The following is a 56,592-nucleotide window of genomic DNA, read 5'->3' as shown; positions in this document are numbered from 1 at the left end:
CTGTCCATGATTTCACGACGTGCCCCAGGTCTAGAACCGGAGATCGCATCGGACGCCTGCACAATCGGGGAGATCATGGAGGTCATTTCGATTTCGTCATGGTGAGCACCGATCGCGTTACAGATTTCAGGATGCTCTTTGTATCGCTTGGCGAGTTCCATACCGAGAATTGCGTGAGGCAATTCCTGCTCTTCAGGCCACACCTTTCCGATATCGTGAAGGAGACCTGCTCGCTTAGCTAGCTTGGCATTGAGGCCCATTTCAGAAGCCATGGTAGCAGCTAGTTTGGCCACTTCTCTGGAGTGCTGAAGAAGATTTTGTCCATAAGAAGAACGGAATCTCATCCTTCCTACCATCTTGATCAATTCGGGATGAAGCCCATGGATACCCAAATCAATACAGGTTCTTTCACCGATCTCGACGATTTCTTCTTCGATGTTTTTCTCGGTTTTGGCCACCACTTCCTCAATACGGGCAGGGTGGATACGACCATCCTGAACCAGACGATGAAGAGACAATCTGGCAATCTCCCTTCTTACAGGATCAAAACCGGAGATGATGATTGCTTCAGGAGTATCATCCACGACGATTTCTACACCAGTAGCTGCTTCGAGCGCCCGGATATTTCGCCCTTCGCGACCGATGATTTTACCTTTGATGTCGTCGCTTTCGATATTGAATACAGACACGCAGTTTTCTACCGCATGCTCGGTAGCTGTACGCTGAATGGTATCTAGAACAATCTTTTTGGCCTGTTTGGTAGCAGTTAATTTCGCCTCGTCCAGGATGTCTTTAATTTGAGAAGAAGCTTTGGTTTGCGCCTCCTCAGTCAGCATCGTAATGAGTTGCTGTTTGGCTTCTTCACGTGTCAGTCCGGCGATTTTCTCCAAGTCTGCAATCCGCTGATTGGTTACCCGATCCAGCTCTTCTTTTTTCATCTGGACAGCATGAAGTTGGGCATTGAGGTTTTCCTTCTTACTGTCTAGTTCAGCCTCTTTGCGCTTGACTTGCTCCTGTTCTTTGGCTACTTGTTGCTGAAGTTGCTTGACTTTGTTTTCGTTGGTGATGATGATGTTTTTCTTATTGTTCATCTCCTCATCAAACTCAGCCTTCAACTTGAGATACTTTTCTTTCGCTTCAAGGATTCGGTCTTTTTTGATGGTTTCAGCTGTGATTTCAGCCTCCCTCAGCATGGATTTGATCCTTTCTTTGGTCTCTTCCTCCTGCTGTGCATGTTTATTTTTGATGAAAAAGCCAGCTAAAGCGGCTCCACCGCCAAGCCCCGCCAGGGCTGCGAGGATAATAAATAGTACGTCTGCCATAGGTATGTATATAGAATTTACCTACCGGCTTCGAAAATCTGCAAAATGAGTGGAAATCAAGCTCAGACTGCCTTGCTTAGCAGTGCCGAAATATGGGAAAGACTGCGATGAATGTGCTCGCTGTCCTCGGCATTGACCTCATTGGTCTCCAGTGATTCTACCATGCAATCGAAGGCAACCATTGCCAACAGGTCGGTAGTATCATCTAGCCCAAACTCGGCCTTATACTTTCTCAACTTTTCATTTATCAATTTCCCTGCATGTCGGATTTTGCCTTCATCTTCAGGCTTCACGCGCATGGGGTACTCCCTATCTCCGATTTTCACTCTAATGGCAAGCGTCTCCATATCATTCGGAAAGGTAGGTGATCAAATGATCGATTTCTTGTATATAATTATTGATTAAGTCACTCATTTCGGCGGCATCCTCAGAATTCACCGGTCGGTTGTCCACAATGTTACTAATTTTAATCTTATTTTTAAAATGATGGATTTCCTGCTCTTTTTCCTGAATTTCCTGCTCAAGAGCCGACAACCTAGCCCTTAAATGCTCATTTTCAGCGGTCAACGCCTCTACTTTTTTACTCACCTGCACGGCAAGCTTTTCCAGTTTTTGCAGTTCCTCGTGAATCATTTTTTAACTTCTGATGACAGCCCCCACTTGCTGCTGAAAGGCTTCGATCAATTTACTCATTGTTTTTTCAATTACCTTATCCGTCAGGGTATTTTCCTGATCTTGTAGGATAAAGCTCAAGGCGTAGGCCTTTTTGCCAGAATCGATCTTGTCTCCTTGATATACATCAAATACACCAATTCTTCTTAACAATTTCCCTCCTGCCTTTTCTGCCACTGATTTTACCTGGTCATAGGTCACTGATTTGTCAATTACCAAAGAGAGGTCGCGGCGAACTTCAGGAAACTTGGAGATTTCCTGATACTTTTTCAATCCCGAGGCTTTCTTGGTCAGCAAATCCCAATCCAATTCAGCATACCATACATCCTGACGTACTTCGGCGAGTTTCAGCAATTTCTCATCCACCAGTCCCAGTCGGCCGATTTCTTTTTCGCCCAGTTTCAATACCAACCCATACGCAAAAGGAGCAGATTCAACTACCTCCATGGAACCCACCTCTACGTTGAGTCTTTCGAGAATTCTCTCCACCGTTGAGAATAAGTCTGCAAAGGAAAACGGCTTGGCAGATTCTATCCAGCTCTCAGCGCTTCTGTTTCCAGAATGGAAAATAGCCAAACGTTTTCCTTCCTTGTAGCCAGATTCAGATTTATGATACACCGTGCCAAATTCGAATGCACGCAAATCTGATTGCTTTCGGTTGATATTGTGAGACATCACCTCCAAGCCTGAGAAAAGCAAAGTCTGACGCATCACTCCCAAATCTTCACTCAGCTTGTTGTATATCTCGACGTTTTGGGAAGGATCCAAAAACCCTGATTTCTCAGCATATTGAGGCTTGGTTAAGCTGTTTGTGATGAGTTCAAAATACCCCAAACCAGCCAACATCTCAGTCAATCGATACTGAAGCTTGTTCAGGTCCTTCATCGGATGATCGGCGAGGAAATCTGTGCTGAGCTTCTCGGAAAGTTCCACCTGATGAAATCCGTGGATTCTCAGGATTTCTTCGATGATATCTGCTTCACGGGTAACGTCCACTCGATAAGGCTTGACGATAGCCGTGAAACCCTTGTCAGTTTCATTTGTAACACGGATATCAAGGCTTTCCAAAATGGAGGTAACTTCCTTTGGCTCGATTTTCTTTCCGATCAGTCGGTTGACATGAGCGTATTCCACTTCCACCACAAAATCCTGAACAGGATTTGGATACACATCAATGAGCTCTGACGCCACCTTTCCTCCTGCAATTTCCTGAAGCAAAGCGACAGCCCTCTTCAGGGCATAAACGGGCATATTGGGATCCGTGCCCCGCTCAAAACGGAAGGAAGCATCTGTTTTCAGCCCATGAAATTGCGATCCTTTTCGGATCACATCAGGAGAGAAATAAGCGGATTCAAGGAAAATGGAGGTCGTCTGATCACTAACTCCTGATCCTTTTCCCCCGAAAATACCGGCAATGCACATCCCGCCATCGGAATCGCAAATCATCAATTCTTCACCGGAAAGCTTACGCTCCTTTTCGTCTAAAGTCACAAAAGAAGATCCTTTAGGCAGCTTACCTACGATGATTTTACCATTTGTAATTTTATCCGCATCAAAAGCATGCAGAGGCTGACCGAGATCGTGAAGGATAAAATTGGTGATATCGACCACATTGTTTATTGGCTCAAGTCCAAGTGATCTCAGGAAATTTTGAAGCCATTGTGGAGAAGGACCTACTTTCAAATCGGTCACCACTACTCCTGCATAGCGTGGACAATCTTTAGCATCTTGAACTTCCACTGAAATCGAAGGTCCAGTAACTTCTTTGGTCAAGTCTTTTTCGGAAGGAAGGCAAATAGGACGCTGGAGAAGAGCTTTCAGATCGCGAGCTACTCCCAAATGAGAAGCGGCATCAGCTCTGTTTGGAGTCAAGCCAATCTCCAACACATAGTCTTGACTTACTTCAAAGTACTCTTTGGCGGGTGTGCCATTCGGCAAATTGGTATCTAAAACCATAATACCCGCATGAGAGGTCCCAATACCGATTTCATCCTCTGCGCAGATCATTCCTTCAGAGGCCTGGCCACGGATTTTGGCTTTTTTGATTTCAAAGGGCTCTCCATTAGTCGGATAAAGCTTAGCCCCTACAGTGGCTACAACCACTTTTTGACCAGCTGCTACATTGGAAGCACCACAGACAATTTGGGAAGGAGTTTCCAATCCTATATCCACCGTGGTGATGCTCAATTTATCCGCATCAGGATGCTTTTCACAAGTCAACACTTCCCCAATTACAATACCTTCCAGTCCACCAGGAACAGAAATAAACTCCTCCACCGCTTCCACTTCCAAGCCGGATCGGGTAAGGAGTGCGGCGATTTCTTCAGGGGTTTCAGTGAGAGAAATGTATTGCTTGAGTCGATTGATCGAGATTTTCATAAGAATTCTGTTTCGGAATTGATCCGATGATTAAGAAAAAAGGTGCAAAGGCACCTTTTAGAAGTAATTGGCAAATTTAATTAAAAGAATTGCGGGAGGGCGGGATTATTTGTCATAATTTTTCTCCCCTGCCTCTATGGCTATGGTCATGAGGTTTTCCTTGGGTGGAAGAGGACAGGCATAGTCCGGATTGTAGGCACAATAGGGATTGTACGCCAAATTGAAATCGATCGTGATACTGTTTTTCCCGTCTTGACGCACATTTAGGAAACGACCTCCACCGTAGGTTTCTTTTCCGCTAGTCTCATCGGCAAAAGCCAAAAAGAAATTGCGCATATCCGTTTCTTTGACGGATTGAAGCAAAAGCAGCTTGTTTGTCCTTCCATTAAGCTCAAATTCCGCATAAGAGTGCTCGATGTATTTTTCTTTGGACCCGTCAGTCAAGGGTACCTCGCGCACTTTTTTGTTTTCAATCGGGACCAATCGGGCTTTGACTCGATAGGCGGGATTGATTTCATAGAAGGTCAGTGTTTTAAACTCCCTTTTTTGCTCTTCTGTCAAAGGAGATTCTACATTGAATCGAATAAATTTAAACTGACGCTCGCGTTCTTTTTCGATCTTTTCGATGTAGGCTTCTGGGCTTTCGGCAGCCGTAAACATGTAACCCACTGCAGCCAAAACCACAACGGAAACGATAACAATAAGGATATTACTTGTTTTCACAGGTGATCGGTTTTCCTTCCCAAAACTCCGTCAAAAGCTCGGAGGTTTTACAAAGTATTTAGCTTTTGAATGTACGGATTATAGTATTCCCTCATCCGCGAAGCTAAAATAGCCACGATCGGTGAATATCAGGTGATCCAAGATGCTCAAATCCATATCACGCCCGATTCTGACGAGTCTTTGGGTCAGTTTTTTGTCCTGCTCTGATGGGCTAGGAGATCCGCTTGGATGGTTATGTACCAAAATGATGGAATGTGCCATATGTTCTAGCGCAGTTTTAAACACCAATTTGGGATCTACCACTGTACCTGCGGTACCGCCTTGACTAATTAGTTGTTTTTTGATCACGTAATTAGATCTACTTAGTAAAATGAGGTAAAAATGCTCGATGACCTCATCATAAAGCTCAGGACGCATCAGCTCGAAGGCGTCTCGGGAAGAAGTGATCTTTTGCCTGACAGGCACATCCTGTTCTTTCCTACGCCGACCAAGCTCCAAGGCACTGACGATAGATATGGCTTTAGCTTCACCTATCCCCTTGAATTTCACCAAGTCTTTTACCGATAGCTTTGCCAAGGCAGAAAGGTCATGGTTGACATGTCTGAGGATCATTCTCGAAAGGTCAACTGCACTCATGGAAGGCGTTCCTGAACCTATCAAAATGGCAATTAGCTCCGCATCAGTAAGTGCAGACTTTCCCCTGAGAAGAAGCTTTTCCCTTGGCCGATCCTCCTCAGCCAATTCGGAAATTTTGGTAGAAAAAGTAGAATCCATACAGGTCTTAAAAGTATGACTAACAAAAACTTGACTAAAAAGTAATAAAAAAAACCCTGCTTTTGACAGGGTTTGGAGTAAGAAAGTATCACTTAATCAACCAAGCGCGTTAACGAACTTAGCCAATTTGGATTTCTTATTGTTAGCGTTGTTTTTGTGAATCACATTTTTCTTCGCCAGTTTGTCCAACATGGAAGAAACCTTCTGGAAAAGCTCAGTAGCCTCGATCTTATCGGTAGCAGCCTTCAGCCTTTTGATGAAAGTCCTAGTGGTCTTGGCCTGATATCTGTTTCTCAAACGCTTCGCTTCGTTGGCACGAATTCTTTTCAGAGCTGATTTGTGATTTGCCATATTGTTTTTTAATAAATGCTGTACGTTCCCCTATTCTGAATCGGAGTGCAAAGTTATTGTAAATAATTAATTCTGCCAAAGGATTTTGTAACATTCCTTTCTGCATGCACTTTCACCAAATCTATCAAAGAGGAAAAAAGTCCAAAACAGGGTACAAATATAGGTTTTTTCACTTTCCGAAAATGAAAGCTTTGATTATTTTCAAGCATGAAGATTTTTTTGGTTTGGGTGATTCTTTTTCTTTTCCTCCCGGAAAAGCCTCCGTTTTGGGGATTTTATGCTCATTCCCTGATCAATCGTCAGGCTGTCTTTTCGCTTCCTCCCGAGATGATGTCACTGTATAAATCTGAAATCGAGTTCATTACCGAAAAGGCAGTCAATCCCGATCGAAGACGCTATGCGGTAGTTGGGGAAGCAGAGAAACATTACATCGACCTGGATCATTATGGAGACAGCGCAATTCATATTCTTCCAAAATATTGGCCTGAGGCGATCAAAAAATTCCCAGAAGATACTTTGAGGGCATACGGAATCGGACCTTGGTCCGCTTATCAAACTTTTTTGGGCCTTACCAGAGCCTTTGAGCAAAAGAACAAAGCGGCCATTCTACGACTTTCGGCGGATTTGGGGCATTACTTGGGAGATTTGAATGTGCCGCTGCATACCACCAAAAACTACAACGGTCAACTTACCGGTCAGGAAGGTATCCATGGATTTTGGGAAAGCAGAGTCCCAGAGCTTTTGGCCAAAGATTATTCCTTTTGGGTAGGAAAAGCTGAATTTATCGAAAAGCCACAGTTGGCAATTTGGGATGCAGTAGCCAGGGCTCACGCCATGGTGGATAGCGTACTGAGAGTCGAGCGCGAACTCACAGCTCAATTCCCGGATGATCAGAAGTACAGTTATGAAGAGCGAAATGGTTTGACAGTCCGAGTCTATTCAAGGGATTTCACCACAGCATATGCCATAGCTCTCGACAATCAGGTGGAACGACAGATGCGAAAATCCATCAAAATGATCGCGGATTTTTGGTACACGGCATGGATTAACGCCGGTCAACCGGATCTTCGGGAATTTTCATCATCGGAAAAAGCAGAGGACGAAAAAATAACTCCCGACCCAAAAATCAAAGTCAGAGATCATTAGAAATTATGAAGGATGAAGGATAAAGTATGAAAGCTGAAACGAGTAGCCACCAGATTAAAACTTAAAGTTGAATAATAAGGAATAGGATTAAACACTATGAATATGGACAGAGATTTAAAAGCTAGAACAAAGAGGTTCGCGTTGGAAATCATACAACTTGTATCAGAACTTCCGAAAAACACAGCAGGCTTTGAACTTGGTAAGCAATTAATTAGGTCAGGCACTTCAGTGGGGGCGAATTATAGATCATCACAGCGTGGTCGCTCTCGAGCAGAGTTTATTTCAAAATTATCAATAGTCCAAGAGGAAGCTGATGAGTCTGGATTTTGGTTGGAATTGATCTCAGAGTCTCATCTTTTGCCTAACGAAAGAGTGAAACCTGCTCTTAAAGAAGCCAATGAACTCACGGCAATTTTTACTAAAATGGTAATAAATGCTAAAAGCAATTCTTAAAAGCACTTTCGTTCTTTACAACTTATTTTCAAAGACTTAAGAAATCAACCTTTGATTAACCTTTTCAGCTTTCTGATTTCAGACTTCTGATTTCAAATACTGCCTAATCGCTCTCCCCAACCTCTCGAAAGTATTTTTGAAAACGGCCTCATTTTCCTCCAGTAATGTCACTCTAAAACCCCTAAGATCAGAGCAAAAGGAAGAAATAGGCACCACACATATTCGCTCGGAAGCAAGTAAATAATATACAAAGCGCTTGTCCAACGGCATTTCAGGGTCGCTTAGCCATGAATCCAGCAACTGTTGCAGTCGCTCATCCTCAATCGGAAGCGTTTGATTAGGCGTTAGCAACTTCTCATCAAATACAATCGTGTTGTAAAACGCCCCCTGGGTAGGGTTAAACTTAATCCCCTCGATTTCTCCCAAAATCTCCCGCATCCAATCGCTTCGCTTACCGATTTGAGCATTGGCTTGTTCTCGATAGGCATGGTATTCGGGATGACTCATGATTCTCGGGATCGCCAACTGTGGCAAAATCGTCGAACAAACCTCGATCATTTTGGCGTTTTCGAGGGTTTGGCAAAGTTTGGCAAACTCCTTTGAAGACTCCCGATTGTAAAATTCCATCCATCCGCAGCGTGCTCCCGGCCAAGGGAATTCTTTGGAAATCCCCTTCAACGAAATCGCCGGCCGGCTTCCGATCACTTCTGCCAAAGCCACTGCTTTGATCCCATTGTAGGTGATATTTTGGTAGATCTCATCTGCGATCAAGAGCAAACTGAATTCATCCGCGATTTTCACAAATCCTTCCAAAACTTCTTTGGGATACACCATTCCGGTGGGATTATCCGGATTGATAATCAGGATACCGACAATAGAAGGATTGTATTTGACCTTCATGTAAAGGTCCTCCATATCAGGCAACCACTGATTGTCCGGATCAAGCTTATACGTGATCGGAGCGGTATTGGCATGAGCCGCCTCTGCCGAACTGTGAGTCGAATAGGCAGGCGAAGGGCCGATAATCCGTGCCGTAGGGATCAAAAATTGATACAACTTGGCGATCGCATCTCCCAAGCCATTGAAGAATAAAATGTCCTCTGCGGTGATTTGGGATCCACCTTTTTCATTGTTGAGATTGGCCAAAAACTTACGGGTTTCCAACACGCCCTTGGAGTCAGCATAGCCGTAGGTTTTATCCTCCTTGAGCAGGTCTGCGATGATGACTTTCATCCAATCGGGCACGTGATTATGCTTTTGGATGGGGTCACCGATGTTCTCCCAGGTCATAGGATAACCCAAAGCTTCAATTTGCCGGGCTTTTTTTACAATGCCCCGGATCTCGTAATTCAATTCTTCTGCTCCGGGTCTGAGGAGTAGCTGTCTCATAGGTCAATAGGCTGGTTTGGAAAAAATTCCGCCACAAAGTAAGAGAAAAGCAAGTTGAAATTTCAGGAATAGACTAAAAACCAAAACATATCCTGATCCTAAAATGGGATCACTCTTAAACTTTTGCTAGCTCTTATCGTTTTTGGTAAGCTTATTACCCAATTAGATTATCAACAAAAGCTCCATAAACTACCATTTCAAAAAGCTCTTCAAGTGATTCTTCTTCGAATTTTACTCTTCCTCATCTTTCTTTTTTTCATTGATTGGTATACTTACCAAGCGTTTAAGACATCTTTCCCGAATCAGACATGGGTAAAGATTGGCTACTGGCTTTTTTCAATTTTGGTGTATGCATACATCGTCTATGGTTTTCTAACCTTCAGTAGGGAAACCATGAATCCGAATTTTGGAACGATGGTTTCACTGATGATTTTGTCACTGGTTCCAAAACTGATTATCCTGACTTTCTTGTTTGGAGAGGATGTTTTACGGTTTTTTACCGGAAGCTTTCAATCTATTTCAAGTAGCCGACAAGGAGACTTTTTACCCGATCGGAGAAAATTCATCAGCCAAACCGCGCTTGTCCTTTCTGCCATACCATTTGTAGGAATACTTCATGGTGTCTTGATCGGAAAATACCGCTATCGGGTGATGAAGCACACACTGGAATTTGACGACTTGCCGGAAGAGTTTGACGGTTTTAGAATCACCCAGATATCGGATATCCATTCAGGAAGTTTTGATGACAAAAAGAAGCTAGAATACGGCATTGACTTAATCAATCAGCAAAAATCAGATGTCATATTATTCACCGGAGATTTGGTAAACAATCATGCCGGAGAAATGGAACCCTGGGTGGAGACGTTTAAAAAACTTCACGCTCCTTTGGGTAAATATTCGATTTTGGGTAATCACGACTACGGAGACTACATGTACTGGCCAAGCCAAGAGGCTAAGACTGAAAATCTAAAGCGTCTGTTTGAAGTTCAGGAAGAGCTTGGATTTAAGCTTTTACGAAATGAAAACATCAAAATCAGAAAAGATGGGGCAAGCATCGATCTGATAGGTGTAGAAAACTGGGGAAAAGGTTTCGCTCAATACGGGGACTTGGCCAAAGCAGCGAGCAACCTTTCGGCAGAAAGTTTTAAAATCCTGATGAGTCACGACCCTTCCCACTTTGACGAGGAGGTCAAAAAATTTGCGCAACATATCCACCTTACTCTAAGCGGACATACCCATGGGATGCAGTTTGGCATCGAGATTCCCGGCTGGATCAAATGGAGTCCTTCTTCACTGCGGTATCCCAAATGGGCCGGACTCTACGAGGAAATGGGCCGGTATCTGCATGTAAATAGAGGCTTCGGGTTTTTGGCCTTTCCGGGAAGAGTTGGGATTTGGCCGGAGATTACTGTGCTGGAGTTGAGAAGAAAAAGTTCCTAATCATTAGTTTTCACGATTGCATTTAAAGCTTGTATTGATAATACACGATATCTTGTATTGTCAATACAAGCTTTTAAAACTAATTGAAAATCAATAGACTAGCTAGCCACTTTTCTTTCTATTGCGCATCCCATCCACCACAAATGCTATCGCTCCCCAAACAATAGCTACTCCCGAAAGCCATTTGGGCAATGGAAACAAGTCCAAATACTTGACCATTAGCAATAGTCCAAGTAAGAGAAAAGTGAATGCATGCAGGTATTTGTATGTTTTGTATGTTATTCGACTCATTTTCTCCTTAGTAAATATCTTAAGTGACCATTGGAATAACCGAAAATAAGGGTGTCACCCGAGAAGCCATATCGATTTTGGCTGGATCCTTCGCTGGTTGTGATTTCAATTGTTTCAGAATTAAAGGTTTTCCAAGAAAAAGAAGGAATCAGGGAATAATCCAAGGGTTCAGTAATCCCATTGCGCTTCAAATCATCCCGTAAATACTGAGGGTCTAAAATAAGCTTCCCTTCCTTTGTGTAAGTTTCGACGTAGCTTTTCGCATAAAACTCATCCTGGATGATTTCCCCATTTGCATCCTTAGAAAAAAGCATCGTCCATTTCCCGACCAGTCGCGGGTCTCGTTCGGCTTTTTGAATAATGAATAGGAAGAAGAGTAAACTAAATGGCACAAATTTCATATTCGGTTCAATTATTTTTTTCTAAGCTTTCTATTTTGCTGGACTATGCCTACGCCAAACCAAATGCAATACAAAAACATGGAGACAACAATGGGATTGGGGTAGTTCTTCCCCTCAGAAATAAGGCCTGAATTCCACCAAGAAAACACGCCAATCAAAAGAGAGGAAACAAAAAGCAAACTGTAAGCGACATAAAGACTTCTATCCATTTCACTAAAAAACCTATCTATAATTCATTTTACTTTTTTGAGCCCAGTCCTTAAAGCAATTACCTGCGCAACCACCATCAAAACCATCGAAATCGCTGTAAAATTGGGCACCTTATTTCTCCCTTCCATCCACCATCCGCTGTGCCACAAAGACACACCACCAACAAAAAGCGCGGAAATCAGCAATACCACATGAAAATAAAATCTTCTCTTGCTCATGATTTAAAAACTAATTCTGAAGTAATAAATCGAAATAAATACTAAAAAAAAAGCCCCCCGAAGATTTCTCCTCGAGGGGTTTAGTTTGAGCTTTCTGATTTTAACTTATTTGATTTAAGCCTTCGACTCATGTTCCACTGAGAGAAGTCGAAGTAAAAGGTTGACAATCTGAATACTGCAAACTGAGACTGCTTACTACTTAAGGTTCTTATACCGAATCCTTTTCGGCGTCACATCACCCAATCGCTTCTTCTTATTCTCCTCATAGTCGGAGAAGTTACCTTCAAACCAATAGACCTGAGAGTCGCCCTCGAAAGCCAAAATGTGGGTACAGATACGATCCAGGAACCAACGGTCGTGAGAGATAATCACCGCACAACCACCGAAGTTTTCCAAGGCTTCTTCTAAAGCCCTAAGGGTGTTGACATCGAGATCGTTGGTAGGTTCGTCAAGAAGGAGCAAGTTTCCGCCTTCTTTTAGCGTGATAGCCAAATGAACTCGGTTTCGCTCACCACCGGAAAGTACGCCTACCTTTTTCTCCTGATCTGATCCGGCAAAGTTGAACTTGGATACATAAGCCCGTGAATTGACTTCCTTGTTTCCCAGCTTCATCAATTCATTTCCTCCTGAGATCAATTGATAAACAGTCTTGTTAGGGTCAAGCTGATCATGCTCTTGATCGACATAAGCTAGTTTTACAGTCTCACCTACTTCAAAATTTCCAGAATCCGGCTTTTCCTGTCCCGTGATCAACTTGAAGAGAGTTGTTTTACCTGCACCATTTGGACCAATGATACCCACGATTCCACCTTGAGGCAAAGAGAAGCTGAGGTTTTCAAAAAGCAGCTTGTCTCCATAGGCTTTAGAAACATTATGAGCTTCGATGACTTTGGCACCCAAACGCGGTCCGGGAGGAATGAAAAGTTCAAGCTTCGCTTCTTTCTCTTTTGCTTCCTCTCCTACCAACTTGTCATAAGCATTCAAACGAGCCTTCCCTTTGGACTGACGCGCCTTGGGAGACATGCGAATCCATTCCAATTCCCGCTCAAGGGTTTTCTGACGCTTGGATTCGGTTTTTTCTTCCTGCTTCAGTCGCTGCTGCTTTTGATCCAGCCAAGAGGAATAATTTCCTTTCCACGGAATACCTTCTCCACGGTCAAGTTCGAGTATCCAACCTGCCACGTTGTCCAAGAAGTAACGGTCGTGGGTCACGGCAATGACAGTTCCTTTGTATTGTTGAAGATGCTGCTCCAGCCAAAGTACTGACTCTGCATCCAGGTGGTTGGTAGGTTCATCCAGCAAAAGGACATCCGGCTCCTGCAGAAGCAATCGACAAAGTGCTACGCGGCGCTTTTCCCCACCGGAAAGATTACCTACCACTGCATCCGAAGGCGGGAGACGAAGCGCGTCCATTGCCTTATCCAGCATGACGTCCAATTCCCAGGCATTGGCCGCATCGAGTTTTTCCTGCACTTCTCCTTGACGGGTAATGAGCTTGTCCATCGCATCCGGGTCTTCCATTAGTGCCGGATCCATGAATTTTTCATTGATTTCCTCAAATTCTTTGAGCAAGGCTACCGTGTCCGCTACTGCTTCCTCCACGATTTCCTTGACCGTTTTGGTCGGATCAAGCTTCGGCTCCTGCTCCAGCATGCCCACTGTGTAGCCTGGCGACCATACTACTTCGCCTTGGAATTCCTTGTCCACTCCGGCGATAATCCGAAGCAAAGAAGACTTACCGGATCCGTTGAGACCGAGAACCCCGATCTTGGCTCCATAGAAAAATGAGAGGTAGATATCCTTTAGTACCTTTTTCTGTGGGGGGTAAATCTTGGAGACCCCGGCCATGGAAAAGATGATTTTTTCTGCGCTCATGCTATGATTTTAGGCTTGTTTTGACTGAATCGGCAAAGATGGCAAAAATATCCCTTTCTTAGGATAAGTGCGCTGTAATTGATTATTTTGCGCAAAATTGAAAACAACCACCTATAACCTAATTGTAGTGAGATGGAGCATCCCTATGGATATATCAAAGACGGCAAAGTCTTTTTGAAAGGATTTCTGGGCAAACCCGACCGGGAGATCGGTGAAGTAAAAGAGGATGAAGCCTCCACTATCCACTATTTTGAAGCCCGTTTTGAGCAGATCAAGGAAAAAGTAGAAAAGCTCAAAAACGACATAGAGGAAAACCAAAACAAAGGTTCATTCCTGATGAAGCTGATTCATCTCCGAGACTCCCTTTTTGAAAGTGATGCGTTGGGAGATTTTATTCCTCTGATAGAAGAACTTAATCAGCAGGAAGGTTTCCTGAATGAAATCATCCAAGCCAATCGTGCCAAAAATCTGGAAGTCAAAAAAGGCTTAATTCTGGAAGCAGAAGCTTTGAAAAATGACACAGACTGGAAAGAGACTGCTGAAAAATTCAAAGAACTGAAGCTTCGCTGGATCAAAACCGGTCCGGTGGAAAAAGAAGTCAACGAAGAAATCGAAAGGCAATTCAACGAGGCAATACAGACCTTTTTTGAAAATAGAAGGCACTTCTACGAAGGGCTCGCTCTTCAGGCAGAGGAAAATATCAAAGTCTATGAAGCTCTGGTGGTCCAAGCCAGAGAAGCTCATGATCTTCCCGATGCCAAAATGGCCTTTGAAATCAGCAAGCGAATCCAAAAAGAATGGAAGGAAGCAGGAAAAGTCCCTGCTGAGAAACGCCAACCACTTTGGGATGAATTTTCCAAACTCAACAACCGCATTTTCTCCAGATACAAACGTGGCCTCAATCCTGGACCGCAAATGCATCCGAGAGAAGTCTTGAGAAAAATCGAAGGGATGGTGGAAGAGTTGAAAAAAATGGCTCACCAGCCTACCAGCTATGCCATCACTACCCGGGCCAAGGCCATTCAGGAAGATTGGAAAAAACTACCTGTGAGAAAACCCAAAGAGGCAAATCTTCCGGCTCGGTCTTATCAATTTTTCATGGATATCATTTTCGAAAAAGCTTTCCTCGAAAAATTGGCTCACAACAAATATTCAGACTTTGACAGTAAGAGTACTCAGGAACAGAATCAGATTAAATCTGCCATTCTCAAGGACTTACTGCACAGAGACCAGAGTGAATTGGAAACCATGCAAAACAATTCGGCCAATTTCAGAGTAGAGACACCGGACTTTGAGATGATGATGAAAAAAAAGTTATCAGGCCTAAAGCGCAAAGTGGACGTAAAAAACTATATTTTGAAGCAACTTTCTCCTCGATATTGAGTAGAAACTACATATTGAAAAAATCACTATTCTTGCAAACTTTAAAAAATCCGGAACACCTTTTAAAATAAACACTATGTACTGGACACTTGAACTAGCTTCCTACTTAGAGGACGCTCCCTGGCCAGCGACCAAGGATGAGCTCATCGACTACGCCATCCGCTCCGGCGCACCACTAGAAGTAGTGGAAAACCTCCAAGAACTCGAAGACGACGGAGAGCCTTACGAAACCATCGAAGAAATCTGGCCGGACTATCCGACTAAAGACGATTTCTTCTTCAATGAAGACGAATACTAAAAACCAAAAGCCCCGAATCGGGGCTTTTGTCTTTTTCAAAGGCTTGCAGATCTCTCTTATTTTTCCTGATCAACTCATAATCCCAATACCTGTCTCAGCCTAGCATAGCCGGTTTTGCTCACAGGCAGTTTCTCCCCCATTCTCAATTTCACCAAATAAGAATCTCGCTCGTAGGGCTCAATACCTGAAATTTCGTTCAGATTGATCATAAATGAGCGATGCACGCGGGCAAACTTACCGGGGTCCAAGCTTTCCTCCAGATGCTTCATGGTCATCTTCTTCAAAAACTTACCCTCTCTGGTGTGAATCGAGATGTAATCATCCTCCGCTTCAAAGTAGCTTACCTCATGAACCGGGATGATTTTGATGTCATTTTTTACACGGACTACCAGACGGTTACTTTTCTCAGCTAACAATTGGATTTCTTTTTCCTCGTCTGATTCCTTCGGACTCCCCTGGGTGAATTGGACCAAAAACCGGTCTATGGCCTGCTGAAATCTACTCTGGGAAAACGGCTTCAGTAAATAATCCAAGGCTTTGGCGTCAAACGCTTTCAGCGCATACTGATCAAAAGCGGTCGTGAATATCACCGCCGGAGGCTCGTCCAACAGCTCCAACAGCTCAAACCCTGTGATCTTGGGCATCTGTACATCCAAAAAAATCAAATCAGGCTGATGCTGCTGAATAGCCTTCAATCCTTGGAATCCATCGTGACATATTTCCAATACCTGGAATTGGGGAAAAGAACCAAGGTATTCCTGGACAATTCCGGCAGCAAGAGGCTCATCGTCGATGATGATAGTTTTGATCATAAATACTGGGGGATTTTTAGCCTTACTTCGAAGATTCCATTTTGATTGCTAGTTTGCAAAAGATCCTTTCGGCCAAAAAGGAGATAAAGTCTTCGCTCGACCGAACTGAGTCCAAAGCCCGTTCCCTCTGCGCAAACATACGATGGGTCAAAGGGATTTCTCACCACAATCAGAAGGTAATTGCCCTCCTTTTGGCATTCCACCTCGATCTTCACCTCGCCTGTTACTCCATAGAGTCCATGCTTGATGGCATTTTCCACCAAAGGTTGGATAAGCAAAGGAGGAATTTTTGCCGTCTCTGCTTCCTTTTCGACTAAAAAATCAATGGAAAGACGATGCCCAAAACGTACCCGCTCAATATCAAGGTACATTTTCAGATAGTTCAATTCTTGCTCGAGGATTTCCCATTTCTGGACATCTTTTCGAATAGTTCCCCTGAGAAAATCTGAAAGCAATAAAACCATTTCTCTGGCTTTTTGGGGCTGAGCGATGACCAGCGCGTTGATGGAATTCAGACTGTTAAACAAAAAATGAGGTTGAAGCTGCTGGCGCAATTGAGCCAATTCGGCTTCTTTGGAAAGTTCAAGCATCTGGGCTTCTCTTCGACTCAACTCCTCCTGCCGCTCGAGTTTGGAAACAACCAAGGCCAATAAAGCCACAAACTGCTCAGCCAAGCCTAAAACCGCCAAGCGTAAAAAGAAGGTGCCATTCAACAATTCCAGATATAGATCCTCTTCCGAAAACCACCAATTCAACAGGTATCGATGAGCAAGAACCAGCATCCCACTCAGCAATACCGGCAAAAGAAAAATAAGCCAAAGGTTTCGCCCTTTGGGAGAATACAGGCTAAATACCCGATCCAAAATCCCTACGCCACCCAAGAACCCTAAAGCAAAAAAGAAAGCATCAGTAAACGCAATTTCAAACTCCAAATCCTCATTTCTCAATAAAAAGAAACATCCCAGAAGCCAGATGATTCCGGCTCCAGGGACGATCCATTTTCCCAATCGGGGATTTGAAAAAGCGTTTAAAAACAAGGTATTGGTGGTATAATAGTTGGTTTAATGTCGTCAAAAGGATTTGATTTCCAAACCTCCAAACAAGATGGTTCCTTTCAGGACGACCACTTTACTGGGGTCTACTCCGCCTTCTCTGAAGAATCGCTTATCTTCCAATCCTGCAGCAATGTTGGTTACTTCGGTGCGTATATCCCAATGCGGAGGAACGATCATTTTTACTCCACCGAAGATGATGTCCACCTGAATCGTCACCACACCGTTGAAATCGACCTGAGTCAGATCCAAATCTGCCCCACCAAATGCCGCGGTGATTTTTCCGCCTTGAAAATTCTTGGACATTACTCGACGGTTAACTCCGCTGAAAATCGCATCTATATTTAATCGGTCAGCAAAAGAAGTACCTGTGGTCCGGGTAAAGCCTGAATCAGTCGTGGATTGAAAATTACCGGTGGCACCGCTTTCATCTACTACTTTAGCGTCCTCTACCTTAGAGGATGTTGTAAAGGATGTTTTTGTCTTGCGCTCGGATTCCCAGTTTCTTCGGATATCCTCCAATACTTTATTTTCTCTGTTTCGCTGGGTAATCAGGTAAATCCCAAGAATGATCAATCCGATCGGCCAGATATACTGACCAATTCCAAAATCGAGATCAAACTCCCTTTTTAAAAGGAAATAGGAACCGATAAACAGCATGATAAATCCAAAGAAGCTCTTGAACTCATGCTTGATGATGGAAAAGGTACCTATGGCGATCAAAATCATGGGCCAGGAAAGCACCCAATCTGGGATGAATAAACCCATTTTTCTTAAAAGGAGAATCACTCCGATGCCTAGAATAATAAATCCAAAGGCAATGTTTCCGTCGTTCCGTGGTTTAGTGTAGTTGCTCATAGCAGTAAAATTTAAATGTTGATCAAAACTACATTTCCCACAAAAATCGAGGAATCGACATTAGGCTAGGATGCTTAAAAAGTCGGCGAACCCATCCAAACGGTCGGTGAAAATGCAGACAGAATTTTTACCGATTACTTCCGCCTAGACAGTAGATACTCTGCGTAGTTCAAATCCTCGGGAGTAGTAAGCTTGATATTTTCCGGATTCCCATCAATCAGCGTCACTTGCCAGCCCTGAAATTCATACACGGTTGCATCATCGGTAAACTCTGTCCTCTCCGGAGTCTGAAATGCTTTCTTGATTTTTTCCAGCTGAAAAGTCTGTGGAGTCTGAACCAGTCGATAACGATGCCTTTCCCTGAAAAAACTCAACCCCTCCTCAGTTACTTCCCGAAGGGAATCTTTCAGGGTGACCACTGCGATGGCACTTCCTGTACGCTCTGCCTGTGCAAAACTCTCACGGATTACTTCTTGATTGACAAAAGGTCGAACGCCATCATGGATTGCTACCAATCCTTTATCGAAAGTAATGGCTTGAAGCCCGTTTCGGACGGATTGAAAGCGGGATTCTCCACCTGCTACGACTTGGTGTTTCAAATCGAATCGGTATTCCTCACAAAGGTTCCTCCAGAATCCAAAATCATCTTTAGGCAAGACCAAGACAAGCTGAATATTAGGATCAGCCTGAAAGAAAGCCTCTAGCGTATGCATCAAAACAGGCCTTCCTCCAATCGGGAGGTATTGCTTGGAAATTTGAGCCCCCATTCGGGTTCCCCTGCCACCTGCGACCAAAATTGCTGCTTTCTCCATTCGGTTTGATTTGATACAAAAGTAATTCTGGACAATGAAAGACCAATTAATTCCAATTCTGAAAAATGGTCATAAAAAAAGCCCCGTTTTCCGGGGCCTTAGGTCTTAGAGAATCAGCATGGCATCTCCGTAGGAGAAGAATCGGTATTTTTCTTTCACTGCTTCTTTATAGGCCTTCATGATCAAGTCATAGCCTCCGAAAGCCGCGGCTGTCATCAGCAAGGTAGATTCCGGCAAATGGAAGTTGGTGATGAGGGCATTGGCGATTTTGAAATCATAAGGAGGAATGATGAATTTGTCAGTCCAGCCACTGCTTGCCTTGAGTCTTCCTCCCGCAGTGACAGATGATTCAACGGTCTTCAGAGAGGTAGTACCTACCGCCACTACCCGCTTCTTGTTATCCAAAGCCTCGTTGACCAGCTCGACAGTTTTTTCAGGAATAAAGTAATTCTCAGAATCCATCTTATGCTTGGTAAGATCTTCCACGTCGACTTGACGGAAAGTTCCTAAGCCCACATGAAGAGTGATCGGAGTGACTTCCACACCTTTGAGCTCAAGTCTCTTGAGCAACTGGGGGGTAAAATGAAGCCCTGCAGTCGGAGCCGCCACGGCGCCTACATTTTTTGCAAATACAGTTTGATATCTTTCTCGGTCCTCAGGCTCGATTTTCCGCTCGATATATTCTTTCAACAACGGAGTCTCTCCCAATGAATCGATCGTCTTTTGGAATTCTTCCTCATTTCCGTCAAACAAAAACCGGATGGTCCTTCCTCTAGACGTCGTATTGTCAATTACCTCGGCTACCAGATCACTGTCACCAAAATAAAGCTTATTCCCTACTCTGATTTTTCTTGCAGGGTCAACCAAAACATCCCAAAGTCTCAATTCAGAATTCAATTCCCTTAAAAGAAAGACCTCGATTTTTGCTCCGGTCTTTTCTTTGTTTCCATAAAGTCGGGCTGGGAACACTTTAGTATCGTTGGTAACAAACACATCCCCTTCTCCAAAATATTCAAGGATATCTTTGAAAGTGCGGTGTTCGATTTCCCCTGTTTTCTTATGAACCACCATCAATCGGGACTCATCACGATTTTCAGTGGGGTAGAGGGCGATAAGTTTTTTGGGAACGTCAAATTTGAAATCTGATAATTTCATAGATAAGCTTTAGGAGTCTGACTCAATATTCTAACTCGGTGATTTGTTTTGCTTTAAAAAATGCAAAGTTAATAACAATAATGCCCAATTTCAGCTAACTTGACAAATTGTTTTAACCAACTATTGATCGTATGCTGTTTTTCCAACTCACTTGGGAAAGTTTCAGGTTTGCCATCACCGCCCTCAAATCCAATCTTACCCGTACTGTTTTGTCCCTTTTGGGGGTAACAGTGGGGATTTTCGCCATTATCGCTGTATTTACACTGGTAGATTCACTGGAAGGAAAAATTAAATCTTCCTTTGCCTTTCTCGGTACCAATGTGATGCGGGTAGATCGTTTTCCATTTGCTTCAGGCCCTCAGGATTATCCTTGGTGGAAATATTTCCAAAGACCCCCCGGGACATTTGCCGAGTATAAATTCCTCGAACAAAGACTTCAAAACGCTGAAGGAGTAACTATTTCGGCCTCTGCCACAGCTACAGTTCAGGCAGGAAGCAACTCCTACCAAGGGACTTCACTCTCCGGTGTAGCCTACACCTATCAGGATGTTTATGAAGTAGCTTTAGAAGAAGGCCGATACTTCTCCGAATCAGAAATCAATGCCTCCCGTAACCTAATCATCATTGGTAAAAAGATTGCCACGACCCTTTTTCCAAACCAGCCTGCTTTGGGAAAAGAGGTAAAAATCAAAGGCATGAAATTTACCGTCATTGGGATTTTTGAGGAGGAAGGAGAAGGATTCTTGGAATTGCCCTCCAAGGATGAGGCCTGTCTGATCCCCTTTGGAGCATTTAATAAAATGTATTACACCGGAAGGAATGGTCTTGAGCCAACCATTGCTGCAAAAGGCAAGGATACGGATGTGGGATTGGTTGCTTTGGAAAATGAAATGACCGGCCTGCTTCGAGCAAAACGGGGACTAAAACCTACTCAAGAAGACAATTTCGCGCTCAATAAGACGGAGTTTATCCAAAATGCCATCGGATCAATTTTTGACGTGATTTCCGTGGCCGGTTGGGTGATAGGTGGATTTTCAATCCTCGTAGGAGGTTTTGGAATTGCCAATATCATGTTTGTGTCAGTAAGAGAACGGACCAATATCATCGGAATCCAAAAGTCCTTGGGAGCAAAGAATTATTTTATTCTTTTCCAATTCCTTTTCGAAGCTGTTTGCTTAAGTCTCATCGGGGGAGGAACAGGGATTCTGCTCGTTTACTTCCTAAGTTTTGTTCAACTCGGGAGTTTAGAATTGATTTTGTCCTTCAAAAATATCATCCTAGGCTTAGGAGTTTCGTCTGCTATTGGTGTAGTAGCGGGAATTGTACCTGCAACACTGGCAGCAAGAATGGATCCTGTAGAGGCGATCCGGACAGCTTAATCGGAGAATTAAAAAAGGAGGCGCTTGCCTCCTTTTTTGCGTTCATTTAGACTGAAAATCAATCTTCCAAATCTACTGTTGGCTCTGTAGGAAGGAGACCTGAAGCAGCTTTGATTTTTCCTTCCAGCTCTTCCATGAGTTCGGGATTGTCTAATAGTAAGTTTTTAACAGCATCTCTTCCCTGACCCAATTTTTCGCCATTGTAAGAGAACCAGGATCCTGCCTTCTTAATGATATCCAATTCTACCCCGAGATCAATGACTTCTCCTACTTTTGAGATTCCCTGACCATACATGATATCAAATTCAACCACTTTGAAAGGCGGGGCTACCTTGTTTTTCACCACTTTTACTCGCGTTCTGTTGCCGAGCACATTGTCTGCACCTTCTTTGATTTGCCCCACTCTTCGGATATCCAATCTTACAGATGCGTAAAACTTGAGTGCATTACCACCAGTTGTTGTTTCGGGGTTGCCAAACATGACGCCGATTTTGTCACGAAGCTGGTTGATAAAAATACATGCACAGCCGGTCTTGTTGATTGCACCGGTAAGTTTTCTCAATGCCTGGGACATCAATCGAGCCTGAAGCCCCATTTTACTTTCTCCCATTTCACCTTCCAGTTCGCCCTTAGGAACCAAAGCGGCCACGGAGTCAATGACAATGATATCAATCGCTCCAGAACGGATGAGATGCTCGGCGATTTCCAAAGCTTGCTCGCCATTATCAGGCTGAGAGATCAGGAGGTTCTCGGTATCTATTCCGAGTTTTTCAGCATAGTTTTTATCAAAGGCGTGTTCTGCATCAATAAATGCAGCCAATCCACCGGCCTTTTGGGCTTCGGCAATGCAGTGCATAGTCAGCGTAGTCTTACCTGAGGATTCCGGACCGTAGATTTCGATCACTCTGCCTCTGGGTATTCCCCCTACGCCCAATGCCATGTCCAATCCCAAAGAACCTGTGGAGATCGCCGGCACATCTTGCACTTTATTGTCACTAAGCTTCATTACGGTGCCTTTACCGTAAGTTTTTTCCAGCTTGTCGATTGTCAGCTGTAAAGCTTTGAGTTTTTCTGCGTTATTACTCATGAGAAGTTGATAAAATGGAAATTAAATTGTTCAATTTAGTCAAAGACAAAGGCATAACCAAAGGACAGGCTGCTATTGTTTTCGAAAGCCAAATTCGTACTTTTAATCGTCCAAACAGTGCGTTTTTTCGTATTTATCCACAAGACAAGAGGTTTTTGTCACGTATTGTCAGATATCCAATGAATTACCCTTTGAGATTTCTAGCCGCCCTTATTCTCTTTCCGATCATGCAATGCCTTGGACAGACCAATCCAAAAAATACGGCATTTACTTTTGGAGAAGAATTGCACTTTGAAGTTTCTTATGGCTGGCTAGACCTGGCTGAAGCAAAATTGCAAGTTGGAAAAAGAGCTGTTATGGAAGACTCAAGACCTCATTACAAGATAGATGCATTTGGCAAAACAAAAGGAGCGGCAACGATTTTCGGAAAAGTAAACGATAACTGGGGTACTCACTTGGATACAGGGTCGCTATTGCCAAGCATATCCTACAGATACATCGAAGAGGGAAAGTATAGAAAAAATGAGAAAGTCTATTTTGACCAGATCAACAGAAAAGCCAAAATGGAATTGTATGACAGGGAAAATAAAGTACTCAAGGAAGTAAAAGAGTTTAAGCTTCCCAGTCAGGTTCAAGATTTGGTAAGCGGATTTTACCTGCTTCGGGCTATGGATTTATCCAATTTGAAAAAAGGACAGGAAATTCTGATTACGGGCTTTTTCGATAAAGAAATATATAATATAAAATTAATATTCGAGGGAACTGAAAAGATTGAAACAAACCTCGGAACGAAAGACACCTATATTTTTTCCCCTCAAATGCCAAAAAACAGACTGTTCAGAGGTGAATTTCCTGTCAAAGTCTGGGTCACTAAGGATCAGAACAAAATCCCTGTTAAAATCAAAGCCAACTTGTTCATTGGATCGCTCAACATAGACATTGCTTCTGCAAAAGGACTCAGAAACAATTGATTAATATAGAATTAACATTTGGTTAACAAGCGGGATGATAACCAAAGATTTTCTGCTTTTCACCCTCAAAATCCTCTTACTAGCGAAGTATTGTTTGGTTCTTATCGTGTAATATTCCTTAATTTTAACCTGACTATTAAGAAATCCTTTCATGGCAGACAAACAGAAAATTAAGGTTTTGGTGGTAGATGACGAACCAGACATCGTCGAAATCCTCAAATACAATCTCCAGAAAGAAGGCTACGAAGTCGCCACTGCTGAGGACGGTATCAAAGCGGTAAAAACAGCTATAAAGTTTCAGCCTGATGTGATTTTGCTGGATATCATGATGCCTAATCAAGACGGAGTCGAAACCTGCCTGCAAATTCGTCAGATTCCCGAACTGAAGCATGCCTTTATTATCTTCCTCACCGCACGCATGGAAGAATATTCCGAGGTAGCAGCATTCGACGTAGGGGCAGATGACTACATCACCAAGCCCATCAAACCTCGGGCACTGATGAGCAGGATTGCCGCACTTTTCCGAAGGGAATCCAAAAAAGAACAGGAACAGGCCCAGATCAAAATCCGTGATTTAGTCATCGATCGGGGCAGCTATACCATCGACAAATCCGGCAAGACCATCACCCTACCCAAAAAAGAATTCGAACTGTTGTATTTCCTGGCCAAAAACCCTAATATGGTTTTCAGCCGTGATGAACTACTCCATAATATCTGGGGATCTGACGTATTTGTACTCGCCCGAACAGTGGATGTACACATCCGAAAAGTCCGAGAAAAAATCGGGGAAGACTACATCACTACTGTCAAAGGAGTAGGATACAAGTTCGACTTAGGTTAAAAAATGCTCACCGGATCCAGAGGGATATCTTTAATACTAGCCATTGCCATCGCCAGTTTGGTAATGGCATTTTTGTCTTTGATCCCTTCCACTTCCATGACCGTCCTTTGGGGAGCTCTAATATTGGCTTTTTCCATTTCTTACCTCCTGATCAATATCACTTTGGAATTCCTGGTCTATCGAGAGATCGGCAACATTTATAATCTCCTCGACAAAATCCAAAAGAAGGACCTTTCTGAAATACAGGACAAATCAATCCGGTCTTCCCTTTCTCCCCTTCGAAAAATCAACTCCGTCATCAATTCTTATGCCCTTGCCAGGCAAAGAGAAATTGAGACACTCCAGAAAAATGCAGAATTCAGAAGAGAATTCATCGCAGATATCTCGCACGAGCTGAAGACTCCGATTTTTGCCACACAGGGGTACATCCATACCCTACTCGATGGGGCAATCGACGACAAGCAGGTGCGGATGAAGTTCCTTAAAAAAGCTGCCAAAAGTCTGGATTCACTCGACCACTTGGTGCAGGACCTCTTGACCCTGAACCAGATGGAAAGTGGGGTGATCAAGTTTACTTTTACCGAGTTTGACTTGAAAGAACTTATCCAGGAAGTTATCGAGGAGTTGGAACACAAAGCCTCCAAAAGAGAAGTGACCATCAAACTAGAGGTGGAACCAGGAAAAAACTACACCACCCTGGCTGACCGCCAAAAAATCTACCGAGTCTGCCAAAACTTGATTTTCAACGCAGTGAAGTACAACCACAACGGAGGGGAAGTCATGGTAGGGATCAAGGCGAGCAAAAACCAGATTCAAGTAGATGTCAAAGACAATGGACTCGGTATCCCTCCAGAGGATTTGAAGCGGATTTTTGAGAGATTCTATCGGGTGGAAAAAAGCCGGTCCAAAGAAAAAGGTGGAACTGGACTTGGCCTCGCTATTGTCAAGCATATTCTGGAAGGCCACAAAAGCAAAATATCCGTCAGCTCTACAGTAGGAAAAGGATCCATTTTCAGCTTCCAACTGCCTCTAGAAAAGGAAAAGAAGGTGCAGGAAAAAGAACCTACTGAGGCCAAAGCCTGATTTTTGACAAGACATAGCTGTCCTGCTTCACCAGAAGCTGGACATAATTATCTTAGAATTTATGGATTTGAGGGATAATCCTGCTTTCGGAAAAGCAGGATAACAGCTAACTGGAAACCAAGACCTTGGTGTCTTCCGCAGCTTTGCGAGACATGCTTAGTGCTGCTTTCGGAAAAGCAGCATTACTGACAGAGAATTCCCTAAGCCACGTATTCCTCAAAAAGCTTTTCCAAAGTCTCCTGTAAATCCTCCGTAAATCCCGAGTGCGGACGGGAAGTCTGTAGCATCGAGCTCCTCATTGCGGTCAGCCATCGAAATCTGGAAGCCGCATCCTGCTTGCCTATAGGATTGCCGTTAGGATCGCCTTGGCAGATTTTTTCAAACGATTCAAGGTAGCATTCAAAAACAGAAAAATCTGAAAGTGGATCCAAGGCCAATAATTTCTCCTTTGGAAGATGGATTTTGCAGGCGATGAAATGTTGACGTTTGCAGCAAATCACCACACCCACATTGACAAATTCCTCACGCTCTACCCGAGGAACCAGCCGAATCACTGCATACTCAAACAAGTGCTTTCCTTGCATCTTCAGCCTGGTTTAAGAATACCTGAGAATTTTCCAGCCTCTTCGTCAAAAAGGCAACATACACAGCCCGTGCTTCCTCGGCGGTCTCCACATCTCTTGATGCCAACAGCCACTCATCGGGAACCTCTGAGACAACTTCCTGAATCATGGACAACGTGATCAATGACTTCATTTCCTGATCCACCTTCGCCAAAAGGCTTGCCTTAGGCAATAGTACGTGATCCTTGATCATGGCAAAGGGACTGAGTGCCTGACTTTCCCAATTTTCCCAAGTATGGTGGAACAGAAAAGAAGCTCCGTGATCGATCAGCCACAGTTCTCGGTTCCAGATCAGTAAATTGGTATTTCTGAAAGTCCGGTCCACATTGTTTATCCAGCTGTCAAACCAGACAATTTTGGAAGCCAACTCCTCATCCACCTGACTTGCCCCGGGATCAAAGGTCATGGCTTTGGACAAAAAATGCAGCGCGAGATTTTGCCCCTGAGAACCTTTGAGCAAATCCTGAATCTCCTCATCTCCCTCTGAATTGCCAAAAGCGGCATCGAGCTCGGCAAACACGATCTCCGGCACTTTAAAGCCCAATCTTCGAGCTAACTCTCCTCCGATCAGTTCCGCGATCAGCGCTTTTTCCCGTTGGCCTGCACCTCGGAATTTGAGCACATAATTAAAGCCATCATCCGCCTCAGCCAATGCCGGCAAGGAACCGCCTTCTCTTAAGGGCATCACGTAGCGGGTGACATTTACTGTTCTTAGTCCGTGCATTTAGTCAATTGGCTTCCTACAAAATTAAATTCAAAGGCAAGTTACAACCACATTAAATATTATATGCCAAGCCAAGGTCATTTAATCCATCCTTCCAGTTCAATAATCCATCCTTCCAGTTCAAACTTAATTTTAATAATACTTTTTATTGCCCTTGAGGAATAGCTACTTTTGCACCCTCTTTGAAGAGGCAGGAGATCCATGAAGAAAGTAGATTTTCAGAACCTTATACTGTTTGAAAACGAGGATTACCTGGTGATCAACAAGCCACCTTACCTTTCGAGCTTAGACGACAGGCACGAGGCGCAAAACATCCTTGACCTTGCCAAGGCGCACACAGCAGATGCCCAGCTGTGTCACCGACTGGACAAGGAAACCTCAGGATGTCTGGTGATTGCCAAGCATCCAGAGGCCTACAGGCACTTGGCCATTCAGTTTGAAAACAGAGAGGTGGAGAAAGTCTACCATGCCGTAGTGGAAGGAATTAAGGAATTCAGCGAAGAGCTGGTAGACCGTAACCTTTTGGCAAACAATAAAGGAATCGCCAAAGTAAGTAAAGAGGGAAAGCCCGCGCAGACCATCTTCAACACCTTGAAGACCTATTATGCGCATACCTTAGTTGAGTGCAAGCCCATCACCGGTCGCCTGCATCAGATTCGGGTTCATTTGGCTTACCTCAAGTCTCCGATTTGTGGAGACACCTTATATGGAGGCAATCCCTTATACCTTTCTTCACTCAAGCGCCGCTTCAATCTCAAAAAAGACACCGAAGAGCTTCCAATCATGCAGCGGGTTTCCCTGCATGCTTATTCGATTCGGTTTGCGGGTTTGGATGGCAAAGACATTTCAGTCCATGCACCCTATCCAAAAGATTTCCAGGTTTTGGTCCAGCAATTGGAAAAAAACGCCTGATCAAGCCGGTTTAAGCCCTGCAAAACCAAATCTTCATTGGAGACAAACACCTAAGCCTATGAAATCGAGCAGCGCAAAAAGACTCAAAATGAGAGACGCACAGCCTTGCGAGATTCCATGTGACCAATAAAACAATTATAACCACATGAAAATTAGCGCTTAGGATTGTAAATAGTTTGCATAAAAAAATAAATGCTTCTATCTTTGTGTCCCTTTTTGGGGTCGATAATTAATTAATAAGCTAAAAATTAAACAGTTACAAAGTGGATACTCTGAGCTATAAAACCATCTCAGCCAACAGCTCCACCGTAGAAAAGCAATGGGTGATTGTGGATGCCCAGTCTGCTATTCTTGGACGCTTGGCGAGTGAGGTTGCGAAAATCCTGAGAGGAAAGACGAAGCCTAGCTTCACTCCTAACGTAGATTGCGGCGACAATGTGATCGTAATCAACGCTGACAAGGTAAGACTGACGGGAGACAAGTGGGACGCAAAAGTATATGTGCGCCACACCGGTTACCCAGGTGGACAGCGAATCTCAACTCCTAAATTGTTGAAGCAGAAGTCTTCAACCATTTTGATTGAGAAAGCTGTAAGAGGCATGTTGCCAAAAAACAGATTGGGAAGCAAGTTGTACGGTAATCTGTACGTGTATGAAGGATCTGAGCATCCACATGCCGCACAGCAGCCAAAAGCCATCACCCTTTAATCGCTAAATCATGGAAATGATCAACACAATCGGTAGAAGAAAGACCTCCGTAGCCCGTATCTACATGACTCCGGGAAATGGAAAAATCACCGTAAACAACAAGGCAATTGAAGTGTACTTCCCATTTGACCTACATCAGATTGTCGTAAAGCAGCCTCTTGCCCTAGTGGGTGTAGAAGGTAACTACGACGTCAACATCAATGTAGACGGTGGTGGTATCAAAGGACAGGCTGAAGCAGCTCGTATGGCAATCTCCAGAGCGCTATGCGAATTCGATGCTGAGCACAGAGGTCCTTTGAAGAAAGAAGGTTTCCTTACCCGTGACCCTAGAATGGTCGAGCGTAAGAAGCCAGGACGTAGAAAAGCAAGAAGAAGATTCCAGTTCTCTAAGCGTTAATCGGAACGATCTTCATTCAATAGAAAACAATTTCATTCATGTCAAAAATCGAATACAAAGACTTACTGGATGCTGGTGTTCACTTCGGACACTTGACGAGAAAGTGGGATCCAAGAATGGCTCCATATATCTTTATGGAGAAGAACGGTATCCATATTATCGACCTCAACAAAACGCTTGCTTGCCTCGAAGAAGCATCCAACGCAATCAAGCAAATCGTACGTTCCGGCAAAAAAGTAATGTTTGTCGCTACGAAAAAACAAGCCAAAGATCTAGTAGCTGCAGAAGCTCAGCGTCTGAATATGCCTTACGTGACCGAAAGATGGTTGGGTGGTATGTTGACCAACTTCGCTACGATCCGTAAGTCCCTCAAGAAAATGTCAGGTCTTGAAAAACTGATGAAAGAGGACGCTTACAAAAACTTGGCTAAAAAAGAGCGTCTGATGGTAAGCCGTCAGAAAGACAAAATGGAAAGCGTATTGGGCGGTATCTCCGACCTAAGCAGACTTCCTGCAGCTCTTTTCGTAGTGGACATCAAGAGAGAACACATCGCGATTGCAGAAGCTCAAAAATTGGGCATTCCAGTGTTTGCCTTGGTAGATACCAACTCTAACCCAAATGAGGTGGATTTCCCAATCCCAGCAAATGACGACGCATTCAAGTCAGTTTCTCTTTTGGTAAAAGCATTTGGCGCAGCTATCGAAGAAGGTCTTTCTGAGCGTAAGAGAGACAAGGACGATGCTAAACTTTCTGAAGAGGAAGAAGCAAAAAGAGCTGTGGACGCTGAAACACAAGAATAATCCACAATCGATTTGAATACACAAAAATTGAACATCTGGCTTAGGTCGATGTTCAATTTTTTGTTTTTGCCTGACTTGAGCCTACCTGCTTCGGTTAACAAAAACATCACGTTGCGAGGACTTTTCTTCTTCTAATTTTGGCCTCCGACACTCCAAAATGAATTCTATAATCTGTTGATAAATAAACTGATCACACAATGGCAATTACTGCACAAGACGTAAACAAACTGAGACAAATGACCGGTGCCGGTATGATGGACTGCAAAAAAGCTTTGACAGAAGCGGAAGGCGACTTCGAAAAAGCAGTGGACATCCTCAGAAAAAAAGGTCAAAAAGTATCTGCTTCCAGAGCTGACCGCGAAACCAAAGAAGGCGTGGTTGTAACCCGCGTAGCAGATGGCGGAGCTAAAGGCATCCTTCTTTCGTTGACTTGCGAGACTGACTTCGTAGCTAAAAACGAAGAGTTCGGTGCTTTCGCAAATACTTTAATCGATCTGGCTGTAAACAATGGCTGCACTGAAAAAGAGCAAATTCTTGCTCTTCCTTTCGAAAACATCACCGTAGCTGAGAAAATCGTAGAAATGACCGGTAAAATCGGTGAGAAAATCGAAATCTCTCACTACGAAGTCATCAACGCTGAGAAGGTAGTTACCTACATCCACTCCAATGGTAAATTGGGTGTATTGGTAGGAATGGTGAATACTTCTGGTGCTGACGTAGAAGAGGCAGGAAAAGACGTAGCAATGCAGATTGCAGCAATGAACCCTGTAGCCGTGGATAAAGACGGTGTAGATGCTTCTATGATCGAGCGTGAAATCGAAATCGGCAAAGAGCAGGCCAGAGCGGAAGGCAAACCGGAAGAAATGCTTGAAAAAATCGCTTTGGGTAAACTCCAGAAGTTCTACAAAGAAAGCACTTTGTTGAGCCAGCAGTTTGTGAAAGACAACTCCGTGTCTATCGCACAATACCTGAACAACGTAAGCAAAGGCTTGACTGTAAACGCATTCAAGAGAATCTCTATCGGGTAATTTCCCGATCCCTTAATACTAAAAAAACCCTCCCGGAGCGATCTGAGAGGGTTTTCTTTTTTTCAAACAATTTAATCGCTTATCTCTTACATTTCAATAGATTAATAGGTACATTGGGTGATTATATTTTGCATTGCAAACTCCAACTCTATTTTAACTATTGATTTTTACTTTATGAAAAGAATAAAAGTCCTATTTTCCACGGCACTAATTTTTGGTCTCCTATCTAGTTGTATTGAAAACCGAATTTGTTGTGAAGTCGTGATTTCTCAAGAATTCAATGTGACATTGAAAGATTCAGAAGGCAATAACCTACTCAACCCAGAAACCACTGGGGCCATTAACCTGAGTAATTCCCGACTCTTTTTATTGGAAAATGGTGAACCCAAACTCTATAAGCTAGATGGAGGAGGAATTCTCGATAATCCTTATGGGATATCTCCGACCGGCATGGATGGAGACATGAAAGCAAGAGTTCAGTTTCAATATTTTGGTAATCAAAAGGTATTGGAAGGCATTATCAAATGGAATGAAACATTGGCAGACACCTTGACCTTTACGTTTAACTCGGCAGAAAACCCCGCTTTTTTAACCAAAATCTCGGAAAAAGATAAGACCCTTTGGGATATAGAAATCGATCAAGAATATCCCATTTTCGTCACACTGAACCATTAAAAAAAGCCCTGGAACAATTGAATTCTAGGGCTTTGTTTATCTTTTTGGATTATAATATTCTGCTATTTCAGGAATTCATCAAACTCTCAATCTCCTCCGCTTCAATCGGAATATTCCGCATCAAGTCGAAATAGCCGTTTTCCAGAATCACTATATTGTTTTCCAAACGCACCCCAATTCCCTCCGCAGGAATATAAATTCCCGGTTCCACGGTGAAGACCATTCCCGTGGTAATCGGATAGTGCATCGTGCCCACATCATGCACATCCAATCCCAAATGGTGGGACGTGCCATGCATGAAGTATTTTTTATAAGCAGGCCAATTCGGATCCTGATTTTTGATGTCGGTTTGGTCGATCAATCCAAGACCCAATAGTTCCGACTGCATAATCAGGCCCACTTCTTTGTGGTAGTCTTGGATATTGATACCCGGTCTTAGGATAGCAGCGGCTTCTCGATGCACTCTCAAAACAGCATCATAGACTGCACGCTGTCTAGCCGTGAATCTTCCATTCACCGGAATAGTACGAGTCATATCTGCATTGTAATTGCCATACTCTGCTCCTACATCCAGCAAAAGTAATTCCCCGTCCTTACAGGCTTTGTTATTTTCAATGTAGTGAAGTACACAAGCTGATGCACCGGAAGCAATGATGGGTTCGTAGGCAAAACCTTTGCTTCGGTTACGGATAAATTCATGAATGAATTCGGCTTCGATTTCGTATTCGGTTACTCCTGGCTTTACGAAAGAAAGGATTCGACGGAAGCCCTTTTCGGTAATGTCGCAGGCAATCTGCATCTGATCGATTTCTTCCTGTTCTTTCACCCCACGCAACTCATGCATGATCGGTGCTACGCGTTCGTAACTATGAAGCGGATAGCGCTCTTTGCAGCTTTTGATAAATCGGGCATCACGAGTCTCTACGACTATTCCTGCTCTCAAGTGCTCATTGGTATTCAAATAAATCTTCTCCGAAAGATTGGCCACCCAGTTAAAGATATTCTCAAAAGCAGACAACCACTGAATATTTTCAATCCCTGAAGCCGCCTTTGCTTCTTCTTTGGTGTATTTGTGCCCTTCCCACACGGCAATGTGCTCATTGGTTTCTCTGAGGAAAAGTACTTCTCTCCAAGCAGGATTGGGACAATCCGGAGCGATCAGCAAAATGGTCTCCTCCTGATCAATTCCACTGAGATAAAAGAGATCGTTGTTTTGGCGAAACTTCATCGTGCCATCCGCATTGGTGGGCAGGATGTCGTTGGCATTGAAGATGGCTACAGCGTTCTTGGCCAGTTTAGCCGCCAGTTTGGCCCGATTGCGGATGTATAGTTCTTTGGGTAAGGCTTGGTATTTCATAATCAAATAATATCCTAGCAAGTTAATAAATCATGCCCATCCAAGGAATCAAATTCCGACATAGTGGGTTTCGACTTAAATTTGTACTTTCCAAAAAGGAACAGCGCAGCATGCATTTGAATATTAAAGAGCTATCCAACGGAATCCGAATTGTACATCAGGAAGTCACCTATACCCGACTCGTACACTGCGGATTTATTTTAAACATCGGTAGCCGGGATGAGGACAAAGAGCAGGAAGGTTTGGCCCACTTTTGGGAACACATGGCTTTCAAAGGAACGCACAAGCGAAAAACATTTCACATCATCAATAGACTGGAATCCTTGGGTGGGGAGCTCAATGCCTACACCACTAAAGAAAAGGTATGCTTTTATGCTTCGGTACTCAAAGATCATTACTCCAAAGCTGCCGAACTCCTGTATGACATCACCTTCAATTCCACTTTTCCTGAAAAGCAAATAGAAAAAGAGCGACAAGTCATTCTGGAAGAAATGGCCATGTACAGGGATTCTCCGGACGATTCCATTCAGGATGACTTGGATGCCTTGGTTTTTGAAAATCATGCCCTGGGAAGAAATATTCTAGGCACAGAGGAAACGGTGGGCAGATTCCAGCAGCAGGACTTCTTTGATTTTATTTCCACTCGATTGGATACTTCCCAACTCGTGTTTTCGGTGGTGGGTAATATTTCATTCGAAAAAGCCCTAAAAATCATCGAAGGTCCGTTACGAGAAATTCCAAGAAAACGGACCTTGTATGTAAGAAGTGGTTTTCATGACTACCAACCCAAATTCAAAACTGTCCAGCGCGACGTCACCCAATCCCTCTGTGCCATCGGTAGGCCAGCCTATTCACTCCACGATCCCAACCGATTCAAACTTTACCTACTGAATAATATCTTGGGCGGCCCAAGCATGAACAGTCGCCTCAACCTATCGCTAAGGGAAAATTACGGGTATGTGTACAGCATCGAGTCGAGCTATCAACCGTTTTCAGACACCGGTTTCTTTGGAATTTATTTTGGCACGGAAGAAAAGACCCTGAAAAAATCTCGGGCCATCGTGCAGCGGGAGATGGAAAAACTCAGAAGCAAAAAATTGGGCAGCAATCAGCTGCATTCTGCCAAAGAGCAAGCCATTGGACAGATGGCTATGGCAGAGGAAAACTATGCTGCCTTGATGCTAGTCTATGGTAAAAGCCTCATCGATCACAACAAAATCGACTCCTTGGACAGTATATTCGAGCAAATCCGAGCCACTACCGCAGAAGAGCTTCTTGAAATTGCTCAAGATATCTTTCATCCCGATCAGCTGAGTTACCTGATTTACACCCCTAATTGAAATGGAATTTATTGCCCCGGCTTTATTGGCCTATTGCGAAGCCCATACCAGTCCCGAAGATGCTCTTCTCAAAAAAATCACTCGAGAGACTCAAGCCAAAGTCCTGATGCCGAGAATGATCTCCGGGCACTTACAGGGAAAAATGCTGGAGCTTTTTGCAAAAATGCTGAATGCCGAATCTATTCTCGAAATTGGGACCTACACGGGATATTCCGGAATCTGTCTGGCAAGAGGTCTTAAGCCTGGGGGCAAATTGATTACACTAGACTTCAATGATGAACTGGAACCCATGGTTAGGGGATTTTTCGAAGAAAGCGGACTGGCCAATCAAATCGATTACCGTTTGGGAAATGCAAGAGATATCATCCCCAGTTTGGAGGGCCCATTTGACTTGGTATTTATAGATGCAGATAAATTTTATTATGCAGATTATTTCGAGCTGATCATTGACAAAGTCCGACCTGGAGGAATTATCCTGGCAGACAATGTCCTTTGGTCCGGAAAGATCCTAGTAGAACAAGGTCAAAAAATAGATAAGGATACTAGAGCTATTTTGGATTTTAACCAGATGGTTCATAAAGACCCACGAGTGGAAAATATCCTTCTCCCTATCAGAGATGGAGTTTTAATGGCTAGAAAACTCGGATTTTAGAAAATGGGAATCATTTTTGCTTTCCGTGGGCTGAGTAAAACGAAAGCAACTTTCGATGAAATCCCGACCGATTACCTTATTCTTCTTTTTGCCCTTAATTTTTGCATCGCTTTGGGCTGAGGCCCAAATCCCCCAAGTTCCCAGCCAGTTGGAATTTGCAGACTTGATTGTTCGTATCAATCCTCAGGCACAGCGTGAAATCCAGCTGGATGTGGATGCGCTTTACCGAAATCCGACTTATTTCAAGGTTAAACAAGATCGGGTAAATCTATTCATGCCGATTGTGGAAAGAGAACTTCGCAAACAGGGAGTCCCGGATGATTTGAAATACTTAGTCATTCAAGAAAGCGGATTGATCGCAGATGCGGTCTCCACTTCCAACGCAGTAGGCTTTTGGCAATTCAAGCAAGGCACAGCTGAAGAGGTCGGACTAAGAGTGGATGGTCAGGTGGACGAACGTAAAAACATCATTACCTCCACACGAGGTGCTGCTTTGTATCTAAAAAAGCACAATAATGTCCTGGACAACTGGATGACTGCTTTGGTTTCTTACCAAATGGGGTTAGGCGGTGCTAAAGCTTATTTTGGCAATCAATTTACCGGCAAGAAAACCATTGAGGTAGATCGAAACACTCACTGGTATTTCAAAAAGTATCTCGCACACAAAGTAGCCTATCAAAGTCAAATAGGCATTTTTGCCTCTTCCAGTCAGCGTTTGGCTGAGGTGCAGGTACAAGGCCCAGTCACCATGGCCTCACTTTCCAAACGATTTGGCGTGAGTGAAGAACATCTCAAGGAATTCAACAAATGGGCTCAACAAGGGAAAATCCCTGCAGGCACCTATACCCTGTTTTACATAAAAGAAGGATCTCTTCCGGTGGAACCTGCCGTTATAAAAACGGATGAAAAACCCACCCAAACCAAACCTTCGCAAAATGCCAGCTACAAGTCATCTCCGGCCTACAAGCAGGCAAACTCCTTCCCAAGAATCTCCGGCAACACGACCAAAGCTAGTCAACCCAATCAGATCACAGTCAATGACCTAAGTGGCGTACAGGCTCCCAATACCATGTCACCAAGTAAATTTGCAGATGAGATTGGGATGAAAGAGAAAAAATTCGTGAAAATCAATGATTTACCTGAGGGAGAAAAAGTAGAAATCGGAAAGTATTATTACACCGAAAAGAAAAAAGCCAGTGCTGAAGTCGAAACGCATGTGGTCCAGCCCGGGGAAGACCTTTGGAGTATTTCTCAAAAATATGGTATCCGATTGGCAGCTCTTAAGTCCAAAAACAGGATAAGAAGAGATTCTGAGCTAAAACCCGGGATGGTATTGAACCTCAGGGAACCCAGAAAAAGAGGTGAGGAAATTCCAATCATTCCCGTTTCTACACCGGCCCAACCTACAAAAACCTATGTAGCCCAATCCGAACCGGTAAAGCAGGAATCGGTTGAGGAACCTACAATTATACAGCAAGCCACAGCATCCAAACCTAGTCCTTCCTATCATACTGTCAGTTCGGGGGAAACGCTTTTTGCTATTTCCAGAAAATATGGGGTCACCGTAGAGGAGCTGAAAAGTTGGAACAAAATCGGAAGTCAGAATATCATTACCGTAGGACAAAAGTTGGTAATCTACAAACCCTAATCTGCTCCTCAATTTCCCATAAATGCGACGAGTTCTTTTGTTTTTAGGAGTAATTATTTCGCTTACTTGCCAGAGTGTATTGGGGCAGGATCGGCTAGTCATACCCGACACCGTCTTAATTAATGGAGATACCCTCTTGATGTTGGGCGATTCAATCATTGTAGATGAACCCAAAAAGGAAATATTTTGGAAAACAGGAGGAAATTACAACCTCAATATCCAGCAAGTCACACTCAGCAATTGGGCTGCTGGGGGTACCGGATCCTTCGCTTTAAACTCAGGAGCTACATTCTTTGCCAATTACAAGAAAGACAGCAAAGTCTGGGATACCCAACTCACCATCAATCTGGGATTTAACAGGCAAGGCGACCGGGATTTTCAAACGCGGAAAACCAATGACAACTTCATTTTTGTAAGTAATTACGGTAGACAACTTTCAGAAAAATACTACCTGACTACTCAGTTGGATGCCAGAACACAGCTTTTGCCTGGCTATAAATATTCCAAACCTGCAGGAGCCGAGTCTGAGATCAGGACAAAAATCTCTGATTTTCTTTCTCCTGGATACCTTCAATCTTCCACCGGTATCAATTACCGGCATACCTACCCTGACAAAAGCAGACTTTCCATCATACTCTCGCCATTTACTGGTCGTTTCACCATGGTCATGAATGACTCTTTGAGTAGAGCAGGTGCTTTTGGTGTGACTCCTGGGGAAAATGTTCGGGCAGAAGCCGGTATGTCCGTAAGTTTGGGGGTAGTTGACTTTGTTCTTATGGAAAATGTGACCTGGAAAGCCGACCTCAACCTGTTTTCCAATTATGAGAGCTTGGGAAACATGGTAGTCAACTTTAATTCACTCATCCGGATGAAAGTAAATAAATACATTTCTACCCGAATCGAAACGGTAATTATTTACGATGAGAATGTTTTTATCAGGCAGGAAGACGGCACAAGCAAACAGGCCGTACAAATACAAAATCTAATCAATTTCGGGATTTCATTGGACTTTTAGAAATCCACGTCCAAACCGAATTTCCGCTGAAGCTCTGCTAATGCAGGATGCTTTTCCCTCAAAAACCTAAGTTTGTCTGTATTGGTATACAGTTTCGGCCTGTCATCCTGGATTTCCTCCTTGTGCTCAAGAGAAATGGAAAGTTGATTTGCTCCTGTTAGGTTTCGAATCAATCCCAAAAGGTCAGGCCGCATTTTATTGGCAATTTCCTCCTGTACAGAACCCATTACCTGCAACATCACTTCTCCGTTGACTACTCTGATGGGCTGATCCAAAATAGCGAGTTCTAGATTTTTATTGCCTTGGCGGTAATGATCCTGAACAGCATGAATTACCTGATCCAGCATAGCCTGAGTCAATTTAACTGACTCCTGAACCGGGGATGTGAGGGTCTCTTCCTGCTTTTTCTCGACTTTCGTCTGTTCTGGAACTTTCATTTTTTCTTCCACCAATTTCTTGGTTTGGAAAAGACTGGTCGGAATGGCGATGGTTGATTTCAGAGGAGTTTTGCTTCCCTCTGTCGCTCTGTTGAGATCAGAAATAGGTGCTGATGCTGTAGATGGATTTTCCTGAGCGGGAGCTTCACTCAGACTTTTTTTTTTGCCTCAAGGCTGGAAAGTGCCGCCAAGCGGAAAGCTTGGGGAAGTTTAGCCATTTTCATTAAGGCCAATTCCACGTGAAGACGCTGATTTTTACTGGTCTTGTAGTGAATATCGCACTGATTGGCCAGGTTGAGAGCCGACAGCAAAAATGATGTAGAAGCCTGCCCGGTCTGCTGAATATATCGGTCCTTGGCTGATTCAGAGACTTGCAACAATTCCACGGTAGCCTCGTCCTTGACTACCAGCAAATCCCTAAAATGCTCGCTCAGCCCGACGATAAAATTATGCCCATCGAACCCTTTCTTCAGGATTTCATCAAAGATCAACAGGGTAGATGAAATATCCTCTGCCAAAAGCGCATCCACGACTTTGAAATAGTAGTCGTAATCGAGAATGTTAAGGTTGGAGATCGTCTCCTGATAGGTTACTTTTTTCCCTGCGGAATAGGTCACAATCAGGTCAAAAATGGAAAGTGCGTCACGAAGAGCTCCATCCGCTTTGGTAGCGATCAGGCGAAGTGCTTCTTCTTCATAGTCTACTTTTTCCTTTTCGGCGATGTATTTCAGATGATCCGAAATATGCTTGATCTGAATCCGGTTAAAATCAAATATCTGGCAGCGGGAAAGGATAGTTGGGATGATTTTATGTTTTTCCGTAGTAGCCAAAATAAAGATGGCATACTTAGGAGGCTCTTCTAGGGTTTTCAAAAAGGCATTGAAGGCCGCTGTCGAGAGCATGTGCACTTCGTCGATGATATAGACCTTGTACTGACCTTTTTGAGGAGCGTATCGGACTTGATCGACGAGATTTCGGATATCGTCTACCGAGTTGTTGGACGCGGCATCGAGTTCGTAGACATTAAAGGAAGCGTTGTTTTGAAAGGAAACGCAGGACTCGCATTTTCCGCAGGCTTCGAAGTCCTTGGTGATGCTTTCGCAGTTAATCGTCTTGGCCAAAATACGGGCACAGGTGGTTTTACCCACTCCACGTGGTCCGCAAAAAAGAAAAGCCTGAGCGAGGTGGTTATTTTTGATCGCATTCTGAAGCGTGGTGGTGATATGCTGCTGCCCCACGACGCTCTTGAAATCTACCGGTCTATATTTCCTTGCCGAAACGACGAAATTTTCCATCGCTGCAAGATATAAAAAAGTGGATATTCGGGAAGGGAGAATTTGGGTCTTTGGGAAAGATTTTGGTTAAGAGATTGATTACTAAAGTCGGAAAGTTAAGGGGTAGGGAAGCAAGGAAGTCGGGAAGCAGGGAGGATTGATGGTGAACAGGATATTGGAAAGTGAAGTGAAACCTCGGTAGAAAAGCCTCCACCCTGCTCTGCCTGTCGTAAATCGTAATTCTGAAATCGAAAATGAACGAATTTTCCCATATTTTTGTCTTTCCTTTGTCTATGGGGCTGACCGGTTTTGACAGTAGGTGTAATCATCGGGCTCGCATGCAGGCTGGAGTATGTACGGCCTTAAACCATTCATACGAACGATAAATGGCGAAACTTCTTACGCCATGGCTGCCTAATCTCTCCTCACTAGGACAGATCGCTTAAAGGGTTGAGTTACGAGAGTGATTCCCCGGCCACATCTCCCCACCCTCCGTCTGATCAGGGTGGATCCGAGGTGTCGACTTGATCGGACTGCTGCTTGTGATGCGATTAAGCAAGCTTAAGACCAATCGATAAGCCCCGCTCAGGTGTGTCACCCAGCATAGCGTGGTCGAAAAACCAACCGGTGACTAAGCATGTAGACGGTACGGTGCTTCCTTATCTGGACGTGGGTTCGAATCCCACCAGCTCCACAAGTAATCCCTTCAGAGCAATCTGAAAGGGATTATTTGTTTTATTGCCAAATCTATTTTCTTTGAACTTTGGGCTAGGGACATCCCTTATTATTCGATTTCTCCCCAATGGGTAATTTGATAAGAATTTCCGCGTACTTTATGAAAAAGATTCCTCTCTTATTTTTTTTACTTGTGGCCTGCAACATCATTCCTCCCCAACCTTCTGATTTTACGGTAGAGGAGGTGTCCGTGGCGGGAGGTCAGACGCACTCAGTACAGGACAGTGTCGGTCTGCTGTTCGTGGTGAGAGGACTTCCTCCGACTAACGACTGGAAAATGATCTGGGAAATCAATGATCAAGTCCTTTTTACCGAAGATATCAGTGGAAAATCAGGAAGAATCTCCATCCTAAAAAAATTCAAGGGAAATCAAATCGGTGAGTACCGTTACCGAGGGTGTGTTGTCTACGAAAACACGCGAATTTGCGATGAAGCACCTTTCTTTTTAAAGTGATCCCTATCCCCCCACTATCCAGTAAAATACGCCTCCAGCTCACTCATCATTTCAGCCTTCTCTCTCAGATCTCGGATGACTTTACCCTTTTCCAGCAGGACAATCCGATCACAGATCTCAGTCACATGATTCAAGTCATGGCTGGAGATCAAAAAGGTGATTTTGGATTGCTCCTTTTCTTTTAAGATTAGCTTCTTCAGTCGAATTTGGGAACTTGGATCCAGGTTTTCAAAGGGCTCATCCAGCATTACCACCTCCGGATTCCCCATCATGGCTGCAGCTATTCCTACTTTTTTGAGATTACCTTTGGACAGATCCCGGATGTACTTCTTTTTTCCCAAAACCTCCTCGTTGAACAGCTCGGTAAATTTCTCCAAATGACTTTTCAAATCAGCATCGGACATCCCGTAGATCTTCCTAAGAGTTTCAAAATATTCATCAGAAGTCAGATAAGCCAAAAGCATGTGTTCATCCAGGTAAGCCCCTACGGAGGATTTCCAGTTTTCAGATTTACTTACATCTTCACCGTTGATGGTGACATTGCCTGTCGTAGACCTTAACAGATCTAGAATAATCCGAAAAAGCGTGGTTTTTCCGGCACCGTTATTACCGACCAAGCCAAAGCACTCACCTTTGGAAATCTCCAGTGAAGGCACATCGAGGACAACTGCTTCTTTGTATTGTTTTTTGAGTTGGGATATCTGGATCATAGTTCTTGACGGAATGAGGATGAAATTTCGTAACGGTTAGAAAGTACACGGTTGATATTAAACTGGGAAAGAGGCTTGAAGGCAATCAAGCCAATCAGACCGCTGATACCCAAAGCTAAAAGACCTGCATAATCACTGATCAATAGCGAAAAAGGCAAATAAATCAAATACGGACCAGCCATAAGCGGAATAATCACCAAAAACTGGGCGGCACCAACCCCTTCGTAATTAAACATGGCTCCCTTATTCAGATCCATTGGTTTGGGTTTCCAAAGAGCAAAGTAAATGATCACATGAACCATGATCCCGATATTAAACAGAAAAGTCGCCAAATGAATCAGCAATATGTCAACTCCGAAATACACATACGGAACAGAAGCAAGAAAACAAACCATCGAAACACTCATGAAAAGCAGATATTTCCCTCTCACCAGCGACTCAATCCCTGCTTTTTTGCCAAGGAAAAAATCAAAATTACCGGAGTTCCAACTCAAAAAAAGCTGTCCATACTGAATCATGAAGATCCCGGTAATAAATACTCCTACGAAAATGAAAATCGGACTTAATCCTTCCTCGCTTTGATACTGGGGATTGGTATAAAAGAACAGCCCATAGAGGAGAAAAAAAACAGAAAGCATCAAAAAAGTACGGCTTTTCTTGTGCCGGATGATCAGCTTCCATTCCAGATTGGCCAACTCGCCCGCCACCCCAAACCTAGAGAAGAATCCTAAGCTCTGATTGACAAAACGGACATCCTCCTCTTCGCTCAGATCCTCCAAGTAGGCATTCTGCACATAAAATCTGAAGGCAAGGTAGAATGCAAAGAAACAAAGCAACGCCATCGCCAAGAGAGGAATCGGAGTCGTTATGGCTGCAGAAAATAAGGGCACCAAAAGTTCACCAACATTAAACCAGCCCATGTAAGTGGAGCCTCCTCCGAGCAAAAGGGTCCCAAAAACCACCAAAACACCTATCATGGAGTCCTCAAAACGCTGCTTAAACCAAAGCATAAACCAATGCAGGGTCCAGCTGAAAAAAAGTAAAGTTCCCAACCATGACACAAATCCCATCGCCCCAAATTTCTCCATGATTACTTGGACACCGAATGGCAAAAAGAGGAGCAAGGCAATCAAGTTCAGCGGTGAAATAAAGGAGCGCAGCATCAGGATTTGAATAATTCGCTTCTTACCTATGGGCAGATGAAGCAAGCTTTCCAACTCTACCACCGGCAGCTTTTGGATAAAATATCGGTACATAAACTCCACCAGGAAAAAGTAAATCAGGCCGGAGTTCAAAAACTCAATCGCATCTCTTCCCTCTCCGATCAGCTCAATGATTCTTCCCAAAAAAAGCCCGGCAAGAAACACATAGCTCAATAACAGAAGTGCGATGAAAATCATAAATCCTGTGGCCAGTGCACTTTTGGCAAAACTGGTTGAGCGCATGCTCTTCAATAGCTGAAGTCTGATAAGTGTAAAAAACATGAGTGGGTTATTGGATTTTGATCAATGCAAAATATGCTTAAACATCAAGATTTAAGGCATATTTGCCTATCAAAAAAAGGTTAAAAGAAGAAAATGGTACAGGAATTAGGATTTTTCGAATCGGTGGCACAGAGAAGGTCGGTCAGAATTTTTGATCAGAATGAAAGATTCGACAGGTCTGTGGTTCAAAAGTGCCTGGAGGCAGCCATCCTTTCTCCAAATAGTTCTAACCTCCAACTTTATCAATTTGTCCGCGTACCTGAGACTTCTCCACTGAAAGAGCCTTTGGCAAAATTATGTATGGGACAAAAGGCGGCAACTACAGCGAGAGAATTGGTAGTGGTCGTCACCCGACGGGATCTCTGGAAATCCCGTGCCAAAGCCAACTATGACTACATCGCTTCCACCTATGCCGGTAAGCCTGATAAAAAACTAAAACAAGCCTTGGGTTACTATGGTAAGCTGATTCCCAAGCTGTATGGAAAATTTCCTGGATGGTCTTTGTTAAAAAAAGCAATCTCTTTTTTTGTTGGACTTCGCAGACCTATGATAAGGGAAGTAGGAGAAACGGAAGTGAGGATATCTGTTCACAAAAGCGCTGCGCTGGCTTCCATGACGTTTATGCTTGGAATGAAAGCAGCGGGATATGATACCTGTCCCATGGAGGGCTTTGACAGCAAGCGGGTAAAAAAACTCTTGAATTTAAATTCAGCATCAGAAATATGCATGATCATCGGTTGCGGAAAAGGCCTTCCTGAAGGGATTTATGGGAAAAGATTCCGAGTGCCCTCAGAAGAACTTATTATCGACAAATAACCTGAATGCCCCTCCCGTTTTTTAGGTCAGCAATCATCATTCACCTCAAGCCAATACCCATCAGGATCCCGAAAAAAAATCTGTCGGATCCCATCCGGTCTCACATTAATCACTCCAATATCCCCTGCCCAGTTCTCAAAAGAGCATTCATAACTCTTTAGATTTTGAATAAAGAAATCCAAGTCACCGACAATGAAGCAGAGGTGATTTGTCTTTGATTTCTCCATCGGAGGAGTTGCTTTCAGCTCCTCAATCAAATGAAGCGTACTCTTTTCTCCCATTTCAAACCAGGCATGAAGCCCATCCTTAAAAGGTTCATCGGCCTGTTTCAGGCCAATCACATTTTTGTAAAAATCCATAGACCTCTCTAGGCTAGACACATGCACCGCCAAATGATTGATTTGAATTTTTGAAATGAATGTCATCGGTTTCGAATGAGTGTATTGCTTGGAAATGGATTGGAGTCAAAAGAAAAAGCCAACCTCAGAGGATTGGCTTAACTAGATCGGTACAGGAAATTCTTATTCTCCTACAGCCTTCAGACTTGTGGCAACGGCGATTTTATCTGCTTCGTCAAACAAATTCAAGGCTTGCTGATAGACTTCATTGATGTCATTGATGACTTTGTAGAAGGCATTGTCATCATAGATTTGACGTCCCAAATGTGCTTTGACCAAAATCCTTAGGTATTCCTTTGACTTGTTGAAGTCCTTGGAATCAAACTCCACCTTATTTTTCTTACCATATTCTACCAGTTCCAAGAGCATGGCATCGCTGACCTTGAAGGTAGTATAGTAGTCATCCAAGGTCATCGACGTAAAGTTTCCTTTGTTTTTGTTCACATAATCCAGGATGAATTCACGGGAGGAATCGGTATTGAACAGCTTCGTGACGTATGCACTGTTCATTGTCGTATCCAGAGGCACAAAGTAATCTGGCATAATACCACCTCCTCCGTAGACGATTCTTCCTTTTTTGGTTTCGTATTTTAGGCTGTCATTGAACTTGATACTGTCCGCGGAGAAAAACTCCCCATGTTCATATCTGTTGAACCAATCTCTTTCATAAGCCTCATAGTTACTGTCATAAGGTTTTTGGATTGATCTGCCTGAAGGAGTAAAGTACCGGGCAATCGTCAATCTCAATTCCGCCCCATCAGAAAGGTCGATTGGCATCTGAACCAATCCTTTTCCAAAAGATCTTCTGCCCACGATCAGTCCACGGTCATTGTCCTGAATTGCTCCTGCCAAAATTTCCGAAGCGGAAGCAGATCCTTCATTGATCAAAACAATGACCGAACCTTCTTCAAACATTCCAGGTCTGAATGCAAATGCTTTTTGGCTATATTGGCTCACCTTGCCTTCTTGGGAAACGATCAGGTCACGGTCTCCTAAGAGCTCATCGGCCATGTTGATCGCCGCTCCCATGTACCCCCCGGGATTACCCTGTAGGTCAATGATAAGTTTCTTCATGCCTTTGGTCTGAAGATCTCCAACCGCTTTTTTAAACTCATCATAGGTAGTGGCTGCAAATCGGGTCACTTTGATGTATCCGATTTCTTTATTGACCATGTAAGAGGCATTGATGCTGTACTGAGGGATTTTATCCCGGGTGATTTCATAAGAAATCAATTCAGGATTATTTTTCCTTTTAATATCTACCATCACCTTGGATCCACGGGGACCTCTGAGATAGTCAAATACATCCCGATTGGTAATCCCGATGCCGGCCACATTTTTACCGTCAACCTTGATAATTTGATCACCTGATTGAATTCCCAAAGCTTCGGAAGGTCCTCCCGTCAAGGGAGCAACTACATAGATGGTATCCCGTATGATGCCAAACTCCACACCGATACCATCAAATTCCCCTTCTAGTTGGGACTGTGCCAATGAAGCATCCTTGGCAGGAATATAGCTGGAGTGAGGATCTAGTTTTTCCAGCATTTTATTAATGCCGTACTCCACGAGGTCATTGGTATTGACACTATCCACATAATCACGATTGATATAGGTCATGATTTCCTGGAGCTTATAAAGCGCCGCCCTAAGGTCATTTTGATTTCCTTTAGGTTCTGCAAATGTCGCCCCAATCCAAATTCCCGCTGAAATGGAAAGTGCCAATAGGATTGGCAATCGGATTTGCGCTTTGGTATTTTTTGTCTCGCTCACGTTTTCTTGCTTTTTCTTCTCGAATTAACTCAAACTACCGTAAAAAGATTGATCATTAAAACGGATTTTAGATAAAATTAACGATTGTTTATACGGCAGGAAAAGATAAAGGTCAGATTTATTCCCCTTTTTTCGTTCAAAAAAAATTATTTTTGTCCAATGCAATTTAAAGGGGATTTTGAAAAAGCTTCGGTAGGCGATTTAGTTTCAGAAAACTACGTTTTCGCTGCTGTTTTGCATTATTTCGGAATCAGTTTTTATCAATACCAAACCGACTCTCTCGAGAAGGTTTGCCATAAGCACAAAGTCAATCCAAGACAGCTGGCCTCACAACTGGAAAGCTGGGCTCAGCAAAAAGACCCTTCTCTTGAAGATCTTTATCTGAATCCCATCGAAGTTTTGGTGGCTTACCTCAAAAAGAAGCATTATTACTTCGTACGCCAAGAGCTTCCCTTTCTTTCCAATCTCATTTCGGGCATTAAGCCCGAACCTGGATATGAAACCCTGATGACTGATTTGAGGATTATGTTTCCCTTATTTGTGGAAGACTTTATTCACCACATTCACGAGGAGGAGAGCCGACTCTTCAAAAGAATTCAGCTACTCCAGGATATTGAAGAAGGAGAATTCAGAGTCCATGATGCACTGACCATCCTCGAGAAAGATCCCGTTCAATACTTAGCCGACCATCACGAAATCCACGATGATGAAATGGAAGGGATTCGAAAGCTCACCAAAGATTATCTTTTGGAAGAAAATGCTCCTCTGACAATGAAGGTGCTTTACCATGAGCTTCAAAACTTCGAAAAAGAGCTTTCCATCCACGCCAAAATCGAGGATGAGCTGCTTTTCCCCAAGGCAGTGGAGCTTGAAAAAGAAGCTCTTCGAAAAATCAGAAAACAAATCCAGACCAACTGATGCCCAGAGTACTAGCCATTGATCTGGGAACCAAACGCACTGGAATCGCTGTTACCGATCCGTTGAAAATCACCGCTAATCCACTTGAAACTGTAGAGACAAGCCAACTGATGCGCTATCTGCAGGCCTATCTTGCAAAAGAAGAGGTAGAAGCCTTGGTCCTTGGACTACCCACCCGGCTCAACGGTCAGGACAATGAGATGACTCCGAGAGTGTTGAAACTTAAAGAAGACCTGGAAAAAACCTTTCCCGGAAAGAAAGTCGTTCTGATCGATGAGCGATTCACCTCCAAAATGGCTATGCAAACCATGATTGCCATGGGCAGCAAGAAAAAAGACCGAAAAGAAAAGGCTGGAAACTTGGACAAAGTTTCGGCAGCCATCATTCTACAATCCTACCTTGAAAGACAATGATTTACCCGATAGTAGCCTACGGCAATCCGATATTGAAAAAAGAAGCAGAAGACATTGCTGAAGGCACAGATCTGTCCCAACTGATCAAAGACATGTATGCCACTATGGACCACGCCAATGGCGTAGGACTCGCAGCGCCTCAGATCAATCAGGGAATCCGCCTTTTTGTGATCGACAGCTCCTTGATGCTGGACGAAAATGATGAAGAAAAAGGCATTCGAAGAGCCTTCATCAATCCAATCATTTTGGATGAATATGGGGATAACTTCGGCTTTGAAGAAGGCTGCCTGAGTATTCCTGACGTACGTGCTGAAATCATCCGTCCGGAAAAACTCACCATCGAATACTACGATGAAAACTGGAATCTGAAAGAAGAAGAATTCTCCGGCATGACTGCCCGGGTGATTCAGCATGAATATGATCATCTCGAAGGAATTCTTTTTGTAGATTACCTGAAAGGACTCAAAAAGCGTCTAATCCAATCCAAACTGATCGACATCAGCAAGGGAAAAGTATCCGCAGATTACCGCATGATTTACCCTCTTAAATAATGGAAAAAAGCCCGGAACTCCGCATTGCATTGGTTCAAACCGACCTCCATTGGCAGAATAAAACTGCCAATCTTGCCATGCTGGAAGAAAAAATCTGGGATCTTCAGGGTAAGTGTGACTTGATCATTTTGCCCGAAATGTTTCCCTCGGGATTCACGATGGAAGCCGAAAAAATGGCCGAACCCATGAATCTTCACATTCATAAATGGATGAAACAGCTTGCTGCACAAACCGGGGCTGTCCTCACAGGTAGTGCCATTATCAATGAGGGCAGCCGATTTTTTAACCGACTTCTTTGGGTCAATCCTGATGGTTACACAGAGCACTACGACAAGCGTCATCTTTTCAGAATGGCAAACGAGCATGAAACCTATTCAATGGGTAAAAAGCTCCCTATTTTCCCCTTGAAAGGCTGGCATATCTGCCCTCAAGTCTGTTATGATCTCAGGTTTCCAGTTTGGTCAAGAAACGGTTGGGAAGATGGAATAGCTGGGTATGATGTGCTTTTTTATGTGGCTTCTTGGCCTGCAGCCAGGATTTCGGCTTGGGATGCTCTTTTGCCGGCACGTGCCATCGAAAACTTAGCCTACTCCATTGGGGTAAATAGGACAGGCGTGGATGGAAACGGAATCACCTACAATGGTCACTCTTGCGCCTTTGATTTTAAAGGTGAAAAAATTGCTGATTTGGGAGAAAAAGAATCCATTACTATTCTTACCCTTTCAGCCCAAAATCTGGAAGAGTACCGAATCAAATTTCCGGCATGGAAAGATGCAGATTCCTTCCTAATTCAATAAAATCTAAGTTTCTGATTCCTTGAGGCAAATCCATAATCGGAATTTGAAACCATCCTATTTTTTGTATTTTAGGCCCGAAAAATTTCGACCCTGTTTTACTTTTTCTTTGCTGGCTTAACTTTCTGGCCACCTTTTCAAAAGCAAAACAGGAAAATTCACCTAAGCATCCTATTCAAATCATGAGTAAATCTCCCAAAATTCTCTACACGCTGACTGATGAGGCACCGGCCTTGGCGACCTATTCCCTTTTACCGATAGTCCAAGCCTTTACCAAATCTGCTGGCATTCAAGTGGAAACACGTGATATTTCCCTATCAGGTCGAATCATCGCCAATTTCCCTGAATTTTTGAAGCCAGATCAGCGCATCAATGACGACTTGGCTGAATTGGGACAAATCGCCACCACACCTGAAGCCAACATCGTGAAGCTTCCAAATATTTCAGCTTCCGTACCTCAGCTCAAGGCCGCAATCAAAGAACTCCAGGCCAAAGGATATGCACTTCCAGACTACCCCGAAGAACCTAAGACTGACGAAGAAAAATCCATCAAAGCCAAATATGACAAAATCAAAGGGTCAGCGGTAAACCCTGTGCTACGGGAAGGTAATTCAGACCGTAGAGCTCCATTGGCTGTAAAAAACTACGCCAAGCAGCATCCGCACTCCATGGGAAAATGGTCTGCAGATTCCAAGTCGCATGTGGATAGCATGACGGGAGGTGACTTTTACGGAAGTGAAAAATCCATGACTATGCCAGCTGCAACGACTGTTTCGATTGAATTGGTCGGAAAGGACGGTAATAAAGAAGTCCTCAAGTCTGGACTGAAGCTACAGGAAGGCGAAGTGATCGATGCTTCTTCCTTGAGCATTGCACAGCTAAAAGCATTTTTGAAAAAGGCAAAGGCTGATGCTAAAGCTCAGGGTGTACTTTTCTCCCTACACATGAAAGCTACCATGATGAAAGTCTCTGACCCGATCATCTTTGGTCATGCAGTAAAGGTATTTTTCGAACCTGTGTTTGCAAAGCATGCAGCTACACTTGAATCCATCGGTGTGGATGTGAATAACGGTTTCGGTGATCTTCTGGCTAATTTGGAAAAGCTTCCTGCGGACAAGAAGGCTGAAATTCTAGCTGATATCGATGCCTGCTATGCCGATAGTCCCGACTTGGCTATGGTCAATTCTGACAAAGGCATCACCAACTTACACGTGCCAAGTGACGTGATCATCGACGCTTCCATGCCGGCCATGATCCGATCTTCCGGTCAGATGTGGAACAAAGCAGGTAAGCTTCAGGACACCAAAGCTGTGATTCCGGACAGAAGCTATGCGGGGGTATACCAAGCCGTAATTGACTTCTGTAAGAAAAATGGAGCCTTCAATCCAGCTACTATGGGTTCTGTTCCTAACGTTGGCTTAATGGCCCAAAAGGCAGAGGAATATGGGTCGCATGACAAGACGTTCGAGATTCCTTTTGCAGGCACAGTCAACGTGGTAGATGCGGATGGAACGGTGCTGATCGCTCACGAAGTGGAGGCAGGCGATATTTGGAGAATGTGCCAAACCAAAGATGCTCCGATTCAGGATTGGGTAAAATTGGCTGTGACCCGTGCACGCCTGTCCAATACTCCGGCTGTTTTCTGGTTGGACAAAAACAGAGCGCATGATGCCGAATTGATTAAGAAAGTAGAGAAATACTTACCTAATCACGATACCACAGGTCTGGAAATCCACGTGATGTCCCCTGTAGAAGCTACTCTTTTCTCCTGCGAGCGAATCAAGGATGGAAAAGACACCATCTCTGTGACCGGAAACGTGCTGCGAGATTACCTCACCGATTTGTTCCCGATTCTCGAAGTAGGTACTTCAGCAAAGATGCTTTCCATCGTACCATTGATGAACGGTGGTGGCTTGTTCGAAACTGGCGCAGGAGGTTCTGCACCTAAGCACGTAGAGCAATTCACCGAAGAAGGTCACTTGCGTTGGGATTCCTTGGGTGAGTTTTTGGCCTTGGCGGTTTCCTTGGAGCATTTGGGTCAAACTTTTGACAATCCTACTGCGATTCTCTTGGGAGAAACCCTGGACAAAGCCACCGGAAGATGGCTGGAGGAAGACAAATCTCCGGCTAGAGTGGTCGGCAAATTGGACAACCGTGGAGGACATTTCTACCTGGCCATGTATTGGGCGCAGGAAATGGCTAAGCAAACCAAGGATGCTGCTTTGGCGGCCAAGTTTGCACCAATTGCCAAAGCGATGGCAGAAAACGAAGCTAAAATTGTGGCCGAATACAACGGTTCTCAAGGCAAACCGGTAGATATCGGAGGCTACTACAGACCGGATGAAGCTAAAACTTCTAACGCGATGAGGCCAAGCCAAACCTTCAATGAGATTCTAGCTCAATTGGCATAAACAGCAAAAGCCGGGTGTTGAAGTCCGGCTTTTTCATTTTTGTCTTTGATTTAACTTTTCCAAAGTTTGAAACTTTGGAAAAGTTTAGAGTAAAGATTTATGCAAGTTGAAACTTCACTCCATGCTGAGTCATAAACTCTTTCATCACCGATACATGGATGCACTCTCCAAGATGGATAAAAGCATAGTCATTCACTTTTTTAAGCTTCCCATGGGCAACGATTTCTTTATCCTCGATATCAAAGCCCAAATGCAAATGCTTGGTTCTACTTTGCATCCCGATGATCGTTCCTTCAGTATCAAACATGGGGCCTCCACTTTGGCCTCGAAGTCCCGGAGTACTCATTTCGATTCCGTGGATTTTCCCTTTTTGATCCCCTAAAAAACGAGTAACCATTCCTTCCAAAGGGAATCGTGGGGATCTTGCCTGCCCGCCTTGAATCCACTCTAACTGGTTTTTCTCGAGATTGAGCTGGAAGTTGCTAAACTCTGGAAAAGGAAAACCCAATCGGCAGAGCATCTGACCCGGCTGAACTGCCTGATCATCTTTTAAAAACTTGGGAAAGTTGGTAACCCCAAGTTTTTCAAATCCTTCGATCTTGACCAAAGCCAGATCGTATTCGGGATGGTGGACGAAGCGGATGTTTGAGATTTTGTCCACGCAATCCACAAAGGTGATTCGCATTTCTGCTGTCTTACTTTCATCCAAGCCCAACTTTTTGGCCACTGTTTTGGATAATTGAGCAGACAAACCCTGGCTTTCCTGCTGGTACTGATGAAATTTCTTGTTGATCGCATCGGCTTGGGCAATCCATTGGGCCACATGCTTGCAGGTGAGTGCCCAGCCTTCATCGTTGACAAAAAACAGGGTGGCAGCTCCCCGTTCTGCTTTTTGACTTCCGAAATTTCTGGATATCGAGTGAATCGCACGGGTAAATCCGGCAACTTCTTGAATGGCTTTGACAAACATGAGTAAATGCAAAGTGAATTTTGAAAATAGGGAAAAGAGCCAATTTTAACCTGCCTTTTTCCAAAAAGAAAAATTTTCAAACCCGAAATCGTTTGAATTTCAAATCCATGGGTATCACCCTTGGGAAGGGCTGGAGAAGTTTGGGGAGACCAGTTATTTGTAATAACTTAGCCTGCCCTTCGGGAAATTTTGGCCAAAAGAGGCCTAATACGAAGTTTTTAAATCAAACCTATACTCAAAATAATAACAACTTATGAGCAAGATTAAAGTAGGAATCAACGGATTCGGAAGAATCGGTCGCTTGGCTTTCCGAGTGGCTGTAGAACGAGAAGACATCCAAGTAGTGGCGATCAATGACTTGATCGATGTGGACTACATGGCTTATATGCTTAAATACGACTCCACTCACGGACAATTCAAAGGTACCGTAGAAGTGAAAGATGGCCACTTAGTAGTAAACGGAAATGCGATCCGTGTGACAGCTGAGAAAAGCCCTGCAAATCTAAAGTGGGGTGAAGTAGGTGCTGACTATGTGATCGAATCTACAGGTATCTTTTTGAGCAAAGACACTGCACAGGGCCACCTTGATGCTGGTGCAAAGAAAGTAATCATGTCTGCACCTTCTAAGGACGACACGCCGATGTTTGTAATGGGTGTAAACGAGCACACCTATACTCCTGACATGAACTTCGTATCCAATGCTTCTTGTACTACCAACTGCTTGGCTCCGATTGCCAAAGTATTGAATGACAACTGGGGTATTGAGGAAGGCTTGATGACGACTGTTCACGCAACTACTGCTACTCAGAAAACTGTAGACGGACCATCTGCCAAAGACTGGAGAGGCGGACGTGGCGCAGGACAAAATATCATCCCATCATCTACCGGTGCAGCAAAGGCTGTAGGAAAAGTAATCCCTGAATTGAATGGCAAATTGACGGGTATGGCCTTCCGAGTGCCTACTCCGGACGTGTCTGTGGTTGACTTGACCGTAAGGTTGAAGAAGCCGGCTAAATATGCTGAGATCTGCGCCAAAATGAAGGAAGCTGCCGAGACCACTATGAAAGGTGTGCTTGGATATACTGAAGACGCAGTCGTTTCCAATGACTTCATCGGTGATCCAAGAACTTCCATCTTTGACGCAGAGGCGGGAATTCAGCTTTCTGATACTTTCGTGAAAGTGGTTTCTTGGTATGACAACGAGTGGGGCTACTCCAACAAAGTAGTTGACTTGTTGGCTTACATCGCTAAAAAATAAGAAAGAGGCCCCGGAGAGATTCGGGGCTTTCTTTTTGCCGTTTCAATTCGGAAAATAACCAAATTGGTGTTCCCTCTGTTTACTTCACAAAAAGCGCATGATCTATCTCCCGTTTTTCCCTTTGAAACTGGTCGCCTTCCCGGGAGAAGAGCTAAATCTGCATATTTTTGAACCTCGCTATCGCCAATTACTAGCCGATGCGGAGCTGGATGGAAAAACTTTTGGAATCTGTACCTACATCAATCAACTCACCGGGTACGGCACAGAAGTACGACTGGAAAAAATCTATAAGCGCTATGAAGACGGAAGATTAGACATCAAAACCCGCTGCATATCTGCCTTTCAGATCCAAACTTTCGACAATCCCATGCCCGGGAAACTGTATGCAGGCGGAGAAATAGAATACCTGAAAAATGACCCAAGAATCAGCGCTGCCCTACATCATGAATTTCTTTTCTACCTCAAAGAAGTACTTTACCTCTTAGATTTCAAGGCCGAATATGATCTCAAACTGGTCAATTCATTCACGTTTGCACATAAAGTGGGACTCAAACTCGAGGAAGAACTCGAGCTTTTGAAGATGGAATCAGAAGAGGAGCGAAGCCTCTATTTGGTTCAGCATTTCAAGCGGATGATTCCGGTCATGAAAGCCATCGAACAGGCCAAGGAGAAAATCAAACAAAATGGGCATTTCAAACACTTGGATCCATTGAATTTTTGATCCTATTCAATTAATCCCCCTCCACCAATCGCTGGGCCCTCTCCAAATAGTCTGTTGCCTGAAGGACTTTATTCCTCAAGGAGGGATTCAACGTAGTGTTAGCAGAAAGAAACTGATTCACCAAGTCGTTGGCTTCCTTTGAAGTATACTGGCCGATGGTATTGATCAGCCAACCTTTTGGAAAGAAAATATCACCTGTTTTTTGGATCTCAGGAAGAAGTTCCAAAGCCACTCCCAGATGCTTACTCATTTCTTTTTGTCTCAAAGGATGATGCAGAAAGCCACAAGCACTGAGCACCCAAGCTTCTTTTTCCCGATTCTTTTCCTCCTTGAAAGAGAGGAAAAGCGCTTCTCGGGTGGCAAAATCTCCAGAAAGCGCCGGTCGTAAAAAATCAAATCTGGCCAATCTGTCGGCATTGGTGATGCGGGTTCTTTCCTCATCCAATATCTTTTCTCCATCAGGATGAGCAAAAAGTGCCAGATTCATTGCAAGGGAAGTGAAATTATCAGGACTCAGGTTCAGGTTTGGGACAGATACTTTTTTTGACCAGACGGCTTGTAATCGCTCCAATCCACGCTCATTGTACGCCAACCCGCTGTAAAGATTGAAAAGCGTTCTCTTCAAATTGGGAGTTCGGTCCGTTTGAAGAAGGCCCCAAAGCTCCGATTCCAACTCAGGAAGGAGTGCCGAGCGCTCTTTTTCTCCAAGAAACTTCCAGAAAATCTGTCCGATCTGATTGGAGATCAGCTGGGCAATGATCTCATTTTGCTCGGCTTGAATGCCTTTGCGAAGCACATCAAAAGCCTCTTTTGGAGGTGCATTTCCAATCAGCAGGTTTTCAAATTGGTTGAGGTAGGCATGGGCTCGCATGACCTCATTTTCCAGATTTGGGATTTGGGAGAGGGATTCTTTCTGAAAAGGAAATACACCATATCCTAGCCCATTGCTGTTGTACAGGATGAAAAGAGGTTTTTTCCTTCCTCTTGCCACGGAGATTTCAGTGCTTTTTTCCAGAATGGTCACAGGAATAGTTTCTGCTCTATCTTCATAGACCAAGGTAATGTCAAAAAGCTGAGGCCAAACCTTTTCGCTTCCGTCTTCTGCCTTTTGAGAAATAATGAGAGAGGAAATGTTCCCTTTGGAATCCACATCCAACTCTTCGGAATAGATCGGTCTGCTGGACTGATTGACCCACACTTCACTCCATTTGGTCAGATCGAGCTCGGACTCCTGATCCAATATTCCGATCAGATCATTCCAGTCGGCATTGCTGTTTGCGAAAGTGGCTATGTAGGTTTGGATTCCTTTCTTGAAAGCTTCTTCGCCCATGGTCTGTTCCAGTTGGCGCATCATGATAGGAGCTTTGTCATAGATGATGCTGCCGTACAGCGAACCTGCGTTCTTCAGATTATCGAGTTGTTGGCGGATGGGATGTGTGCCTTTGGAGCGATCTTCTGCATAGGCAGAGGGATAATGAGATGTAAGAAAAAGCAGATCATGGTTGATATTTGGGAAGGCAGGATTGGCGATTTTTCCACCCATAAAGCCTGCAAAGACTTCCTTCATCCACACGTCATTGAACCATTTCATGGTTACCAAATCACCAAACCACATGTGCGCAGTCTCGTGTCCTATCAGCTTGGCACGGCTCAGCAACTCGCTATCTGTGGCATTTGGATCCAAAAATAGCGCTCCTTCACGATATTGGATGGCACCCACGTGCTCCATTCCTCCATATTGAAAAATCGGAATGGTGGCAAAGTCCAGTTTTTGAAAGGGGAATTTGTAACCCGTATAATCTTCCAAAAAGTCGAGTGATTGCTGATGAAGCGTGAAGATGGCGGGGATGCTACTGGTTTTCTTTTCCTCGTTGGTTTCCCGATAGATCATGGTCATGGGAAAGCCTTCCAAACTGGTTACCTTCTCAAATTTACCTGCAACGAAAGAAAAGAGGTAGGTACTCATCAAATCCGATTTTTCGAATTCGTGTTTGGAGAATTCCCCTAAATCTGTCCTTTGCCTTAGCTTTCCTCCTGCCAAAACTTCCCACTCTTTCGGCGCAGTGATACTCAGTGTATAGTTGGCCTTTAGATTGGGTTGATCAAAGCAGGGGAAAAGCGTGCTGGCACGGTCAGGAACCAGAAGGGTATAGAGAAAATCATCGTTTCGGTTCAGAGATAAATCGCCCGCGATGAAGTCGATTTGTATGGAGTTTTTTCCCTTCTTGAGATTTTCGGAAGGGATAATCAGGTGTTCGTCTTGATGAATAATCCCAATAGAATCTCCATTTGAAACCACTCGATGAATTTTCTCTGAAGCTTCATTGAAGTCCAAAATCAGTGGATGATCCAATCTCTGAACGGACAATTCGAGAATCAATCGGGCCTGAATCGGGTCGGTTACTTTAGCAGGAATTTGAAAATCGAGATTATAATGGATGCCTGCAATCTGCTGAGTTCTGTACTCGGCCAACTCCCAAGAAATCCCCGGGTCATAAAAATGCGTGTCGGGAATTGGAGTACTGCATGATATAATGATAAGAGAGGCAGAAAGAATGAGCAGGAGATTTTTCATGCTGAAACTTTGCCAAAAAAGACGTGAATCGCAAGGAGATTTACGGTGTGGAAGCTTTGATTGGATAGGGGTTCACCTAGCCTAATAAAAAAAGAAAAGCAGACCATTTCTAGTCTGCTCCAGTGATCCCGCTGGGATTCGTCCCGATAGCTATCGCGGACCAGGACTCTCCCGATTAAAATCGGGATGCTCTACCGGCTGGTCTACAGACTTCCTTTTCGGATGAGACCTTCTAGGTAGGGTCTGGACTTCATCTTTTGATTTTCAATTCACGTTGCTTAGCCAAAATCAAATCCTGAAACTCATACTTGTAAACTAACTCCCAAGAAACTCCTGTGGAGGTAAATTTAGAGTGACCAAGATTATGTTCGTGAAGTCGGCGATCCAAATCCGTACAGGCACCTACATAATACTTGTCGATTTTTCGTGAATACAAAATATAGACCCAAGCCATAGCGTAAAAGTTGAATTGTATAAAAATAGAAAAAGCAGACCATTTCTAGTCTGCTCCAGTGATCCCGCTGGGATTCGAACCCAGGACCCATACATTAAAAGTGTATTGCTCTACCAGCTGAGCTACGGAATCGGATATTTTTAATTAAGAAAAGCTCTTTTGCTTTTACCACGGAACTCGAACCAAGAACCCA

58 protein-coding genes, 1 tRNA gene and 1 other RNA gene (1 of these 60 only partly in view) are annotated in these 56,592 nt (G+C 43.8%); 29 read left to right on the top strand and 31 right to left on the bottom strand.

Annotated features, from left to right (window positions below; genetic code table 11):
• From rny to rpsT, 7 genes are all read right to left on the bottom strand, one after another.
• Window positions 1-1,322, bottom strand: partial view of a ribonuclease Y gene (gene rny / locus DDT91_RS14890; protein WP_187176987.1) — the 5' portion only. It extends 244 nt beyond the left edge of the window; 1,322 of the gene's 1,566 nt are visible here — the first part of the coding sequence; its start codon is at window positions 1,320-1,322; its stop codon lies beyond the left edge, outside the window.
• A gap of 62 nt (window positions 1,323-1,384) precedes the next feature.
• Entirely contained in the window at window positions 1,385-1,669 is a 285-nt protein-coding gene (locus DDT91_RS14885; RefSeq protein ID WP_187176986.1) for a cell division protein ZapA, read from the bottom strand.
• 1 nt (window position 1,670) lies between these two features.
• Complete coding sequence (locus DDT91_RS14880) at window positions 1,671-1,955, bottom strand: hypothetical protein (protein WP_187176985.1); 285 nt, start codon at window positions 1,953-1,955, stop codon at window positions 1,671-1,673.
• A gap of 3 nt (window positions 1,956-1,958) precedes the next feature.
• Complete coding sequence (pheT, locus tag DDT91_RS14875) at window positions 1,959-4,373, bottom strand: phenylalanine--tRNA ligase subunit beta (protein WP_187176984.1); 2,415 nt, start codon at window positions 4,371-4,373, stop codon at window positions 1,959-1,961.
• A gap of 105 nt (window positions 4,374-4,478) precedes the next feature.
• Entirely contained in the window at window positions 4,479-5,096 is a 618-nt protein-coding gene (locus tag DDT91_RS14870; protein WP_187176983.1) for a DUF1684 domain-containing protein, read from the bottom strand.
• Window positions 5,097-5,174: 78 nt separating this feature from the next.
• Window positions 5,175-5,870, bottom strand: a complete 696-nt coding sequence (radC, locus tag DDT91_RS14865) for a DNA repair protein RadC (protein ID WP_187176982.1) — start codon at window positions 5,868-5,870, stop codon at window positions 5,175-5,177.
• A 96-nt stretch (window positions 5,871-5,966) separates the two neighbouring features.
• Window positions 5,967-6,221: a 30S ribosomal protein S20 gene (rpsT, locus tag DDT91_RS14860; protein WP_187176981.1), complete on the bottom strand. Its 255-nt coding sequence runs from the start codon at window positions 6,219-6,221 to the stop codon at window positions 5,967-5,969.
• Between the two features lie 207 nt (window positions 6,222-6,428).
• Between rpsT and DDT91_RS14855 the strand changes: the two genes are divergently transcribed.
• Entirely contained in the window at window positions 6,429-7,367 is a 939-nt protein-coding gene (locus DDT91_RS14855; RefSeq protein WP_255502134.1) for a zinc dependent phospholipase C family protein, read from the top strand.
• A gap of 102 nt (window positions 7,368-7,469) precedes the next feature.
• Window positions 7,470-7,820 carry a four helix bundle protein gene (locus tag DDT91_RS14850; protein WP_187176980.1) on the top strand — a complete coding sequence of 117 codons (351 nt, stop codon included), beginning with the start codon at window positions 7,470-7,472 and terminating at the stop codon, window positions 7,818-7,820.
• Window positions 7,821-7,898: 78 nt separating this feature from the next.
• On the opposite strand, the gene DDT91_RS14845 is transcribed toward DDT91_RS14850, so the two are convergent.
• Window positions 7,899-9,209, bottom strand: coding sequence for a pyridoxal phosphate-dependent aminotransferase (locus tag DDT91_RS14845; protein ID WP_187176979.1), 1,311 nt, complete (start codon window positions 9,207-9,209; stop codon window positions 7,899-7,901).
• A gap of 393 nt (window positions 9,210-9,602) precedes the next feature.
• On the opposite strand from DDT91_RS14845, the gene DDT91_RS14840 reads away from it, so the two are divergent.
• A complete protein-coding gene (locus DDT91_RS14840) occupies window positions 9,603-10,649 on the top strand; it encodes a metallophosphoesterase (protein WP_255502133.1) in 1,047 nt (348 codons plus the stop codon).
• A 102-nt stretch (window positions 10,650-10,751) separates the two neighbouring features.
• Here the strand turns inward: DDT91_RS14840 and DDT91_RS14835 are convergent, their stop codons facing one another.
• From DDT91_RS14835 to ettA, 4 genes are all read right to left on the bottom strand, one after another.
• Window positions 10,752-10,940, bottom strand: a complete 189-nt coding sequence (locus DDT91_RS14835) for a hypothetical protein (protein ID WP_187176977.1) — start codon at window positions 10,938-10,940, stop codon at window positions 10,752-10,754.
• Window positions 10,937-11,341 carry a hypothetical protein gene (locus tag DDT91_RS14830; protein ID WP_187176976.1) on the bottom strand — a complete coding sequence of 135 codons (405 nt, stop codon included), beginning with the start codon at window positions 11,339-11,341 and terminating at the stop codon, window positions 10,937-10,939. The genes DDT91_RS14835 and DDT91_RS14830 overlap by 4 nt, the downstream gene beginning before the upstream one ends.
• A 233-nt stretch (window positions 11,342-11,574) precedes the next feature.
• Complete coding sequence (locus tag DDT91_RS14825) at window positions 11,575-11,769, bottom strand: hypothetical protein (RefSeq protein WP_187176975.1); 195 nt, start codon at window positions 11,767-11,769, stop codon at window positions 11,575-11,577.
• 195 nt (window positions 11,770-11,964) lie between these two features.
• The gene (ettA, locus tag DDT91_RS14820; RefSeq protein WP_187176974.1) at window positions 11,965-13,644 is read right to left on the bottom strand and encodes an energy-dependent translational throttle protein EttA; all 1,680 of its coding nucleotides are present in this window, start codon (window positions 13,642-13,644) and stop codon (window positions 11,965-11,967) included.
• Between the two features lie 132 nt (window positions 13,645-13,776).
• Between ettA and DDT91_RS14815 the strand changes: the two genes are divergently transcribed.
• On the top strand, window positions 13,777-15,027 hold the full coding sequence (locus tag DDT91_RS14815; RefSeq protein ID WP_187176973.1) for a DUF349 domain-containing protein: 1,251 nt from the start codon (window positions 13,777-13,779) through the stop codon (window positions 15,025-15,027).
• Between the two features lie 76 nt (window positions 15,028-15,103).
• Window positions 15,104-15,325 (top strand): DUF2795 domain-containing protein, encoded by a 222-nt coding sequence (locus tag DDT91_RS14810; RefSeq protein WP_026952747.1) that lies wholly within the window; start codon window positions 15,104-15,106, stop codon window positions 15,323-15,325.
• A 74-nt stretch (window positions 15,326-15,399) separates the two neighbouring features.
• On the opposite strand, the gene DDT91_RS14805 is transcribed toward DDT91_RS14810, so the two are convergent.
• From DDT91_RS14805 to queA, 5 genes are all read right to left on the bottom strand, one after another.
• Window positions 15,400-16,137, bottom strand: a complete 738-nt coding sequence (locus DDT91_RS14805; RefSeq protein ID WP_187176972.1) for a LytTR family DNA-binding domain-containing protein — start codon at window positions 16,135-16,137, stop codon at window positions 15,400-15,402.
• Window positions 16,134-17,144 (bottom strand): sensor histidine kinase, encoded by a 1,011-nt coding sequence (locus DDT91_RS14800; RefSeq protein ID WP_222718656.1) that lies wholly within the window; start codon window positions 17,142-17,144, stop codon window positions 16,134-16,136. The genes DDT91_RS14805 and DDT91_RS14800 overlap by 4 nt, the downstream gene beginning before the upstream one ends.
• A gap of 63 nt (window positions 17,145-17,207) precedes the next feature.
• Window positions 17,208-18,047 carry a LiaI-LiaF-like domain-containing protein gene (locus DDT91_RS14795; RefSeq protein WP_187176971.1) on the bottom strand — a complete coding sequence of 280 codons (840 nt, stop codon included), beginning with the start codon at window positions 18,045-18,047 and terminating at the stop codon, window positions 17,208-17,210.
• Between the two features lie 134 nt (window positions 18,048-18,181).
• Window positions 18,182-18,859: a 2-C-methyl-D-erythritol 4-phosphate cytidylyltransferase gene (locus DDT91_RS14790; RefSeq protein ID WP_187176970.1), complete on the bottom strand. Its 678-nt coding sequence runs from the start codon at window positions 18,857-18,859 to the stop codon at window positions 18,182-18,184.
• 105 nt (window positions 18,860-18,964) lie between these two features.
• On the bottom strand, window positions 18,965-20,014 hold the full coding sequence (queA, locus tag DDT91_RS14785; protein WP_187176969.1) for a tRNA preQ1(34) S-adenosylmethionine ribosyltransferase-isomerase QueA: 1,050 nt from the start codon (window positions 20,012-20,014) through the stop codon (window positions 18,965-18,967).
• 131 nt (window positions 20,015-20,145) lie between these two features.
• On the opposite strand from queA, the gene DDT91_RS14780 reads away from it, so the two are divergent.
• Entirely contained in the window at window positions 20,146-21,393 is a 1,248-nt protein-coding gene (locus tag DDT91_RS14780) for an ABC transporter permease (RefSeq protein ID WP_187176968.1), read from the top strand.
• A gap of 58 nt (window positions 21,394-21,451) precedes the next feature.
• On the opposite strand, the gene recA is transcribed toward DDT91_RS14780, so the two are convergent.
• Window positions 21,452-22,480 (bottom strand): recombinase RecA, encoded by a 1,029-nt coding sequence (recA, locus tag DDT91_RS14775; RefSeq protein ID WP_187176967.1) that lies wholly within the window; start codon window positions 22,478-22,480, stop codon window positions 21,452-21,454.
• Window positions 22,481-22,659: 179 nt separating this feature from the next.
• Here recA and DDT91_RS14770 point away from each other — a divergent pair, with 179 nt between their 5' ends.
• The 3 genes from DDT91_RS14770 to DDT91_RS14760 all read left to right on the top strand — a co-directional run bounded on the left by DDT91_RS14770 (window position 22,660) and on the right by DDT91_RS14760 (window position 25,375).
• The gene (locus DDT91_RS14770; RefSeq protein WP_255502131.1) at window positions 22,660-23,451 is read left to right on the top strand and encodes a DUF3108 domain-containing protein; all 792 of its coding nucleotides are present in this window, start codon (window positions 22,660-22,662) and stop codon (window positions 23,449-23,451) included.
• 151 nt (window positions 23,452-23,602) lie between these two features.
• Window positions 23,603-24,292: a response regulator transcription factor gene (locus DDT91_RS14765; RefSeq protein ID WP_187176965.1), complete on the top strand. Its 690-nt coding sequence runs from the start codon at window positions 23,603-23,605 to the stop codon at window positions 24,290-24,292.
• Between the two features lie 3 nt (window positions 24,293-24,295).
• Complete coding sequence (locus DDT91_RS14760) at window positions 24,296-25,375, top strand: cell wall metabolism sensor histidine kinase WalK (RefSeq protein ID WP_187176964.1); 1,080 nt, start codon at window positions 24,296-24,298, stop codon at window positions 25,373-25,375.
• A 200-nt stretch (window positions 25,376-25,575) separates the two neighbouring features.
• Here the strand turns inward: DDT91_RS14760 and DDT91_RS14755 are convergent, their stop codons facing one another.
• Both DDT91_RS14755 and DDT91_RS14750 read right to left on the bottom strand, forming a co-directional pair.
• The gene (locus DDT91_RS14755) at window positions 25,576-25,959 is read right to left on the bottom strand and encodes a DUF3037 domain-containing protein (protein WP_187176963.1); all 384 of its coding nucleotides are present in this window, start codon (window positions 25,957-25,959) and stop codon (window positions 25,576-25,578) included.
• Window positions 25,937-26,722 (bottom strand): HipA family kinase, encoded by a 786-nt coding sequence (locus tag DDT91_RS14750; protein WP_187176962.1) that lies wholly within the window; start codon window positions 26,720-26,722, stop codon window positions 25,937-25,939. The genes DDT91_RS14755 and DDT91_RS14750 overlap by 23 nt, the downstream gene beginning before the upstream one ends.
• A 201-nt stretch (window positions 26,723-26,923) precedes the next feature.
• Here DDT91_RS14750 and DDT91_RS14745 point away from each other — a divergent pair, with 201 nt between their 5' ends.
• The 6 genes from DDT91_RS14745 (at window position 26,924) to DDT91_RS14720 (ending at window position 31,241) form a co-directional block, all read left to right on the top strand.
• Complete coding sequence (locus DDT91_RS14745) at window positions 26,924-27,634, top strand: RluA family pseudouridine synthase (protein WP_187176961.1); 711 nt, start codon at window positions 26,924-26,926, stop codon at window positions 27,632-27,634.
• 263 nt (window positions 27,635-27,897) lie between these two features.
• Window positions 27,898-28,341, top strand: coding sequence for a 50S ribosomal protein L13 (gene rplM / locus DDT91_RS14740; protein WP_111393130.1), 444 nt, complete (start codon window positions 27,898-27,900; stop codon window positions 28,339-28,341).
• Window positions 28,342-28,351: 10 nt separating this feature from the next.
• Window positions 28,352-28,738, top strand: coding sequence for a 30S ribosomal protein S9 (rpsI, locus tag DDT91_RS14735; protein WP_187176960.1), 387 nt, complete (start codon window positions 28,352-28,354; stop codon window positions 28,736-28,738).
• Between the two features lie 38 nt (window positions 28,739-28,776).
• Entirely contained in the window at window positions 28,777-29,538 is a 762-nt protein-coding gene (gene rpsB, locus DDT91_RS14730) for a 30S ribosomal protein S2 (RefSeq protein ID WP_187176959.1), read from the top strand.
• Window positions 29,539-29,735: 197 nt separating this feature from the next.
• Entirely contained in the window at window positions 29,736-30,566 is an 831-nt protein-coding gene (gene tsf / locus DDT91_RS14725; RefSeq protein WP_187176958.1) for a translation elongation factor Ts, read from the top strand.
• A 261-nt stretch (window positions 30,567-30,827) separates the two neighbouring features.
• Window positions 30,828-31,241 (top strand): hypothetical protein, encoded by a 414-nt coding sequence (locus DDT91_RS14720; RefSeq protein WP_187176957.1) that lies wholly within the window; start codon window positions 30,828-30,830, stop codon window positions 31,239-31,241.
• Between the two features lie 67 nt (window positions 31,242-31,308).
• Here the strand turns inward: DDT91_RS14720 and DDT91_RS14715 are convergent, their stop codons facing one another.
• Window positions 31,309-32,598 carry an aminopeptidase P family protein gene (locus DDT91_RS14715; RefSeq protein ID WP_187176956.1) on the bottom strand — a complete coding sequence of 430 codons (1,290 nt, stop codon included), beginning with the start codon at window positions 32,596-32,598 and terminating at the stop codon, window positions 31,309-31,311.
• Between the two features lie 110 nt (window positions 32,599-32,708).
• Here DDT91_RS14715 and DDT91_RS14710 point away from each other — a divergent pair, with 110 nt between their 5' ends.
• From DDT91_RS14710 to DDT91_RS14695, 4 genes are read left to right on the top strand one after another with little or no spacing between them, the layout of a single operon-like run.
• Window positions 32,709-33,938, top strand: coding sequence for a pitrilysin family protein (locus DDT91_RS14710; protein ID WP_187177010.1), 1,230 nt, complete (start codon window positions 32,709-32,711; stop codon window positions 33,936-33,938).
• Between the two features lies 1 nt (window position 33,939).
• Window positions 33,940-34,590, top strand: a complete 651-nt coding sequence (locus tag DDT91_RS14705; protein ID WP_187176955.1) for an O-methyltransferase — start codon at window positions 33,940-33,942, stop codon at window positions 34,588-34,590.
• Between the two features lie 55 nt (window positions 34,591-34,645).
• On the top strand, window positions 34,646-36,238 hold the full coding sequence (locus DDT91_RS14700; protein ID WP_187176954.1) for a lytic transglycosylase domain-containing protein: 1,593 nt from the start codon (window positions 34,646-34,648) through the stop codon (window positions 36,236-36,238).
• 22 nt (window positions 36,239-36,260) lie between these two features.
• Window positions 36,261-37,253, top strand: a complete 993-nt coding sequence (locus DDT91_RS14695; protein ID WP_187176953.1) for a DUF3078 domain-containing protein — start codon at window positions 36,261-36,263, stop codon at window positions 37,251-37,253.
• On the opposite strand, the gene DDT91_RS14690 is transcribed toward DDT91_RS14695, so the two are convergent.
• Complete coding sequence (locus tag DDT91_RS14690) at window positions 37,250-37,690, bottom strand: hypothetical protein (RefSeq protein ID WP_187176952.1); 441 nt, start codon at window positions 37,688-37,690, stop codon at window positions 37,250-37,252. The genes DDT91_RS14695 and DDT91_RS14690 overlap by 4 nt on opposite strands.
• A gap of 149 nt (window positions 37,691-37,839) precedes the next feature.
• Window positions 37,840-38,985 carry a DNA polymerase III subunit gamma/tau gene (locus DDT91_RS14685; RefSeq protein WP_187176951.1) on the bottom strand — a complete coding sequence of 382 codons (1,146 nt, stop codon included), beginning with the start codon at window positions 38,983-38,985 and terminating at the stop codon, window positions 37,840-37,842.
• A gap of 274 nt (window positions 38,986-39,259) precedes the next feature.
• On the opposite strand from DDT91_RS14685, the gene ssrA reads away from it, so the two are divergent.
• Together ssrA and DDT91_RS14675 are read left to right on the top strand one after the other, a co-directional pair.
• Window positions 39,260-39,661: a transfer-messenger RNA gene (gene ssrA, locus DDT91_RS14680) on the top strand.
• A 138-nt stretch (window positions 39,662-39,799) separates the two neighbouring features.
• A complete protein-coding gene (locus DDT91_RS14675; protein ID WP_187176950.1) occupies window positions 39,800-40,153 on the top strand; it encodes a hypothetical protein in 354 nt (117 codons plus the stop codon).
• A 14-nt stretch (window positions 40,154-40,167) separates the two neighbouring features.
• On the opposite strand, the gene DDT91_RS14670 is transcribed toward DDT91_RS14675, so the two are convergent.
• On the bottom strand, window positions 40,168-40,863 hold the full coding sequence (locus DDT91_RS14670) for an ABC transporter ATP-binding protein (protein WP_187176949.1): 696 nt from the start codon (window positions 40,861-40,863) through the stop codon (window positions 40,168-40,170).
• Entirely contained in the window at window positions 40,860-42,347 is a 1,488-nt protein-coding gene (locus DDT91_RS14665; RefSeq protein WP_187176948.1) for a DUF5687 family protein, read from the bottom strand. The genes DDT91_RS14670 and DDT91_RS14665 overlap by 4 nt, the downstream gene beginning before the upstream one ends.
• Before the next feature lie 93 nt (window positions 42,348-42,440).
• Between DDT91_RS14665 and DDT91_RS14660 the strand changes: the two genes are divergently transcribed.
• The gene (locus DDT91_RS14660; protein ID WP_187176947.1) at window positions 42,441-43,163 is read left to right on the top strand and encodes a nitroreductase family protein; all 723 of its coding nucleotides are present in this window, start codon (window positions 42,441-42,443) and stop codon (window positions 43,161-43,163) included.
• A gap of 26 nt (window positions 43,164-43,189) precedes the next feature.
• Here the strand turns inward: DDT91_RS14660 and DDT91_RS14655 are convergent, their stop codons facing one another.
• Together DDT91_RS14655 and DDT91_RS14650 are read right to left on the bottom strand one after the other, a co-directional pair.
• Window positions 43,190-43,588, bottom strand: a complete 399-nt coding sequence (locus DDT91_RS14655; protein ID WP_187176946.1) for a VOC family protein — start codon at window positions 43,586-43,588, stop codon at window positions 43,190-43,192.
• A 96-nt stretch (window positions 43,589-43,684) separates the two neighbouring features.
• Entirely contained in the window at window positions 43,685-45,334 is a 1,650-nt protein-coding gene (locus DDT91_RS14650; protein WP_187176945.1) for a S41 family peptidase, read from the bottom strand.
• A gap of 159 nt (window positions 45,335-45,493) precedes the next feature.
• On the opposite strand from DDT91_RS14650, the gene DDT91_RS14645 reads away from it, so the two are divergent.
• The 5 genes from DDT91_RS14645 to DDT91_RS14625 all read left to right on the top strand — a co-directional run bounded on the left by DDT91_RS14645 (window position 45,494) and on the right by DDT91_RS14625 (window position 50,421).
• The gene (locus DDT91_RS14645) at window positions 45,494-46,252 is read left to right on the top strand and encodes a hemerythrin HHE cation-binding protein (RefSeq protein ID WP_187176944.1); all 759 of its coding nucleotides are present in this window, start codon (window positions 45,494-45,496) and stop codon (window positions 46,250-46,252) included.
• Entirely contained in the window at window positions 46,252-46,665 is a 414-nt protein-coding gene (ruvX, locus tag DDT91_RS14640; RefSeq protein WP_187176943.1) for a Holliday junction resolvase RuvX, read from the top strand. The genes DDT91_RS14645 and ruvX overlap by 1 nt, the downstream gene beginning before the upstream one ends.
• Window positions 46,662-47,216 (top strand): peptide deformylase, encoded by a 555-nt coding sequence (gene def, locus DDT91_RS14635; RefSeq protein ID WP_187176942.1) that lies wholly within the window; start codon window positions 46,662-46,664, stop codon window positions 47,214-47,216. The genes ruvX and def overlap by 4 nt, the downstream gene beginning before the upstream one ends.
• A complete protein-coding gene (locus DDT91_RS14630; protein ID WP_187176941.1) occupies window positions 47,216-48,013 on the top strand; it encodes an amidohydrolase in 798 nt (265 codons plus the stop codon). The genes def and DDT91_RS14630 overlap by 1 nt, the downstream gene beginning before the upstream one ends.
• 179 nt (window positions 48,014-48,192) lie before the next feature.
• Window positions 48,193-50,421, top strand: coding sequence for an NADP-dependent isocitrate dehydrogenase (locus DDT91_RS14625; RefSeq protein WP_222718655.1), 2,229 nt, complete (start codon window positions 48,193-48,195; stop codon window positions 50,419-50,421).
• A 97-nt stretch (window positions 50,422-50,518) separates the two neighbouring features.
• Here DDT91_RS14625 and DDT91_RS14620 read toward each other — a convergent pair whose 3' ends face one another.
• Window positions 50,519-51,403, bottom strand: a complete 885-nt coding sequence (locus tag DDT91_RS14620; RefSeq protein WP_255502130.1) for a serine protease — start codon at window positions 51,401-51,403, stop codon at window positions 50,519-50,521.
• 241 nt (window positions 51,404-51,644) lie between these two features.
• On the opposite strand from DDT91_RS14620, the gene gap reads away from it, so the two are divergent.
• Together gap and DDT91_RS14610 are read left to right on the top strand one after the other, a co-directional pair.
• Complete coding sequence (gene gap / locus DDT91_RS14615) at window positions 51,645-52,649, top strand: type I glyceraldehyde-3-phosphate dehydrogenase (RefSeq protein WP_187176940.1); 1,005 nt, start codon at window positions 51,645-51,647, stop codon at window positions 52,647-52,649.
• Between the two features lie 97 nt (window positions 52,650-52,746).
• Window positions 52,747-53,370, top strand: a complete 624-nt coding sequence (locus tag DDT91_RS14610; protein WP_187176939.1) for an LON peptidase substrate-binding domain-containing protein — start codon at window positions 52,747-52,749, stop codon at window positions 53,368-53,370.
• A 10-nt stretch (window positions 53,371-53,380) separates the two neighbouring features.
• On the opposite strand, the gene DDT91_RS14605 is transcribed toward DDT91_RS14610, so the two are convergent.
• From DDT91_RS14605 to DDT91_RS14595, 3 genes are all read right to left on the bottom strand, one after another.
• Window positions 53,381-55,945 carry a M1 family aminopeptidase gene (locus tag DDT91_RS14605; RefSeq protein ID WP_187176938.1) on the bottom strand — a complete coding sequence of 855 codons (2,565 nt, stop codon included), beginning with the start codon at window positions 55,943-55,945 and terminating at the stop codon, window positions 53,381-53,383.
• A 250-nt stretch (window positions 55,946-56,195) separates the two neighbouring features.
• Complete coding sequence (locus DDT91_RS14600) at window positions 56,196-56,399, bottom strand: GIY-YIG nuclease family protein (protein ID WP_187176937.1); 204 nt, start codon at window positions 56,397-56,399, stop codon at window positions 56,196-56,198.
• A 59-nt stretch (window positions 56,400-56,458) separates the two neighbouring features.
• Window positions 56,459-56,531 (bottom strand) — tRNA-Lys (locus tag DDT91_RS14595).
• Window positions 56,532-56,592: the final 61 nt, after the last annotated feature.

The sequence above is a fragment of the Algoriphagus sp. AK58 genome, assembly GCF_014324365.1.
In the GTDB taxonomy this organism is placed as follows: Bacteria; Bacteroidota; Bacteroidia; order Cytophagales; family Cyclobacteriaceae; genus Algoriphagus.
This window is presented reverse-complemented; position numbering and strand designations above follow the sequence as displayed.

Bases quoted from the DNA above. Each gene is read 5' to 3' on its own strand.
- DDT91_RS14885 (WP_187176986.1), bottom strand. From the start codon at position 1,669: ATGGAGACGCTTGCCATTAGAGTGAAAATCGGAGATAGGGAGTACCCC.
- DDT91_RS14880 (WP_187176985.1), bottom strand. From the start codon at position 1,955: ATGATTCACGAGGAACTGCAAAAACTGGAAAAGCTTGCCGTGCAGGTG.
- pheT (WP_187176984.1), bottom strand. From the start codon at position 4,373: ATGAAAATCTCGATCAATCGACTCAAGCAATACATTTCTCTCACTGAA.
- radC (WP_187176982.1), bottom strand. From the start codon at position 5,870: ATGGATTCTACTTTTTCTACCAAAATTTCCGAATTGGCTGAGGAGGAT.
- rpsT (WP_187176981.1), bottom strand. From the start codon at position 6,221: ATGGCAAATCACAAATCAGCTCTGAAAAGAATTCGTGCCAACGAAGCG.
- DDT91_RS14855 (WP_255502134.1), top strand. From the start codon at position 6,429: ATGAAGATTTTTTTGGTTTGGGTGATTCTTTTTCTTTTCCTCCCGGAA.
- DDT91_RS14850 (WP_187176980.1), top strand. From the start codon at position 7,470: ATGGACAGAGATTTAAAAGCTAGAACAAAGAGGTTCGCGTTGGAAATC.
- DDT91_RS14845 (WP_187176979.1), bottom strand. From the start codon at position 9,209: ATGAGACAGCTACTCCTCAGACCCGGAGCAGAAGAATTGAATTACGAG.
- DDT91_RS14840 (WP_255502133.1), top strand. From the start codon at position 9,603: ATGAATCCGAATTTTGGAACGATGGTTTCACTGATGATTTTGTCACTG.
- DDT91_RS14835 (WP_187176977.1), bottom strand. From the start codon at position 10,940: ATGAGTCGAATAACATACAAAACATACAAATACCTGCATGCATTCACT.
- DDT91_RS14830 (WP_187176976.1), bottom strand. From the start codon at position 11,341: ATGAAATTTGTGCCATTTAGTTTACTCTTCTTCCTATTCATTATTCAA.
- DDT91_RS14825 (WP_187176975.1), bottom strand. From the start codon at position 11,769: ATGAGCAAGAGAAGATTTTATTTTCATGTGGTATTGCTGATTTCCGCG.
- ettA (WP_187176974.1), bottom strand. From the start codon at position 13,644: ATGAGCGCAGAAAAAATCATCTTTTCCATGGCCGGGGTCTCCAAGATT.
- DDT91_RS14815 (WP_187176973.1), top strand. From the start codon at position 13,777: ATGGAGCATCCCTATGGATATATCAAAGACGGCAAAGTCTTTTTGAAA.
- DDT91_RS14810 (WP_026952747.1), top strand. From the start codon at position 15,104: ATGTACTGGACACTTGAACTAGCTTCCTACTTAGAGGACGCTCCCTGG.
- DDT91_RS14805 (WP_187176972.1), bottom strand. From the start codon at position 16,137: ATGATCAAAACTATCATCATCGACGATGAGCCTCTTGCTGCCGGAATT.
- DDT91_RS14795 (WP_187176971.1), bottom strand. From the start codon at position 18,047: ATGAGCAACTACACTAAACCACGGAACGACGGAAACATTGCCTTTGGA.
- DDT91_RS14790 (WP_187176970.1), bottom strand. From the start codon at position 18,859: ATGGAGAAAGCAGCAATTTTGGTCGCAGGTGGCAGGGGAACCCGAATG.
- queA (WP_187176969.1), bottom strand. From the start codon at position 20,014: ATGAAATTATCAGATTTCAAATTTGACGTTCCCAAAAAACTTATCGCC.
- DDT91_RS14780 (WP_187176968.1), top strand. From the start codon at position 20,146: ATGCTGTTTTTCCAACTCACTTGGGAAAGTTTCAGGTTTGCCATCACC.
- recA (WP_187176967.1), bottom strand. From the start codon at position 22,480: ATGAGTAATAACGCAGAAAAACTCAAAGCTTTACAGCTGACAATCGAC.
- DDT91_RS14770 (WP_255502131.1), top strand. From the start codon at position 22,660: ATGAATTACCCTTTGAGATTTCTAGCCGCCCTTATTCTCTTTCCGATC.
- DDT91_RS14765 (WP_187176965.1), top strand. From the start codon at position 23,603: ATGGCAGACAAACAGAAAATTAAGGTTTTGGTGGTAGATGACGAACCA.
- DDT91_RS14760 (WP_187176964.1), top strand. From the start codon at position 24,296: ATGCTCACCGGATCCAGAGGGATATCTTTAATACTAGCCATTGCCATC.
- DDT91_RS14755 (WP_187176963.1), bottom strand. From the start codon at position 25,959: ATGCAAGGAAAGCACTTGTTTGAGTATGCAGTGATTCGGCTGGTTCCT.
- DDT91_RS14750 (WP_187176962.1), bottom strand. From the start codon at position 26,722: ATGCACGGACTAAGAACAGTAAATGTCACCCGCTACGTGATGCCCTTA.
- DDT91_RS14745 (WP_187176961.1), top strand. From the start codon at position 26,924: ATGAAGAAAGTAGATTTTCAGAACCTTATACTGTTTGAAAACGAGGAT.
- rpsI (WP_187176960.1), top strand. From the start codon at position 28,352: ATGGAAATGATCAACACAATCGGTAGAAGAAAGACCTCCGTAGCCCGT.
- rpsB (WP_187176959.1), top strand. From the start codon at position 28,777: ATGTCAAAAATCGAATACAAAGACTTACTGGATGCTGGTGTTCACTTC.
- tsf (WP_187176958.1), top strand. From the start codon at position 29,736: ATGGCAATTACTGCACAAGACGTAAACAAACTGAGACAAATGACCGGT.
- DDT91_RS14715 (WP_187176956.1), bottom strand. From the start codon at position 32,598: ATGAAATACCAAGCCTTACCCAAAGAACTATACATCCGCAATCGGGCC.
- DDT91_RS14710 (WP_187177010.1), top strand. From the start codon at position 32,709: ATGCATTTGAATATTAAAGAGCTATCCAACGGAATCCGAATTGTACAT.
- DDT91_RS14705 (WP_187176955.1), top strand. From the start codon at position 33,940: ATGGAATTTATTGCCCCGGCTTTATTGGCCTATTGCGAAGCCCATACC.
- DDT91_RS14700 (WP_187176954.1), top strand. From the start codon at position 34,646: ATGAAATCCCGACCGATTACCTTATTCTTCTTTTTGCCCTTAATTTTT.
- DDT91_RS14695 (WP_187176953.1), top strand. From the start codon at position 36,261: ATGCGACGAGTTCTTTTGTTTTTAGGAGTAATTATTTCGCTTACTTGC.
- DDT91_RS14690 (WP_187176952.1), bottom strand. From the start codon at position 37,690: ATGAAAGTTCCAGAACAGACGAAAGTCGAGAAAAAGCAGGAAGAGACC.
- DDT91_RS14685 (WP_187176951.1), bottom strand. From the start codon at position 38,985: ATGGAAAATTTCGTCGTTTCGGCAAGGAAATATAGACCGGTAGATTTC.
- DDT91_RS14675 (WP_187176950.1), top strand. From the start codon at position 39,800: ATGAAAAAGATTCCTCTCTTATTTTTTTTACTTGTGGCCTGCAACATC.
- DDT91_RS14670 (WP_187176949.1), bottom strand. From the start codon at position 40,863: ATGATCCAGATATCCCAACTCAAAAAACAATACAAAGAAGCAGTTGTC.
- DDT91_RS14665 (WP_187176948.1), bottom strand. From the start codon at position 42,347: ATGTTTTTTACACTTATCAGACTTCAGCTATTGAAGAGCATGCGCTCA.
- DDT91_RS14660 (WP_187176947.1), top strand. From the start codon at position 42,441: ATGGTACAGGAATTAGGATTTTTCGAATCGGTGGCACAGAGAAGGTCG.
- DDT91_RS14655 (WP_187176946.1), bottom strand. From the start codon at position 43,588: ATGACATTCATTTCAAAAATTCAAATCAATCATTTGGCGGTGCATGTG.
- DDT91_RS14645 (WP_187176944.1), top strand. From the start codon at position 45,494: ATGCAATTTAAAGGGGATTTTGAAAAAGCTTCGGTAGGCGATTTAGTT.
- ruvX (WP_187176943.1), top strand. From the start codon at position 46,252: ATGCCCAGAGTACTAGCCATTGATCTGGGAACCAAACGCACTGGAATC.
- def (WP_187176942.1), top strand. From the start codon at position 46,662: ATGATTTACCCGATAGTAGCCTACGGCAATCCGATATTGAAAAAAGAA.
- DDT91_RS14630 (WP_187176941.1), top strand. From the start codon at position 47,216: ATGGAAAAAAGCCCGGAACTCCGCATTGCATTGGTTCAAACCGACCTC.
- DDT91_RS14625 (WP_222718655.1), top strand. From the start codon at position 48,193: ATGAGTAAATCTCCCAAAATTCTCTACACGCTGACTGATGAGGCACCG.
- gap (WP_187176940.1), top strand. From the start codon at position 51,645: ATGAGCAAGATTAAAGTAGGAATCAACGGATTCGGAAGAATCGGTCGC.
- DDT91_RS14610 (WP_187176939.1), top strand. From the start codon at position 52,747: ATGATCTATCTCCCGTTTTTCCCTTTGAAACTGGTCGCCTTCCCGGGA.
- DDT91_RS14605 (WP_187176938.1), bottom strand. From the start codon at position 55,945: ATGAAAAATCTCCTGCTCATTCTTTCTGCCTCTCTTATCATTATATCA.
- DDT91_RS14600 (WP_187176937.1), bottom strand. From the start codon at position 56,399: ATGGCTTGGGTCTATATTTTGTATTCACGAAAAATCGACAAGTATTAT.